The organism is Pseudomonas sp. S3_B11 (assembly GCF_054667715.1).
This window is the reverse complement of sequence record NZ_CP162749.1, coordinates 2,805,257-2,860,929: the sequence shown is the minus strand read 5'-3', so window position 1 is coordinate 2,860,929 and position 55,673 is coordinate 2,805,257. Positions and strand designations below refer to the sequence as shown.

The 55,673-nt window shown below is 61.6% G+C and carries 53 protein-coding genes and 3 pseudogenes (1 of these 56 cut by a window edge); 30 read left to right on the top strand and 26 right to left on the bottom strand.

The window, feature by feature from the left end; all coding sequences use genetic code 11:
- Positions 1 to 73 precede the first annotated feature (73 nt).
- The 5 genes and pseudogenes from AB4O22_RS13100 (at position 74) to AB4O22_RS13080 (ending at position 6,603) form a co-directional block, all read left to right on the top strand.
- Positions 74 to 1,681, top strand: a complete 1,608-nt coding sequence (locus AB4O22_RS13100) for an ATP-binding response regulator (protein WP_460097818.1) — start codon at positions 74 to 76, stop codon at positions 1,679 to 1,681.
- 199 nt (positions 1,682 to 1,880) lie between these two features.
- Positions 1,881 to 3,934 (top strand): annotated as a pseudogene (locus AB4O22_RS13095) (2Fe-2S iron-sulfur cluster-binding protein).
- A 135-nt stretch (positions 3,935 to 4,069) separates the two neighbouring features.
- Entirely contained in the window at positions 4,070 to 4,699 is a 630-nt protein-coding gene (locus AB4O22_RS13090) for a glutathione S-transferase family protein (protein WP_027912298.1), read from the top strand.
- A 78-nt stretch (positions 4,700 to 4,777) separates the two neighbouring features.
- Positions 4,778 to 5,698 carry a LysR family transcriptional regulator gene (locus AB4O22_RS13085; RefSeq protein WP_460096447.1) on the top strand — a complete coding sequence of 307 codons (921 nt, stop codon included), beginning with the start codon at positions 4,778 to 4,780 and terminating at the stop codon, positions 5,696 to 5,698.
- Positions 5,698 to 6,603, top strand: coding sequence for a LysR family transcriptional regulator (locus tag AB4O22_RS13080; protein WP_003201098.1), 906 nt, complete (start codon positions 5,698 to 5,700; stop codon positions 6,601 to 6,603). Before AB4O22_RS13085 ends, AB4O22_RS13080 begins: the two co-directional genes overlap by 1 nt.
- Before the next feature lie 3 nt (positions 6,604 to 6,606).
- On the opposite strand, the gene AB4O22_RS13075 is transcribed toward AB4O22_RS13080, so the two are convergent.
- A complete protein-coding gene (locus AB4O22_RS13075) occupies positions 6,607 to 7,530 on the bottom strand; it encodes an AraC family transcriptional regulator (protein WP_013693143.1) in 924 nt (307 codons plus the stop codon).
- Positions 7,531 to 7,640: 110 nt separating this feature from the next.
- Between AB4O22_RS13075 and AB4O22_RS13070 the strand changes: the two genes are divergently transcribed.
- Together AB4O22_RS13070 and AB4O22_RS13065 are read left to right on the top strand one after the other, a co-directional pair.
- On the top strand, positions 7,641 to 7,988 hold the full coding sequence (locus AB4O22_RS13070; RefSeq protein WP_003201101.1) for a carboxymuconolactone decarboxylase family protein: 348 nt from the start codon (positions 7,641 to 7,643) through the stop codon (positions 7,986 to 7,988).
- A 280-nt stretch (positions 7,989 to 8,268) separates the two neighbouring features.
- Complete coding sequence (locus AB4O22_RS13065) at positions 8,269 to 8,493, top strand: hypothetical protein (protein WP_003201103.1); 225 nt, start codon at positions 8,269 to 8,271, stop codon at positions 8,491 to 8,493.
- A gap of 164 nt (positions 8,494 to 8,657) precedes the next feature.
- Here AB4O22_RS13065 and AB4O22_RS13060 read toward each other — a convergent pair whose 3' ends face one another.
- Both AB4O22_RS13060 and AB4O22_RS13055 read right to left on the bottom strand, forming a co-directional pair.
- Complete coding sequence (locus AB4O22_RS13060) at positions 8,658 to 9,056, bottom strand: VOC family protein (RefSeq protein ID WP_003201106.1); 399 nt, start codon at positions 9,054 to 9,056, stop codon at positions 8,658 to 8,660.
- 90 nt (positions 9,057 to 9,146) lie between these two features.
- A complete protein-coding gene (locus AB4O22_RS13055) occupies positions 9,147 to 10,103 on the bottom strand; it encodes a DMT family transporter (RefSeq protein ID WP_003201108.1) in 957 nt (318 codons plus the stop codon).
- A 74-nt stretch (positions 10,104 to 10,177) separates the two neighbouring features.
- Here AB4O22_RS13055 and AB4O22_RS13050 point away from each other — a divergent pair, with 74 nt between their 5' ends.
- Positions 10,178 to 11,032 carry a LysR family transcriptional regulator gene (locus tag AB4O22_RS13050; RefSeq protein WP_460096446.1) on the top strand — a complete coding sequence of 285 codons (855 nt, stop codon included), beginning with the start codon at positions 10,178 to 10,180 and terminating at the stop codon, positions 11,030 to 11,032.
- 50 nt (positions 11,033 to 11,082) lie between these two features.
- On the opposite strand, the gene AB4O22_RS13045 is transcribed toward AB4O22_RS13050, so the two are convergent.
- Entirely contained in the window at positions 11,083 to 12,789 is a 1,707-nt protein-coding gene (locus AB4O22_RS13045) for an amidase (RefSeq protein ID WP_027912294.1), read from the bottom strand.
- Between the two features lie 244 nt (positions 12,790 to 13,033).
- On the opposite strand from AB4O22_RS13045, the gene AB4O22_RS13040 reads away from it, so the two are divergent.
- The 7 genes and pseudogenes from AB4O22_RS13040 (at position 13,034) to AB4O22_RS13010 (ending at position 19,327) form a co-directional block, all read left to right on the top strand.
- Positions 13,034 to 13,711 (top strand): thermostable hemolysin, encoded by a 678-nt coding sequence (locus AB4O22_RS13040; protein WP_223471769.1) that lies wholly within the window; start codon positions 13,034 to 13,036, stop codon positions 13,709 to 13,711.
- Positions 13,701 to 15,182, top strand: coding sequence for an AMP-binding protein (locus AB4O22_RS13035; RefSeq protein WP_460096445.1), 1,482 nt, complete (start codon positions 13,701 to 13,703; stop codon positions 15,180 to 15,182). Before AB4O22_RS13040 ends, AB4O22_RS13035 begins: the two co-directional genes overlap by 11 nt.
- Positions 15,179 to 15,853, top strand: coding sequence for a TenA family transcriptional regulator (locus AB4O22_RS13030; RefSeq protein ID WP_003201118.1), 675 nt, complete (start codon positions 15,179 to 15,181; stop codon positions 15,851 to 15,853). The genes AB4O22_RS13035 and AB4O22_RS13030 overlap by 4 nt, the downstream gene beginning before the upstream one ends.
- Positions 15,840 to 16,649 carry an SDR family oxidoreductase gene (locus AB4O22_RS13025; RefSeq protein WP_053162455.1) on the top strand — a complete coding sequence of 270 codons (810 nt, stop codon included), beginning with the start codon at positions 15,840 to 15,842 and terminating at the stop codon, positions 16,647 to 16,649. Before AB4O22_RS13030 ends, AB4O22_RS13025 begins: the two co-directional genes overlap by 14 nt.
- A pseudogene (locus tag AB4O22_RS13020) lies at positions 16,646 to 17,289 on the top strand (tetratricopeptide repeat protein). Before AB4O22_RS13025 ends, AB4O22_RS13020 begins: the two are co-directional and overlap by 4 nt.
- Before the next feature lie 11 nt (positions 17,290 to 17,300).
- Entirely contained in the window at positions 17,301 to 17,963 is a 663-nt protein-coding gene (locus AB4O22_RS13015) for a response regulator (protein WP_003201124.1), read from the top strand.
- Positions 17,960 to 19,327, top strand: coding sequence for a sensor histidine kinase (locus tag AB4O22_RS13010; RefSeq protein WP_223471771.1), 1,368 nt, complete (start codon positions 17,960 to 17,962; stop codon positions 19,325 to 19,327). Before AB4O22_RS13015 ends, AB4O22_RS13010 begins: the two co-directional genes overlap by 4 nt.
- A gap of 43 nt (positions 19,328 to 19,370) precedes the next feature.
- Here AB4O22_RS13010 and AB4O22_RS13005 read toward each other — a convergent pair whose 3' ends face one another.
- From AB4O22_RS13005 to AB4O22_RS12975, 7 genes are all read right to left on the bottom strand, one after another.
- Positions 19,371 to 20,462 (bottom strand): ArsO family NAD(P)H-dependent flavin-containing monooxygenase, encoded by a 1,092-nt coding sequence (locus AB4O22_RS13005; RefSeq protein ID WP_223471772.1) that lies wholly within the window; start codon positions 20,460 to 20,462, stop codon positions 19,371 to 19,373.
- Between the two features lie 98 nt (positions 20,463 to 20,560).
- The gene (locus AB4O22_RS13000) at positions 20,561 to 20,749 is read right to left on the bottom strand and encodes a YgaP family membrane protein (protein ID WP_460096444.1); all 189 of its coding nucleotides are present in this window, start codon (positions 20,747 to 20,749) and stop codon (positions 20,561 to 20,563) included.
- 13 nt (positions 20,750 to 20,762) lie between these two features.
- Positions 20,763 to 21,182, bottom strand: a complete 420-nt coding sequence (locus AB4O22_RS12995; protein ID WP_223471774.1) for a DUF6691 family protein — start codon at positions 21,180 to 21,182, stop codon at positions 20,763 to 20,765.
- A gap of 2 nt (positions 21,183 to 21,184) precedes the next feature.
- The gene (locus tag AB4O22_RS12990; protein ID WP_223471775.1) at positions 21,185 to 21,619 is read right to left on the bottom strand and encodes a YeeE/YedE family protein; all 435 of its coding nucleotides are present in this window, start codon (positions 21,617 to 21,619) and stop codon (positions 21,185 to 21,187) included.
- A gap of 40 nt (positions 21,620 to 21,659) precedes the next feature.
- Complete coding sequence (locus AB4O22_RS12985) at positions 21,660 to 22,463, bottom strand: sulfite exporter TauE/SafE family protein (protein WP_223471776.1); 804 nt, start codon at positions 22,461 to 22,463, stop codon at positions 21,660 to 21,662.
- 28 nt (positions 22,464 to 22,491) lie between these two features.
- Complete coding sequence (locus AB4O22_RS12980; RefSeq protein WP_223471777.1) at positions 22,492 to 24,162, bottom strand: bifunctional protein tyrosine phosphatase family protein/NAD(P)/FAD-dependent oxidoreductase; 1,671 nt, start codon at positions 24,160 to 24,162, stop codon at positions 22,492 to 22,494.
- Positions 24,163 to 24,208: 46 nt separating this feature from the next.
- The gene (locus tag AB4O22_RS12975) at positions 24,209 to 25,087 is read right to left on the bottom strand and encodes an MBL fold metallo-hydrolase (protein WP_223471778.1); all 879 of its coding nucleotides are present in this window, start codon (positions 25,085 to 25,087) and stop codon (positions 24,209 to 24,211) included.
- A 226-nt stretch (positions 25,088 to 25,313) separates the two neighbouring features.
- On the opposite strand from AB4O22_RS12975, the gene AB4O22_RS12970 reads away from it, so the two are divergent.
- A complete protein-coding gene (locus tag AB4O22_RS12970) occupies positions 25,314 to 26,636 on the top strand; it encodes a sigma-54 interaction domain-containing protein (RefSeq protein ID WP_223471779.1) in 1,323 nt (440 codons plus the stop codon).
- A gap of 16 nt (positions 26,637 to 26,652) precedes the next feature.
- Here the strand turns inward: AB4O22_RS12970 and AB4O22_RS12965 are convergent, their stop codons facing one another.
- Positions 26,653 to 27,141 carry a hypothetical protein gene (locus AB4O22_RS12965; protein WP_223471780.1) on the bottom strand — a complete coding sequence of 163 codons (489 nt, stop codon included), beginning with the start codon at positions 27,139 to 27,141 and terminating at the stop codon, positions 26,653 to 26,655.
- 91 nt (positions 27,142 to 27,232) lie between these two features.
- Positions 27,233 to 28,156, bottom strand: coding sequence for a universal stress protein (locus AB4O22_RS12960; RefSeq protein WP_460096442.1), 924 nt, complete (start codon positions 28,154 to 28,156; stop codon positions 27,233 to 27,235).
- Between the two features lie 257 nt (positions 28,157 to 28,413).
- Here AB4O22_RS12960 and AB4O22_RS12955 point away from each other — a divergent pair, with 257 nt between their 5' ends.
- Both AB4O22_RS12955 and AB4O22_RS12950 read left to right on the top strand, forming a co-directional pair.
- A complete protein-coding gene (locus AB4O22_RS12955) occupies positions 28,414 to 29,664 on the top strand; it encodes an MgtC/SapB family protein (RefSeq protein ID WP_223471782.1) in 1,251 nt (416 codons plus the stop codon).
- Positions 29,665 to 29,764: 100 nt separating this feature from the next.
- Entirely contained in the window at positions 29,765 to 30,676 is a 912-nt protein-coding gene (locus AB4O22_RS12950; protein WP_223471783.1) for a universal stress protein, read from the top strand.
- 51 nt (positions 30,677 to 30,727) lie between these two features.
- Here the strand turns inward: AB4O22_RS12950 and AB4O22_RS12945 are convergent, their stop codons facing one another.
- Positions 30,728 to 31,291: a GNAT family N-acetyltransferase gene (locus tag AB4O22_RS12945; RefSeq protein WP_223471784.1), complete on the bottom strand. Its 564-nt coding sequence runs from the start codon at positions 31,289 to 31,291 to the stop codon at positions 30,728 to 30,730.
- A 246-nt stretch (positions 31,292 to 31,537) separates the two neighbouring features.
- Between AB4O22_RS12945 and AB4O22_RS12940 the strand changes: the two genes are divergently transcribed.
- Positions 31,538 to 32,431 carry a universal stress protein gene (locus AB4O22_RS12940; protein WP_460096441.1) on the top strand — a complete coding sequence of 298 codons (894 nt, stop codon included), beginning with the start codon at positions 31,538 to 31,540 and terminating at the stop codon, positions 32,429 to 32,431.
- Between the two features lie 172 nt (positions 32,432 to 32,603).
- Here the strand turns inward: AB4O22_RS12940 and fnr are convergent, their stop codons facing one another.
- From fnr to AB4O22_RS12915, 5 genes and pseudogenes are all read right to left on the bottom strand, one after another.
- On the bottom strand, positions 32,604 to 33,356 hold the full coding sequence (gene fnr / locus AB4O22_RS12935; RefSeq protein WP_223471785.1) for a fumarate/nitrate reduction transcriptional regulator Fnr: 753 nt from the start codon (positions 33,354 to 33,356) through the stop codon (positions 32,604 to 32,606).
- Between the two features lie 225 nt (positions 33,357 to 33,581).
- Positions 33,582 to 33,956 (bottom strand): annotated as a pseudogene (locus AB4O22_RS12930) (ATP-dependent zinc metalloprotease FtsH); the annotation flags it as partial.
- Between the two features lie 117 nt (positions 33,957 to 34,073).
- The gene (locus AB4O22_RS12925; protein ID WP_317846361.1) at positions 34,074 to 34,616 is read right to left on the bottom strand and encodes a DUF6630 family protein; all 543 of its coding nucleotides are present in this window, start codon (positions 34,614 to 34,616) and stop codon (positions 34,074 to 34,076) included.
- A 40-nt stretch (positions 34,617 to 34,656) separates the two neighbouring features.
- The gene (locus AB4O22_RS12920; protein ID WP_460096440.1) at positions 34,657 to 36,096 is read right to left on the bottom strand and encodes a hypothetical protein; all 1,440 of its coding nucleotides are present in this window, start codon (positions 36,094 to 36,096) and stop codon (positions 34,657 to 34,659) included.
- Between the two features lie 124 nt (positions 36,097 to 36,220).
- Positions 36,221 to 37,192 carry a DMT family transporter gene (locus AB4O22_RS12915; RefSeq protein WP_460096439.1) on the bottom strand — a complete coding sequence of 324 codons (972 nt, stop codon included), beginning with the start codon at positions 37,190 to 37,192 and terminating at the stop codon, positions 36,221 to 36,223.
- Between the two features lie 93 nt (positions 37,193 to 37,285).
- Here AB4O22_RS12915 and AB4O22_RS12910 point away from each other — a divergent pair, with 93 nt between their 5' ends.
- Positions 37,286 to 38,227 carry a LysR substrate-binding domain-containing protein gene (locus AB4O22_RS12910; protein ID WP_223471789.1) on the top strand — a complete coding sequence of 314 codons (942 nt, stop codon included), beginning with the start codon at positions 37,286 to 37,288 and terminating at the stop codon, positions 38,225 to 38,227.
- Between the two features lie 43 nt (positions 38,228 to 38,270).
- On the opposite strand, the gene AB4O22_RS12905 is transcribed toward AB4O22_RS12910, so the two are convergent.
- Both AB4O22_RS12905 and AB4O22_RS12900 read right to left on the bottom strand, forming a co-directional pair.
- Complete coding sequence (locus tag AB4O22_RS12905) at positions 38,271 to 39,614, bottom strand: OprD family porin (RefSeq protein ID WP_460096438.1); 1,344 nt, start codon at positions 39,612 to 39,614, stop codon at positions 38,271 to 38,273.
- A gap of 42 nt (positions 39,615 to 39,656) precedes the next feature.
- A complete protein-coding gene (locus tag AB4O22_RS12900) occupies positions 39,657 to 40,079 on the bottom strand; it encodes a helix-turn-helix domain-containing protein (RefSeq protein WP_460096437.1) in 423 nt (140 codons plus the stop codon).
- Between the two features lie 275 nt (positions 40,080 to 40,354).
- Here AB4O22_RS12900 and AB4O22_RS12895 point away from each other — a divergent pair, with 275 nt between their 5' ends.
- The gene (locus AB4O22_RS12895) at positions 40,355 to 41,344 is read left to right on the top strand and encodes an MBL fold metallo-hydrolase (protein ID WP_460096436.1); all 990 of its coding nucleotides are present in this window, start codon (positions 40,355 to 40,357) and stop codon (positions 41,342 to 41,344) included.
- Positions 41,345 to 41,415: 71 nt separating this feature from the next.
- Here the strand turns inward: AB4O22_RS12895 and AB4O22_RS12890 are convergent, their stop codons facing one another.
- The 4 genes from AB4O22_RS12890 to AB4O22_RS12875 all read right to left on the bottom strand — a co-directional run bounded on the left by AB4O22_RS12890 (position 41,416) and on the right by AB4O22_RS12875 (position 45,443).
- Positions 41,416 to 42,375 (bottom strand): FAD:protein FMN transferase, encoded by a 960-nt coding sequence (locus tag AB4O22_RS12890; RefSeq protein WP_460096435.1) that lies wholly within the window; start codon positions 42,373 to 42,375, stop codon positions 41,416 to 41,418.
- A complete protein-coding gene (locus tag AB4O22_RS12885) occupies positions 42,359 to 44,539 on the bottom strand; it encodes a PepSY domain-containing protein (protein WP_460096434.1) in 2,181 nt (726 codons plus the stop codon). The genes AB4O22_RS12890 and AB4O22_RS12885 overlap by 17 nt, the downstream gene beginning before the upstream one ends.
- A gap of 24 nt (positions 44,540 to 44,563) precedes the next feature.
- Entirely contained in the window at positions 44,564 to 45,034 is a 471-nt protein-coding gene (locus tag AB4O22_RS12880; RefSeq protein WP_460096433.1) for a DUF2271 domain-containing protein, read from the bottom strand.
- 85 nt (positions 45,035 to 45,119) lie between these two features.
- Positions 45,120 to 45,443, bottom strand: a complete 324-nt coding sequence (locus tag AB4O22_RS12875) for a PepSY domain-containing protein (protein WP_013693168.1) — start codon at positions 45,441 to 45,443, stop codon at positions 45,120 to 45,122.
- Between the two features lie 131 nt (positions 45,444 to 45,574).
- Here AB4O22_RS12875 and AB4O22_RS12870 point away from each other — a divergent pair, with 131 nt between their 5' ends.
- From AB4O22_RS12870 to AB4O22_RS12835, 8 genes are all read left to right on the top strand, one after another.
- Entirely contained in the window at positions 45,575 to 46,234 is a 660-nt protein-coding gene (locus AB4O22_RS12870) for a response regulator transcription factor (RefSeq protein WP_003201201.1), read from the top strand.
- Entirely contained in the window at positions 46,231 to 47,589 is a 1,359-nt protein-coding gene (locus tag AB4O22_RS12865; protein WP_460096432.1) for a sensor histidine kinase, read from the top strand. The genes AB4O22_RS12870 and AB4O22_RS12865 overlap by 4 nt, the downstream gene beginning before the upstream one ends.
- 89 nt (positions 47,590 to 47,678) lie before the next feature.
- A complete protein-coding gene (locus AB4O22_RS12860) occupies positions 47,679 to 48,410 on the top strand; it encodes a GntR family transcriptional regulator (RefSeq protein ID WP_460096431.1) in 732 nt (243 codons plus the stop codon).
- Positions 48,411 to 48,532: 122 nt separating this feature from the next.
- Positions 48,533 to 49,822 carry an MFS transporter gene (locus AB4O22_RS12855; RefSeq protein ID WP_003201208.1) on the top strand — a complete coding sequence of 430 codons (1,290 nt, stop codon included), beginning with the start codon at positions 48,533 to 48,535 and terminating at the stop codon, positions 49,820 to 49,822.
- Positions 49,823 to 49,850: 28 nt separating this feature from the next.
- Complete coding sequence (locus AB4O22_RS12850; protein WP_460096430.1) at positions 49,851 to 50,681, top strand: amidohydrolase family protein; 831 nt, start codon at positions 49,851 to 49,853, stop codon at positions 50,679 to 50,681.
- 109 nt (positions 50,682 to 50,790) lie between these two features.
- Positions 50,791 to 52,974, top strand: coding sequence for a PAS domain-containing sensor histidine kinase (locus tag AB4O22_RS12845; protein ID WP_223471797.1), 2,184 nt, complete (start codon positions 50,791 to 50,793; stop codon positions 52,972 to 52,974).
- The gene (locus tag AB4O22_RS12840; protein ID WP_003201215.1) at positions 52,971 to 53,372 is read left to right on the top strand and encodes a response regulator; all 402 of its coding nucleotides are present in this window, start codon (positions 52,971 to 52,973) and stop codon (positions 53,370 to 53,372) included. The genes AB4O22_RS12845 and AB4O22_RS12840 overlap by 4 nt, the downstream gene beginning before the upstream one ends.
- 239 nt (positions 53,373 to 53,611) lie before the next feature.
- The gene (locus AB4O22_RS12835) at positions 53,612 to 54,055 is read left to right on the top strand and encodes an HIT family protein (protein ID WP_367860263.1); all 444 of its coding nucleotides are present in this window, start codon (positions 53,612 to 53,614) and stop codon (positions 54,053 to 54,055) included.
- A 34-nt stretch (positions 54,056 to 54,089) separates the two neighbouring features.
- Here AB4O22_RS12835 and AB4O22_RS12830 read toward each other — a convergent pair whose 3' ends face one another.
- Complete coding sequence (locus AB4O22_RS12830) at positions 54,090 to 54,947, bottom strand: LysR substrate-binding domain-containing protein (RefSeq protein WP_223471800.1); 858 nt, start codon at positions 54,945 to 54,947, stop codon at positions 54,090 to 54,092.
- 243 nt (positions 54,948 to 55,190) lie between these two features.
- On the opposite strand from AB4O22_RS12830, the gene AB4O22_RS12825 reads away from it, so the two are divergent.
- Positions 55,191 to 55,673: the 5' portion of a transporter substrate-binding domain-containing protein gene (locus AB4O22_RS12825; protein ID WP_223471801.1), read on the top strand. It continues 360 nt past the right edge of the window; 483 of the gene's 843 nt are visible here — the first part of the coding sequence; its start codon is at positions 55,191 to 55,193; its stop codon lies beyond the right edge, outside the window.

Sequence of the window (55,673 nt, the reverse complement as noted above, 5' to 3'; positions counted from 1 at the left end):
GAATCGTAACCTAAACTGCCCCCTTGGGTTTCAAGTTTGAAACAACCTTTCATGTTGGAATAATCCAGTGACTATGACGGAAAAGAATAGCGAGCTTGATCAGGCTACCTTGAGATTGACGGTCGGGGCCTGTGCTTCACTCTACGTCATTGTGGTGGCCTGTCTGGCCAGTGACTTCGATACCTATGTACCGATCCTGTGGTACATGGCCTTTTTTTTCGGCGTCGCGGTCCCGCTGCGCATGGCGATCAAGCGCTGGCCCGGGCACTTTTTCCTGCGTCGTCTTTTTGCCATGAGCCTCGACTATGCAAGCCTCGCCTTCGCCTTGATCGTGGGGGGAGAAGGCACGCTACCAGTCTACGCTGCATTGCTCTGGGTCACGTTGGGCAATGGCATGCGCTTCGGCTCGCGCTACCTGGCTGCCGCGACGTTGATCGCTCTCGCTACCTTGGTGGTGATCTTCCTGCTCACGCCGTTCTGGCGTGGTCAGCCCTACGTGTTCCTGATGCTGATCGTCACCACCATAGTGGTGCCCGCCTACGCGCATATCCTGCTGACCCGAACCCGCATCGCTTCGGAGGAGGCGATTGCCGCGAACCAGGAGAAATCCCGCTTCCTGGCCCAGGCCAGCCACGACTTGCGCCAACCGATTCACTCGATCGGCTTGTTCACCGCCTGCCTGCGCGATGCCCGGTTGGGCCAGGAAGAGTTGCGACTGGTGGACAACATCGACCGCTCGTTGCACATCGTCTCGCAGCTGTTTCGTTCGATCCTCGATATCTACACCCTCGATAACGGGCAGCTTGAACCGCAGGCCGAACCTGTACACCTGGGCGCGTTGCTTCAAGATGTGGTCAAGCAGAACACCGAAGCCGCACGCTGGGCCGGTGTCGAGTTGCGCCTGCGGCCTTGCCGGCATTGGGTCAATGTCAACGCCGGCCTGTTGGCGACCATGGTGCAGAACCTGGTCTCCAACACGCTCAAATATGCCTCCGGCCAACCAGTGTTGATCGGCGTGCGGCCGAAAGGCAGCGGCCTGGCCATCGTCATCTACGACAAGGGCCGGGGCATTGCCGCCGAACACCTGCCCGAGGTGTTCAAGGAGTTCTATCGGGTGCGCCACGTTCGTGACAAGGACGTCGAGGGGCTGGGCCTGGGGTTGTCCATCGTCAAGCGAATCAGCCTCCTGATCAATCTGGACATCCAGCTGGACTCCCGGCTCGGCAAGGGCACGCGCGCCATGATCCAGGGGCTGGAAACGGTTGCGCCAAGGGCGATGGTGGACAGGCCGGTGTCCACCCATAGCCGTTTGCAAGGCTTGCGGGTGTGCCTGGTGGAGGATGACGCCAACGTGCTGATGGCGACATCCGCGCTATTGGAGAAGTGGGGGTGCGAAGTGGAAACCCACAGCGACGGGGTGGGCGTGACCAGTGACTGCGACATCATCATTGCCGACTTCGACCTGGGCACGAAGGTCTCCGGTTCCGAATGCATCGCCGCGATTCGCGAGCAACGGGGTTGGGAAGTCCCCGCCATGATCATGACCGGCCATGAAATCGAAAGAATTCGCCACGCGCTGCACCACATGAACATCTCGATCCTGGCCAAGCCTGTGCGGCCTCCGGAGTTGCGGGCGACCTTGCTCGAGCTGACCAAGAACTTTGCCAGCGTCAGGACCTGACCTCCGTTCGGGCCATGCCTCGTGCTTCCACCATTCCATTTTATGAAACGGTGGATTGCAGTTTGTGCGTATTCCTGCGCCGTCGCTTTGGGCAGAAGATGAGTCCAGCCATTTGCACAGCCGTGCAAACGATGGCGGAGAATCCCTAACCGTAGCGCACTGGCGCAGGCGTTCATGCTGCGAGCGCGAGGAGTAGCTGATGGACGAAGCCTTGCAAGCAAAAACCTCGCCCTGGCACGAAGGAGAGCTGGCCTTGCAGCGCTCCGTCGGGGCAGTCGACATGATGGCCGGTGTCGGGCAACGGCAACTGGCGCGCACGTGGATGCCAGACCAGCATCGGGAGTTCTACGCCCAACTGCCTTTCGTGGTGCTGGGGGCGGTGGATCGGCAAGGCGATGTCTGGGCGACCTTGCGCGCCGGGCAACCAGGCTTCATGAACTCGCCCGATCCGCAGACCCTGCACATCGACCTCGAGCCTGAGCCGAACGACCCGGCCCAGGAGGGCATGGGCGAGGGCGATGCCATCGGGATGCTGGGGATCGAGTTGCACACCCGCCGGCGCAACCGCATGAACGGTGTCGTGCGTCGTCAGCTCGACCCTGGGCTCGAGATTTCAGTGAGCCAGGCGTATGGCAACTGCCCTCGCTACATCAACCTGCGCCAGTACCACTTTGTCGACGCGCAGGCCGTTGCGCCGCGTCAACTGACCGTGTCCGACCCACTGGTGCGGCGCCTGGTGACGGCGGCCGATTCGTTCTATATCGCCACCTACGTGGTGCGCGACGGCGAGCGGCAGGTCGATGCTTCCCACCGTGGCGGCAAGCCGGGGTTTGTGCGCATGGACGAAGACGGATCGCTGACCATTCCGGACTTTTCCGGCAACCTTTTTTCAACACGCTGGGCAACATCCTGCTCAATCCGCGGGCCGGGCTGGTGTTCGTCGATTTCCAGACGGGCGATCTGCTGCAAATGAGCGGCTCGGCGCAAGTCCTGCTGGACGACCCCGAGATCAGCGCGTTCCAGGGCGCCGAGAGGCTGTTGCGCTTTACCCCGCAACGCATCGTGTATCGCCCGGCGGCCATTGCCCTGCGCTGGAAGGACCAGGACGAAGGCGACTCGCCCAATTCAATGATGACCGGCAGCTGGGAGCAGGCCGCCGAGCGCTTGCAGGCCGAGGCGCTGCGTAGCCGCTGGCGTGCATTGCAGGTCGCGCGGGTGGTGGATGAAAGCCACAACATTCGCTCGTTCTACTTGCAGGCAAGCGATGGCTTGGGTTTGCCCCGGTTTGAAGCCGGGCAACATTTGCCGGTGCGGATCTTGCTGGAAGGACAGAACGCGCCATCGATCCGGACCTATAGCGTATCCAGTGCGCCGTCGGATGATTTTTTGCGCATCAGCGTCAAGCGCGATGGTTCGGTGTCGTCTCACCTGCATGATCAGGTGCAGGCGCTGCACGAGCTTGAGGCGCGGGCGCCCCAGGGCCATTTCACCGTCCAGGCCACCGAGCGACGTCCGTTGGTCTTGCTGGCAGCGGGCGTGGGCATCACACCGTTGTTGTCGATGTTGCGCGAGGTGGTTTACCAGGGCCAACGCATCAGCCGCATGCGCCCGGTCTGGCTGGTGCAAAGCGCCCGCTCGGTGGCCGACCTGGCTTTCCGTGACGAGATCGACGAACTGGCCGCCCGTGCCGGCGACAAGCTGCAGGTGCTGCGCATGGTCAGCCAACCACCCACTGATGGAGGAGGCGCTGAAGGTTATGACCTGACCGGCAGGATCGATGTGGAACTGCTCAAGAAGCTGCTGCCGCTCAACGACTACGACTTCTATTTGTGCGGGCCGGGCAGCTTTACCCAGGCGCTGTACGACGGGCTGCGCAAACTGCGCATCCCTGACGATCGCATCCACGCGGAGACCTTTGGGCCCTCAACGCTCGTGCGGGATCTCGAAGTGAGCATGCCGGCGCCAGAGCAAGTGCCGGCTGCGAGTGAAGCGGTGAAGGTCTTGTTCGCCAGTTCCGGCAAGGAGGCACGTTGGGAGCCGGGCAGCGGGACGTTGCTGGAGCTGGCCGAAGCGCGCGGCCTTAATCCGGAATTCAGTTGCCGCGGCGGTTCCTGCGGCACCTGCAAAACTCGCTTGAGCCGCGGCCAGGTGCATTACCTGAGCCAGCCGGCCGAACCGGTTGGTGAAGGTGAGGTGCTGATCTGTTGCGCGGTGCCGGCCCAGGGGAGCGAGCCGTTGGTGCTCGAGGTCTAGGCTGACCGCCTGACTGTTTCACCGGATGAAATGCTGGATTGTAGAAGCTGGTTATTCCGCTGTCCGGGGCAGGAGCAGAGGATAGCGCCATCGACGCGATCACCGCTTCGAGCCCAAAACAACATGGAGTACGTCATGTCTGAGAAAGCGATCAAACTTTATCGCCACCCGCTGTCGGGGCACGCCCATCGTGTCGAGCTGATGCTCTCGCTGCTTGGCTTGCCAACCGAGTTGATATTCGTGGACTTGATGAAAGGTGAGCACAAGACTCCGGAGTTTCTCGCCATCAACAGTTTTGGCCAGGTGCCGGTGATCGACGACAACGGCACCGTCCTGGCCGACTCGAACGCGATCCTGGTCTACCTCGCGGCCAAGTATGGCAAGGGGCAATGGCTGCCCAGCGATCCGCTTGCCCAGGCGCGGGTGCAGCGCTGGCTGTCGGTGGCGGCGGGCCAGATCAACCAGGGGCCGGCCAACGCCCGGTTGATCACCGTGTTCGGCGCCGGCTATGACGCCGAAGACGCCATCAAGCGTTCCCATGCCCTGTTGAAGGTGATGGAGACGGAGTTGGGGCAGAGCCGGTTCCTGGCCGGTGAGCAACCGACCATCGCGGACGTGGCCGCGTACACTTACGTGTCCCATGCGCCGGAAGGCAACGTCGCGCTGACCGACTACCCGAACGTCCGGGCCTGGCTGGGCAGCATCGAAGCCTTGCCGAATTTCGTCGGCATGCAACGCACCGCCAAGGGCTTGCAGCAAGCCTGATTCACACCGCAGGTGCTTGCCGGGGGGCATCTTCCGGCAAGTACATTCAAGCCACGTGCCCTCAAGGCTGGATCGCCCATGGATCGCTTTCAGGAAATGCAGGTTTTCATGGCGGTTGCCGAGGAGGAAGGGTTCGCCGCTGCCGCCCGTCGACTGCGTATATCACCGCCAAGCGTGACGCGCGCAATTGCGGCGATGGAGGAGCGGATTGGCACCCAGCTGTTGTCGCGCACCACCCGCAATGTGTACCTGACTGAAGCGGGGCAGCGCTACCTGGAAGATTGTCGACGGATCCTGAGTGAGCTCGATGAAGCCGAGGAGGCCGCTGCCGGCAGCTATTCGATCCCCTGCGGGTATCTGACGGTCACCGCCCCGGTGCTGTTTGGCGAGCTGTACATCGCGCCTTTGCTGACGGATTACCTGGATCAATTTCCCTCGGTACACCTCAACGCCTTGTTGGTCGACCGCGTGGTGAACATCGCTGACGAAGGCATCGACGTGGCGATCCGCATCGGCCATTTGCAGGAAAACAATCAGCACGCCATCAAGGTAGGTGAAGTGCGCCAGGTGATTTGTGGCGCCCCGGCCTATTTCCAGCGACACGGACGGCCAACCCATCCTGGCGAGTTGAGCAAGGCCAATATCGTGATGTCTTCGGCCAGTCATTTGCTGAGCCACTGGCAGTTCATGGACGAAGCCAATTCGCTGAGCCTGCGCTTTGATCCACGCCTGGTGGTGACCGCGAATCAGGCGGCAATCAACATCGCCTGCCAGGGTTGGGGCGTGACCCGGGTCTTGTCCTATCAAGTGGCCCGGCAGGTCGCCGACGGCGAGCTTGAGGTAGTGCTCAAGGCGTTCGAGCCACCAGCGTTGCCGATTCACGTGGTGTATCAGAAGAGCAATCGAGTGCCGGCCAAGGTGCGCACGTTCGTGGACTTCCTCGCTGATCGGTTGGGGGACGACGTCACGCTCAAGCCTGTCGTAAAAGGCGTCGCCTGATGGCTCGCCACCATGAAATGCTGATGTTCCATGCGCTGTCGCAGTGCCCCAGTCTCGCCTCGGCAGCCCAGCGCCTCAACGTTTCCGGACCGACCGTGATGCGTGCCATCGCTCGGCTGGAGGCGCGACTGGGTGTGCAGTTACTGTCACGCAGCACGCGCGGGGTCGTGCTGACTGAAGCCGGGGTCGGCTTCATGGCTGACTGTTCACGGATCCTCAATGCGATTGACGAGGCCGAGGCGTCGGCCAAGGGCTGGCATGTCCAGGCCCAAGGCAACCTGACGATCCTGTTGCCCTTGCTGTTCAGCCGCTATGTCATGGCCCCGGTGCTGGCCGGCTACATGGATCAGTACCCCGAGATCAGGGTATTTGCCCACTACCACGATCGTTTTCCGAACATGCATGAGGAAGGGCTGGATGTGGCGGTGTTGGTGGGGAATCTGCCCAACTGCTCATTGATCGCACGACCGGTCGGCAGCGTTCGTTCGCTCGTCTGCGCCAGTCCTGGCTACCTGGCGATTCATGGTGAGCCGGTTGTGCCGCAGGATCTGCACAATCATCGATTGATCGCCACGCAGGCCAACCAGGATTGGGTCCAGTGGCCTTTCCAGCAGCAGGCCAGCGGCCTCAAGGCACGCACGCGGCTCAGTTGCGCCACGCTGCAGGCGGCCATCGACGCGGCGGCTCATGGGGCTGGGTTGATGCGCTGCTTGAACTATCCGCTGTACGACTATCTGAACAGCGGACGCTTGCGCCGGGTCCTGCAACCCTATGAACCGCCCTCGATACCGGTTCATGTGGTCTACCGCGAAAGACGCAAGGCGCCGATGCGCGTGCGCAGTTTCGTGGACTACATCGTCGAGCACCTGCGCGAGCACCCGGCGCTGCGAGCGGATGTTTCTTGAATATCAGCTCGCGCGTGGACCCAGGATCCCGCGGCGCACACGGCCTGGCGCCTCACCGAAGACTTCCTTGAATTTCTTGCTGAACGCGGCCTGGGATTGGTAGCCGACCTGTACGGCAATATCGCTCAGCCCCAAGTGTGAGTGACTGAGCAGGCTGAAGGCCAACTCCATGCGGACTTGCGTCAACAGCACCCACGGCGAGACACCGGCCACCTTGACAAATGCACGCATGAAGTTGGCCCGGGACATGCTCGCGATGTCCGCCAGGCCTTGGATGGTCCACTCGTGCGCAGGGTCCGCCAGCATTGCCTGCCAGGCCCGGCCCAGACGCTTGTCGCCGAGCAGGGCCAGCGAGCCGCTGTCCTGTCCCTGGCTGGCCAGATGCGCACGCAGAATCAGGGTGAACAGCGCCTGTGACAGGGCATCGAGCAAGAAGCGCGCGCCGACCTTATTCCCATCTGCTTCTGCGCGCATGACCTCCACCAGCGCCGGCAACGGCCCATTGGCCGGTAATGCGCCGCTGGGAATCACCAGGTATTCGGGCAAGGCGCCGAACAGCAACGAAGCCCGGTTGAAGTGAAAGCCTCCGCAAAGCATGTCCAGCTCCGCGCTGGCGCCGCCAATGCGATGAATCGGCAAGGTGCCCCCGGTCAGGATTCGGGGGGAGGTCGGCGTTACCGTTTTGCCAGGGCTGTGCATGACGTGAGGGGCACCGCGCGGCAACAGCAGGATGTCACCGGCACGCATGGGCAAGCGCTGCCCATCGGCAAACTCGACGCGGCATTCGCCGGCCAGCACGATGTGATAGGGCGCTGTGCCCAGGGCTTGCTGCCCGTGATCCATGGCCCAGTCGCCCTGGAACTGACAGCGCAGGTCCAGGCTGCCGCGCACGTTGGCCAGGCTGATGAGTTTATCGATCGCATTCATTTGAGCATTTCGCCAAAAAAACTGAGCGCATTGAGCAAAACCGAGTGGCGCCAGGGTGAAAAACTGAGGGCGTCAAAACAGTACACCCAACCCACTCAGGAGTTAATGCCATGTTCAATAACTGGTCCGAATTGTTGCCCACCATTCAGAAGGCCTTTGGCGCACTGGGCCGCAGCAACCCGAAAATGGTCAAGGCCTATATGGCGCTAGGGGAAGCCGCCAGCGAAAACAACGTGCTCGATGCCAAGACCCGCGAGCTGATCTCGATCGCCATCGCCGTCACTACCCGCTGCGACGGTTGCATCGCCGCCCACACGGACGCGGCGATCAAGGCCGGCGCGAGTCGCGAGGAGGTCGCCGCGGCCCTGGCAACTGCGATTTCGTTGAATGCGGGGGCGGCCTATATCTACTCGCTGCGGTCGCTTGAGGCGTATGACATGCTGAAAGCGCCGGTGTGATTTGTATGGGGGCATATCCGTTGCTGCGGTAAGGGCGGAACCATAAGCCGCCGTTACCGCAACAACGGATATACACACCAAAAAAACACCCCTCTCGGAACGAAATATCAAAACCTCGGTAAGCCTTTTTTGTTCAGTCAGCTGCGATTGTTTCAGATTACGCAATCAAGTCATGTAATTCCTGGACATTCTCTAAAAACCGTCCGCCAGTGAAACTGATCCCAGAAGCGATTGACGGTTTCGGGTCGTCGCAGCGTTCTCCATCCATCGGGAGATTCCCATGATCGACACGACTTGCACCGGCAACCTTCGGCCCGATACCTCCGTTGCGACTTACCAGGAGCACGAAAGCGGATTCCTGTTGCCCCAATTGATGGGCGCCTTGGCAAGCGAGTCCGCAGGTTTCGTCTCGAACGACCTGTGTCAGCAACGCGCGCACGGCACTTTGCTGGCGAAGGCTGGCGCCTTGGTGATGCGGGTGCTGAAGCTAACGCCGATCGGCTAACGCAGAACCCGTGGCGAGGGAGCAAACAATGAAGCGTCGCTTCGTGCGCACTTGAACATGGGGATGAAAGAGGTCGCTACTTTTCCGTTCAACGGGTTTGAGTTCGCTGTTTATTCGTACATTGGCTAGGCAGAAAACGAAAGCGGGCCATGCATTACGATCGACTAAGTCGACACCGAATCATGGCAGCAGACGCAAAGCTTGTTGCCATCGAGATCTCGAAAGTAGGCGCCGTAATAATCAGGGTGGTAGTGGGGTCTCAAGCCGGGTTCTCCCTCACACGTCCCGCCCAGTGCCAGCGCTGTCGCGTAGCTGTTCCTCACCGCTTCCCGGCTGGGGGCAAGCAGAGCCACCATTTGTCCGTTGCCGGGTTGGTGCACCTTGCCGTCAAAGGGTTTTCCAATCACGAAGATCGGGCGCGGTGAATGCTCGGCAATCCAGCCCGCCCAGCCTTTGTGGGCGTCGCTAAATTTCAATGTCAGGCCCAGCCCGGCCATGACCTTTGAATAGAACCCGAAGGCGCGATCAAAATCGGCGATACCTAGAAAAACATGCGAGATCATGATGACTACCGTTTTGCCGTGGGCGCGAGGGTTGTTTGAAATTCCAGCCTACGCTGCCACAGGAATCATCGCGCTGCCAAGTCCGGGCGGTTAGCGCTCCGGCTCAGACGCTCGGCGCCTGGCCTGCCGGGCTTCGGTGCCGACGACCAGCCAGATGCCAATCCCGGAGACCGCCATGCCCGAGACCATCTGCCATGAAAGCGGCTCGTTGAACATGGCCCACGCCCAGAGCATCGTAATGGGCGGGCTGAGGTACAGGACGCTGGCGACCCGGGTGGCGGTTGCGCGGCGCAGGCACAGCCAGTAGAGCCCATAGCCGCCCATCGTCGACAGGCCCGCGGTCCACAATACGCTCAGTGCAAAGCCTGTGCTGGGTATCGGGGCGAGGCTGCCATGGGCGGCTTCGACCAAGGCGAAGGCCAGTCCCGAAACGCAGCATTGCAGCCACAGGTTAGGCAACAGACCCAGCGATTGCGCGGGGGGGAGATATTTCTGCCACAAGGTCGCGACAGCGAGCGAGAGCATGCCAAGCAGCGGCAGGCCATAGGCCCACCAAGGCGCGTTGCCCCACGCCAGCGCGCCTTGGGTCACCAGCATGACGCCGAGCAGGCCGATGAGCAGCCCGGCCCAGATCTGCCAGGCCAGTCGTTGCCGCAGTACACCCGCAGCCAACAGCGCCAGGCCCATCGGCAGCAGGTCGGCGACAAGCGCGGCCAGGCCCGCCGGCACACCCAGGGCAATGCCTTGGGTGATACCGGCCAGGTAGCCCGCCATCGCCAGAAGGCCGATACCGGCATTTTTCAACAACACGACGGGCGAGGTTCGGCGCAGCGCTCTGGCGACGAAGGGCAACAGGACGAGCGTGACCACGACGCAACGCCAGAACACCACCAGCAATGCTGGCGCGTAATCAATGGAAAAACGCGCGCCGACGAAGCCGGAGCTCCACGTCAGCAGCAACGCCGCCTCGAGCAACGGCAACGGAATCAGCCAGTGCCAGTCGGGCTTGGGCAGGGAAGGGCAGTCCATCGATTTGGTCGGGTTCATGACCACAGGCTACGAAACCCGCGTAATCTAATAAATCAAAATGTAGTGCATCAGTTCTTCACGAAGATTGAATCATGACGGCCATACTCGATATCGACTTGATACGTACCTTTCATGCGGTGGCACGGATCGGCAAATTCAGTGCGGCGGCAGAGCAACTGCACAAAAGCCCGGCGGCGGTCAGCGTGCATGTTCAGCGCCTGGAAGCGGTCGCTGGCGGGCGTTTGCTCAACAGGGACAATCAATCGGTATCCCTCACTGCGTTGGGCAAGCGTCTGCTCGTGGCGACGACGGAACTGCTGAGCACCCACGACCGGGTGCTGGCCGATCTCCACGGAACCCGGCTGGCGGGACGCATTACGCTGGGGGTGCCGGATGAATACGCCGAACATGTCATTCGCGACATCCTCCCGACCTTCAACGCCGCGTGGCCCAACGTGGTGCTGGAACTCAAGACCGCGCCCAGCTACGCGCTACGTGACCTGGTCCAGCGCGGCAAGCTCCAGGCAGCGGTCGTTGCGCAGCCGAAGGGGCAGGTCAGTGCTGGCGGGCAAGTGCTGATTTCCACCACGCCGGTCTGGGTCGGTCCGGCCCACGTGACGGTGGCCTCTATGGAGCCATTGCCGCTGGCGGTGCATGCGGCGCAATGCCCTTATCGGCAAGCGATGATGGAGGCCCTCAGGCAAAGCGGCCGCAGGACCCGAGTCGTCCTGGAAAGCCCCTCCAACCAGGCCGTCAAGGCGTGTGTGGAGGCAGGGTTGGCGGTCAGCCTGATAGACCGCGCGCGGGTGACGGACGCCATGCAGATCCTCGAAGGCCTGCCGGTTATTCAGGAGCATGAGGTGGTGTTCATGCGAGCGCAGGCGTCACACGGCGATGAGGCCGTGGACCTGCTTTCCCGTGCCATGCAACAGTCTTTCCGGCTGTAGAGCCGGTCCAGGGACTGCTGCGCAGCCCCAAGACCAAACCCGCCAAACGATCAAGCCGACAGCGGCGGCGTCCGCGGTGGGATCAGGCGTTTGGAGCCAATCGATTCAAACGCCGAAGCCAGTCGCAACAGCGTCGAATCGTCATAGGCGCGGCCAGCGAACGTCAGCCCGACGGGCATGCCGATGTCCGCCATGACGCCCATCGGCACCGTGACAGTCGGCACGCCCAGGTGGCGGATGGCGAGGTTGCCATTGGCGACCCAGACGCCGTTGCTCCAGGCGATATCGGCAGACGCCGGGTTGATGTCCGCATCCGCCGGCCCGACGTCGGCGACGGTCGGGAAGATCACCGCGTCCAGGCCCAGCTGCGCCATCCAGTCCTCCAGATCGATTCGACGTGTCTCTTCAAGTCCACGCAGGCCGTCGGGCAGGGTCGGGATCTGGTCCCACGGCGTGATGCCGCGCTGGGCCATCTTCACGTACTCATCCATGCCGGCGGCCAGATCGTCCTCCCGGTTGGGCAGGGTGCCCGGGTCGTGGGGGAAGATCTTCGGTCCGTCGACGTCGGCCAGGCGATTCAACTTCGGATCGCCGTTGGCCCGCAGGAAATCATCGAATGCCCAGGCCGACAGGTCCCACAACTCATGGTGCAGGAACTCCTTGGAAACCAGGCCGCGGGTGAAGACCGTCGGTGCGCCAGGACGATCGCCCTCGCAGTTGGACACCAGGGGGAAATCCACCTCGACCACTTCGGCACCACAGGCCTCAAGCGCCTTGCGCGCTTGCTCCCAGAGCTCGATCACCGAGGCGCGGGTGATGATTCGCTGCCCCGTCGGGCCGCCGATGCCGGGGGCCGGGGCCGTGCCTGCTTCAGGGTCGGCGTTGATGTACATCCGAGGAACGCCGAACCGAACGCCTGCCAGCGCACTTGGGTGGCTGGCAAGGCTCGGATACGAGGCCGGGCGAACCGAGTCGACGCTCGGAATCGGCACCCAGGGTTGCAGGCGCCACAGGTCGCCACGGGTGTCGAGGTCCTCGGCGACCACCACGTCCAGCACTTCGAGCAGGTCGGCCATGGTCCTGGCGTAGGGCACGACGACGTCCATGGTCGGCGTCAACGGCCAGTTGCCACGCACCGAGATCACGCCGCGCGACGGCGTATACGCGCACAAGCCGTTGTTCGACGCCGGACCGCGTCCGCTCGACCAGGTTTCTTCGGCAAGGCCGAACGCCGCGAAACTGGCGGCAGTTGCCGTGCCCGCACCGTTCGAGGAGCCCGAGGCAAAGGGCGCGGTGAGGTAGTCGCCGTTGTACGGGCTTTCGGCACGGCCATACACCCCGCGCTGCATGCCGCCGTTGGCCATGGGCGGCATGTTGGTCTTGCCCAGGCAGATGGCGCCGGCGGCGCGAAGCCGCTCGATGGTGAACGCATCGCGATAAGCAACCAGGTCCTTGAACGCCGGGCTGCCGGAAGCGGCAGTGAGCCCCTTGACCAGGTAACTGTCCTTGGCCGTATAGGGAATGCCGTCGAGCGGCCCCAGGGTCTGGCCGCTGGCCCGACGGGCATCGGAGGCCTGGGCCTCTTTCAATGCATCGGGGTTGCGCACCACCACCGCGTTGAGGGCTGTGGGCGTATCGGGGCCGTCGTAGGCATCGATCCTGGCAAGGTAGGCCTGGACAAGCGCCACCGCCGTTGTCTGGCCCGACTCCAGCGCAGCGCGCAATTGGGCAATGGAGGCTTCGGTGATTTCGATCATGCTGTTAGCGCCGCGGCAGAGGGATGGCGGGGTGTTCGGGTCCATTGAAGTTGCTCCTGAGACTTCAGGTCATCTCAAAGTGGATATTTATCGGACTTGCGCACTGTACTACGGAATAGCGATCAGGGGCAGTTCAGGTTTGACCGAACTGCCTCTCTAACGAGCCAAAATTTTCCACCTTCAGACTTCGTTAAGAAACGACCTCGATACTTTCTCCCAATAGCCCGAGGGAGAACGTTGACTCATGCCCGATTTCGACTGGAACATCCACCTGCCGCTGGCCTTCGGTGATGCCGGCCCGCCGGTTCGCCACTTGCACCGGGCTTTGCCGGGACAAGCGCGGCGAGATGAGTTCGAAGCGTTCATCCAGCAGCGTTTTCGCCAGGTCCACGGTGCCGACATTCGTCATTTCATGCCGGAGCTGTTCGGGCTCGACGATGTCCACGGCACGCTCTGCGCTGCCGCTGGCGTGCGCCGCGCCGCACAGGGGCCGCTGTTCCTCGAACGTTATCTGGACAGCCCCATCGAGCCCTTGATCAGTGCCGCCGCTGACCGTCCGGTGGACCGCGCCGGCATCGTCGAGGTTGGCAATCTGGCCGCCAGCGACACGGGCAGCGCCCGGCTGAGCATCATCGCGATCACTTATCTGTTGGCCATGGGCGGTCTGGAGTGGGTTGCGTTCACTGGCAACATCGGCCTGGTCAACAGCTTCCATCGCCTGGGTCTCAAGCCTGTGACGCTGTGCCCGGCCGACCCTCAGCGCCTCGGCGAGGACCGCCATCTCTGGGGCCGCTACTACGAAAGCCAGCCGTGGGTTCATGTCGGAAACATCCGCGCCGGTTTCATTCATCTGCGCAATACCGGCCTGTTCAATCGTCTGGGATTGTCGACGGACCTCGGAGAAACCAGCCATGTCGCCTGAAATGGAACGCTTCAAGCGCACCCTGCGTGGTCATGCCGAGCGCAGGGGCCACGCCGTGGCGCTGTGGGGCGACGGCTCGCAGCTCGACTACGCGACGCTTTATTCCGAAGTGGTATACCGCCAGCAACGCCTGCGCGATGAACACATCAGCGTGGTCGCCCTGGCCCTGGACAATGGCATCGAAGCGATGCTCTGGGACCTTGCCGCACTGTTCGAAGGGCTCACCTGCGTCTTCCTGCCCGGTTTTTTCAGCCAGGCTCAACGTCGGCACTGCCTGGAACAGAGCCAGGCCGAGCGTGTGATTGCCGAGCCTGCGTTCGAGGCGGAGCTGCAAGCCGCTGGCTACCAGCACAGTGGCGAGTTCTGGCGGCGGCACTTCGACGGACCGAGCCGTCTGCCGGCGGGCACCGCCAAGCTGACCTTCACCTCCGGTACCACCGGCACGCCCAAAGGCGTCTGCCTGAGCGCCGACAGCCTGTTGCGGGTGGCCCGTGAACTGGAGCAGGCCAGCCAACCGGTCGAGGCCAGGCATCACCTGGCGTTACTGCCCCTGGCGATTCTGCTGGAAAACCTTGGTTGCTACGCGGCGTTGTATGCCGGTGCCATGCTGAGCCTGCCCAGCCAGAAGACCCTCGGCATCCAGGGTGCCAGTGGGGTCGACCCGACGCGTCTGCTGGGATGCCTGGCCGAGCGTCGGGCGCAGAGCCTGATCCTGGTTCCGCAGTTGCTGTTGATGTTGGTCACGGCTGCCGAACAGAAGATGTTCAACCCGCACATCGTGCGATTCGCTGCCGTCGGCGGGGCACGGGTGTCCCACGATTTGTTGCAGCGGGCCCAGCGTGTTGGCCTGCCGGTGTTTGAAGGCTATGGGCTGTCGGAATGCGCCTCGGTGGTCTGCCTCAATCGGCCACAGGCCCACCGTGCCGGCAGTGTCGGCCAGCCGCTGCCCCATGTGGAGATCCGCTTGGCCGATGACGGCGAAGTCCTGATCAAGGGCTCGACGCTGCTCGGTTACCTGGGTGAGCCACCGCACACCAGCGAATGGTGGCCCAGCGGCGACCTGGGCGAGTTCGACGAAGAGGGTTTTCTTTACCTGCGCGGGCGCAAGAAGCACCAGTTCGTGACCAGTTTCGGGCGCAACGTGAACCCCGAATGGGTTGAAGCCGAACTCACCCAGGGCGGTGACATTGCCCAGGCCTTTGTCTATGGCGAAGCCATGCCGCACAACCATGCACTGCTCTGGCCCGCCCGGGCCGACTGCACGGATCAAGCGCTGGAGCTGGCCGTGGCCAAGGCCAACGACACGCTGCCCGATTACGCGCGGGTCCATCACTGGACGCGCCTGGACCAACCCTTCAGCGCTGCCAACGGCATGCTCACCGCTAATGGCCGGCCACGCCGGGAGGCCATCGTCGAGCATTACCGCGCGCAGCTCACTTCATCTGTCTTGTCCGAGGAATCCCCATCATGAGTTTTTTTGACACGTTGCAAGAAGCCACCCAGCAAGAACGCCAGACCCTGTTCAATCTGCCGATCATTCGTGACGCCCTCAACGGCCAGGTCAGCCTGGCCAGTTACCGGGGCTTCCTGATCCAGGCGTATTACCACGTGCGCCATACCGTACCGTTGATGATGGCGTGCGGGGCGCGCCTGCCGACGCACCTGGAATGGCTGCGCAAGGCCGTGTGCGAATACATCGACGAAGAGTACGGCCACGAGCAATGGGTGCTGGATGACATTGCCGTGTGCGGTGGCGATAAGGAAGCGGTGCGCAACGGCCAGCCCTCGTTGCCCATCGAGCTGATGGTCAGTTACCTCTACGACTTGATCGCCCGAGGCAACCCGGTAGGCCTGTTCGGCATGGTCAATGTGCTGGAGGGCACCAGTATCGCCCTGGCGACCCATGCCGCCGACAGCATCCGCGAGCGCCTGGAATTGCCGCCCACGGCGTTCAGCTACCTCAGTTCCCATGGATCGCTCGACATCGAGCATATGCAGACCTATCGCGGCCTGATGAACCGCCTGGACGATCCGGCGGACCAGGCTGCGGTGATCCATGCCTCCAAGGTGGTGTACCGGTTGTACACCGACATGTTCCGCGGCCTGCCGCGCGACGGGGAGCATGAACATGCGCTTGTGTGATGCGCGTGTCGTGCTGACCGGTGCCAGCGGCGGAATTGGCCAGGCCATCGCCGCCGCCCTGTGTGCCAGTGGCGCGCGGGTCCTGGCCGTGGCCAGGCATCGCGAAGCCTTGCAGCCGTTGCTGGAGCAGTATCCGCAGCACTTGAGCTGGGTCGAAGCCGACCTGACCTTCCTCGCCGACCGGCGCAAAGTGCTGGTCGCCGCCGAAGCCCAGGGCGGCATCAACCTGCTGATCAATGCGGCCGGCGTGAACCACTTCGCCATGCTCGAGCAACTCGACGACAGCGAGATCAACGCCATGCTGGCGCTGAACATCAGCGCGCCGATCTGCCTGACCAAACTGCTCTTGCCGCTGCTCAAGCAAGCTGACAGTGCGATGGTGGTCAACGTCGGCTCGACCTATGGATCAATCGGTTACCCGGGATACGCCAGCTACTGCGCCAGCAAGTTTGCCTTGCGCGGTTTTTCCGAAGCCTTGCGCCGGGAGTTGGCCGATACCCGTGTCGGGGTGCTCTACGTAGCGCCCCGGGCCACCCGTACCTCGATGAACAGTCCGGCGGCCGATGCGCTCAACCAAGCCCTCAAGGCCAACGTCGACGACCCGCAAACCGTGGCGGCGGCGGTGATCCACGCGATTATCGGCGACCGACGCGAGCTGTATCTGGGCTGGCCCGAACGCTTTTTCGTCGGCCTCAACAGCCTGCTGCCCAACCTGGTGGACCGTGGCCTGCGCAAGCAGTTGCCACTGGTGCGCCGTCTCAGTCATAAACCCGAAAACGAGCACCTCAAGCCATGAAAAAAATCTTCGCTTGCCTGTTGATCGGCACCCTGAGCCAAAGCGTCTGGGCGTTGGAGGCGGCCGACCAGCAACGTCTCGGCGACATCCAGCAGAGTTGGGCCCATATTCAATATGAAGTGCCTGAAGGCCAACGCGCCGATGCGTTCGAAAAACTCGCCGTCCAGGCATCGGCGTTCAAGCAGGAGCGCCAATCGGTGGCCGAAGCGTGGATCTGGTCTGGCATCGTCAACAGCAGTTGGGCCGGTGCCAAGGGTGGGATCGGCGCGCTGGGCAAGGTCAAGGATGCCAAGGGCGACCTGGAAAAAGCCCTGACCCTGGACCCCAAGGCCCTGCAAGGCTCGGCCTACACCAGCCTCGGCGCACTCTACGACCGGGTGCCGGGCTGGCCCTTGGTTTCGGCGACTCGGACAAGGCCGAGCAATTGCTCCAGCAGGCTTTGCAACTCAACCCGAACGGCATCGACAGCCTGTACTTTTGGGGCGATCACCTCTACCGTCAGAAGCGCTATAGCGAAGCCAAGGCAGCGCTGCAAAAAGCCTTGCAGGCAGCACCGCGGCCAGGTCGAGAAACGGCCGATGCCGGGCGCCGCAAGGAGATCGACGCTTTACTGGTGGATGTGAACAAGAAACTGAACTGACAGGAGCGGATGTGCGTTTATTACTGATCGAGGATGACGTGGCCTTGGGGGAGGGCATCCATCAGGCCCTGAGTCGCGAAGGTTATACCGTCGACTGGGTGCAGGACGGCAGCAGCGCCTTGCATTCGTTGCTCAGTGAAACCTTCGACCTGGCGGTGCTCGACCTGGGCCTGCCACGCATGGACGGCCTGCAAGTGTTGCGGCGCTTGCGTGACAGTGGTTCCAACCTGCCGGTGCTGATCCTCACAGCCCGCGATGCCACCGAGGATCGCATCGCCGGGTTGGACGCCGGGGCCGATGATTATCTGGTCAAGCCCTTCGATCTGGCGGAACTCAAGGCCCGGCTACGGGCCTTGTTGCGCCGCAGCGCCGGCCGCGCCCAGGCGTTGATCGAACATGCCGGTATCAGCCTGAACCCCGGTACCCAGCAAGTCAGTTACCAGGGCAAGCCGGTGGCGCTGACACCCAAGGAATATCAGCTGCTCCATGAGCTGCTCTCGCCGCCGGGCCGAGTCATGACCCGCGATCATCTGATGCAGCTGCTCTACGGCTGGAGCGAGGAGGCCGAGAGCAACACGCTGGAAGTGCACATCCATCACCTGCGCAAGAAATTCTCCACCGACCTGATCCGCACCATCCGCGGTGTCGGTTACCTGGTGGAGGAGCGTCGATGAGTTCGATCCGGCGTCGTACCCTCACGTTGATCCTCGGCCTGCTGTTCCTTGGCCTGTTGATCATCACCGTATTCAACCTGCATGACAGCAACCACGAAATCGCCGAGGTCTACGATGCCCAGTTGGCGCAGAATGCCCGGCTGTTGCAGGGCGTGATGCGCATGCCGATGGCGAGCAAGGAACACGCCGAGCTGTATCAGGCGTTCAATTCGGCGCTGGGGCAGGCGGTTCCCAGGGTCGATGGCCATCCCTATGAAAGCAAAATTGCTTTTCAAGTCTGGAACTCACAAGGTTCGGTGCTGGTTCATACCTCCAGCGCACCCTCGTTCACCTCACCGCCGGGCGCGCCCGGTTTCAGTGAGGTCGTGGACCAGAAGAACCGTAAGTGGCGGGCGTTCGTCCTGGACGATGCGCAATACGGCTTGAAGATCTGGGTGGGCGAGCGCGACGACGTGCGTGCCGACCTGGTCGATCGCATTGTTCGTCACACTGTCGTGCCCAACCTGATCGGCAGCGTGGTGCTTGCCGCAGTGATCTGGCTGGCCATCGGCTGGGGGCTCAAACCCCTGGTCGATATGGCGGCGAAGTTGCGCGCCAGGCATCCCGGCTCACTGGAACCCCTGCAAATGATGCCGCTCCCTACGGAGCTTGAGCCCATGCAGGCGGCGCTCAACCGCGTCTTGGCGCAGATCCAGGAGGTGATGGGCCGTGAGCGGCGTTTCATTGCCGACGCCGCCCATGAAATGCGTACGCCCCTGGCCGTGCTGCGGGTGCATGCACAGAACCTGATGGAGGCGGGAAGCGAGCAAAGCCGGCGCGAGTCCCTGGAGCACCTGATCGCTGGCGTCGATCGCACTACGCGCCTGGTCAATCAACTGCTGACCATGGCGCGGCTCGAACCGCAGGCAGGTGTTCCGACGCCTGCGGTCATCGACCTGCCCGCCACGGTTCGTGCGAGCCTGGTTCAACTGACGCCCTGGTTGTTGAGCAAGGGGCTCGAGCCGGTGCTGGACGTCAGCGATGACATCGGCCCGGTTCGAATCGACCCGGTGGTCATCGACATCGCCCTGAACAACCTGGTGACCAACGCGGCCAATTTTTCTCCGGCCAACGGCACGATCACAGTGAGCCTGGCCAGGAAGGGCGATCACTATGAGTTGTCAGTCGAAGACCAGGGGCCGGGTATCGACGAGGCCGAGCGTGAGCGGCTCTTCGAGCGGTTCTACAGCCGCGGCAATGACCAGGGGGCTGGGCTGGGCCTGACGATCGTGCGCACCATCGCGGATCGTCTGGGAGGGCGCATTCGCTTGGAAAATCGCACCGAGGGTGGGCTGTGCGCGACCTTGGAAATAGGGCGCTTCTAAGCGGTTTCCCGACGCCATGACAGGCCAGCCCCTGGTGGTGGGCTCAAGCCGGCGTATCGGCCGTGGATTGTTCGGCGAGAAAGGCGACTATCTCGTCGACCGTGCTGCGTGCCGTGCGTGTAACGCCGATCAGGGTGGCGGAAGCCGACCCCGTCCACTCGCCGTAGCCGACCAGCCACAGCCTGGGCTCTTGTATCGAGCGGGTGCCCTCGACCTCCACACGGCCCTCGTTGTTGAGCACCTCCAGCGTATCAAGGTGCTGCAGGGCGGGCCTGAATCCGGTGCACCAGATCACCACGTCCACGTCTGATTCGCGGCCGTCGGCCCAGATCACGCCGTTGCGGGTAAAGCGCTCCAAAGGCCTGACGGCCTGAAGGACGTTGCGTTCACGAGCCTCGACCACCGGCGGCACCATGACGATGTCACCCAACCCTCCCACGGGTTGGTCGATGATGCGACCTTCCTGTTGGGCCTTCCAGCGTTCGGTGGCGCGCTCGAACAACACGCGCCCATCCACTTCGTCGGGAAGGAACAGTGGCTCGACGGGAGTGACCCAAGTGGTCTCGGCGATTTTCGACACCTCGGCCAGAATCTGCGCCCCTGAATTGCCGCCGCCCACCACCAGGACTCTCTTGCCAGCGAAAGGGGACGCCTCGACATAGTCCGCCGAATGCAGTTGCTGGCCGGCGAACAAGGCCGCATCAGGGTAGCGAGGGATGTAGGGGTTGCTCCAGGTGCCCGTTGCGCTGACCACGACCCGTGCGTCCCATTGCCTGTCCCGGGAATGGACGCGCAAACCCGTTTCCGTGGGTTCCACACGGGTGACCTGTACCGGCCGCACCACGGGAAATCGATAGCGCTGTTCATACTGCTTGAGGTAGTCGATCACGTGGTCTCGTGACGGATAGCCATTTTGTGTGGGGGGCATCATCCAGCCGGGGATCGAACTCCAGGTCGCCGGGGAAAAGAGTCGTAGCGAGTTCCAGCCATGCCGCCAGGCACCACCGGGTTCTTCCTGGGCGTCGAGGATGACGAACGACAGAGGCGTACGCCGCAGGAAATAGGCCACCGCCAAGGCCGCTTGGCCGCCACCGATGATGACTACGTCAAATGTATCGGGCTGTGAGCGGGGCATGACGGCGAATCCTTTGGTCGAGTGAGAGCCTGTTGCGGAGCTCCAAGGGTGACTGGCAAGGTTCAATGGCCGTTCTAAAAGAACGGCCATTGCGCCTCTCAGCTACGTTTGCAGGTCTTGACGCCCAACAACGAATAGATCGGGCAGAAGCGCATGAAACCGGTGGCCAATGGCACCAGGCCGATCCAGCCCCACGCGCCGATCAAGCCGGTCAGGCTGAGGATGATGAGGGCAAGCCCCACAGCGATACGTGCGCCCCGGTCAATGGTTCCAATGTTGGCTTTCATGACAATCTCCCGATCAATGGCTGCGCCGGGTTTCCAGCGCGGTGAACAACAACATGCCCGCCAACATGGCCAGCATGAACACAAATGCTTGCCAGTGTCCGGTCAGCAGGATGGCCACGGCAGGGCCAGGGCAGATGCCGGCGATACCCCAGCCGATACCAAACACCAGGCTGCCACCGATCAGGCGTGGGTCCAGTTCTCGCTTGACCGGCAACTGCATGGGGCTGCCCAGCAGCGACTGAGTCTGTTGGCGCGCCCAGGCCAGGGGGGCGATGGCGGTGCCAATCGCCCCGATCATCACCAGCGCCAGGGACGGATCCCAGGCACCGGCCAGATCCAGGAAACCCAACACTTTTTTCGGGTTGGCCATGCCTGCCAGGAGCAGCCCGAAGCCAAAGAGCAGGCCAGCGATGAATGCCGTCAGTTTGCGCATGTTCAAATCCCCATCACGTGACGCAGGACAAATACCGTGGTGAAACCGCTGAGCATGAAACACGCGGTGGCGACCATCGAGCGCGGTGAAAGGCGCGATAGGCCACACACGCCATGGCCACTGGTGCAGCCCGAACCGTAACGAGTGCCGACACCCACCAACAGGCCGGCGACAATGAGGCCGAGCCAGCCGCTCTGGAACTCGATCGGCGGCAAGGTGGCAAACACGCCCCATAACAGCGGCGCGACAAGCAGGCCCAGGAGAAACAGGGCCTTCTCGCCCAGCCCTTCGCTGCCACGTTGCAAGAGGCTGCCGATCAGCCCGCTGATGCCGGCGATCCGGCCGTTGGCGACCACGAACAGGCTGGCCGCCAAGCCAATCAACATGCCGCCGGCCAGGGATGCCCACGGCGTAAAGTTGAGCCAGTCAATATTCATCAGCGTTCTCCGCTACACATCGTTGATATTCCATCTGGTTTCAACCCAGGACCTTTACCAGCAGGGCGACCGCTACCAGCGTCGACACGAGGGCGAAGCCTCTTTGCAGATAGGGTTCCGGCAACCTCGCGGCGACCAGGCGCCCGCCGAGCATGCCGACGATGGCCCCCATGGAAAAGGGTAGCGCTATTGGCCATTGCAGGTGGCCCATCGCCGAACTCGCCAGCACCCCTGACATGGAAACCAAAGCGATGACGGTCAGCGACGTGGCGAGCACCGACTGCGTGGTCAAATTGGTGTACCGCTGGAGCGCCGGAACCATGACGAAACCACCGCCCACGCCGAGCAGTCCGGAAAGCACCCCAGCGACCATGCCAGAAGCCGTGAGCGCCCACGCGCAAGGGCCGGTCCAGTTCAGCTTGCCGCGATTTTCGTCCAGGACACAGGGCGGTGGTTTGCGCGTGGCGGACGTCTTTGCCCAGACACGAGAGGGCAGTGATTTTTGCAATGCCCGGAACGCCACGTACATCAGCAACAAGGCAAACAGGATCGTCAGCGGACGGTTGGGCGTGCGCTGCGCCAACCAAAGGCCCAGCGGTGAACAGATGACCCCCGCACTGGCCGTCACCAGTGCAGCCTTGTAGCGCACGATGCCATTGCGCAGGCCCATCACGGCGCCCAGGGTGGCGGCCAGGCCCACCGCCAGCAATCCAATGGGCCCGGCTTCGGCCATGCTCAAGCCCACGCCAAAAACCAGGAACGGGACGGCGAGTATGCCGCCGCCGGCACCGGTCAGCGCCAGGATCACGCCCACCGTAAAACCCAGTACCAGGACGGTAATCATCTCGGTCTCCTGGAGGTGAAGGTTGATTTCATAGGTCCGCCAGTTCAGGTTTTGCCAGCCATTCACGGCCCTTGAGCATGGCTTTCCAGTACAGCGGTGGAAGAATTCGCTCTTTAAGTAGCCAGGCGAGCCACGAAGGCCGAGTACCGTCGATCAGCCAGGACGGGAAACTGGGGGCGAGCTTGCCGCCATAGGTGAATTCAGCGAGAACGACCTTGCCCCGTTCCACGGTCAGCGGGCAGGAACCGTAGCCGTCGTAATGGGCGCTGCCCTTGGCCTTGCCCATGGCCGCCAGCACGTTATGGGCGACCACGGGCGCCTGCTTGCGCGCCGCCGCTGCGGTCTTTGCGTTGCTGGTATTGGTCGCATCGCCCAACGCGTGAATATTCGCCCAGGCCTTATGCCGCAAGCTGTCGGGATCGACATCGATCCAGCCCGCCCCATCGGCCAGGGGGCTTACGCGGATAAAATCCGGCGCTACCTGAGGGGGCACCACATGCAGCAGGTCGAAGTCGTGCGTCACCAGGTGCGTACTGCCATCGGCCTTGACGCACCTGAAGGTCGCCGTTTGTGCCGGTCCATCGACAGACGTCAGCGTACTGCCGAAATTCAGGTCGATCCCATAGGCGTGGACGTACTCCATCAAGGCTGGCACGTAGTCGGGAACGCCAAACAGGACTGTCCCGGCGCTGCAGAAGTCGATCTCGATATCGCCGAGTACCCCTTGGCGTCTCCAGTGGTCGGCGCACAGGTACATCGCTTTTTGAGGGGCCCCGGCGCATTTGATCGGCATGGGGGGCTGCGTGAAAATCGCCCGGCCACTGCGCAGTTGCTGCACCTGTTCCCAGGTGTAGGGGGCCAGGTGGTACAGATAGTTCGAGGTGACGCCGTTGCGCCCCAGTGTCTGCGGCAAACCTTCAATGGCATGCCAATCCAGTTTAAGGCCCGGGCACACGATCAACTGCTCGTAGCGGACCACGCGGCATCCATCGAGAATAATGGCGTCGTTTTCAGGTTCGAAGGCCGCGACAGCCGCTTTGATCCAATGCACGCCCCGGGGAATGGTCGCGCCCATCGTGTGGGCCGTTCTGTGCGCGTCGAAGACGCCACCGCCGACGAGGGTCCAGCCGGGCTGGTAATAATGCACATCCGCCGGATCGATAATGGCAATGTCCAGGCCCGGCTCGCGGGCCAATAGGCTTGAAGCTGCCGCGATGCCCGCCGCACCGGCGCCGACAATGACCACGGCATGCCGGGCTTCGGCCACGCCAACGGGCGTGCGTCCCTCGTTGGCAATTCTACGGATGACGCCTTTCATGTCGAAGCCGGCTTTGCTGGCTGTTTCGACAATCCGTGGCAAGGGCTGCTGGCCGGCCTGGGACAGGGCCCACATCGTCGTCGAGCGCATGCCGGAGCGGCAATACGCCAACACTGGCTTGGGTAAGGACTCGAACAATTTACCGAAGGCAACGCCCTGTTCGTCGGTCACCTTGCCGGACTCTGCGGCAAGGTAATGCGCCTCGATGCCCATCGCTTGTGCCGCACGCTGGATGTCGGCAAACAAAGGTTGATCGCTGCCTTCACCATCAGGGCGGTTACAGATGATGGCGCGAAAGCCGCTGGTTTTGATCTCACTCATCTGGTCGGGATGAATCTGCCCTGAGATCGAGAGGCCGGACGCAAGGTGGCGGATGTCCATGACTGTCTCCGTGATGACGGTTTTTCTTATGAGAGGGGGCGGGTCTTCAGAGCCGATTGAGTGGGATTTTCAGGTAGCACGTGCCGTTCGACTCCGGCTCCGGGAAATGCCCGGCCCGCATGTTGACCTGGACCGATGGCAGGATGAGCGTCGGCATTTCCAGCGAGGCATCGCGCTGGGTGCGCATCGCCACGAATGCTTCTTCACTGATGCCGTTACGGACATGGACATTGTCGGCACGTTGCTCGGCGACGGTGCTGGAAAATTGCACCTCGCGGCCACCCGGTTGGTAATCGTGACAGGTGTAGAGGAGGGTGTTGGCCGGCAGGCTCAAGACCTTGTTGATGGATCGGAACAACGTATGCGCGTTGCCCCCGGGGAAATCACACCGTGCGGTACCGTAGTCGGGCATGAACAAGGTGTCGCCAACGAATGCCGCCGTTTCCTGGCCATCGCTGATGACATAGGTCATGCAGGCGGGCGTGTGGCCCGGTGTATGGAGCGCACGGCATTGCAGCGTTCCGACTGTAAACGACTCGTCATTGACGAACAGATGGTCGAACTGACTGCCATCGCGGGGCATCTGCCCACCTGTGTTGAACAGCGTGCCAAAGACTTCCTGCACGGCGGTAATCTGGCTGCCGATCCCTATCGTGCCACCGAGTTTTTCCTTCAGGTACGGGGCGGCGGTGAGGTGGTCGGCATGGACGTGGGTTTCAAGAATCCATTCGACCTTCGCCCCCAGCTCGATCACCCTGGCCATCAGCTTGTCGGCCGAGGTGGTCGTGGTACGGCCTGATTTGGGATCGTAATCCAGGACGCTGTCGATCAACGCGCACTGGCGGGTCACTTCGTCCAGCACCAGATAGCTGACAGTGTGGGTCTCAGGATCGAAAAATCCTTCGACGTACGGTTTTACGGTCATGAACGGTCTCCTTCGGGGCTCTCAGCCGCTTGAAGAACAGACACAGCAATAATGCTGCCATGTCGATCATGGGTTGCTTGTAAACGCTAACCGTATGATTTTATTGGTTTAAATTCATGGGTGCCGACAAGGTCTCTTCCGATGTCCAGACAATTGAACTGCCATTGGCAGCGTTTGTTGGCATAGTGGCAGTGTCAACCTTACTGGATGAATCACTGGAGCCGCGATGACACACAGCCTGCCGCCCACCCAAGACCTGCTTCCGCATCCAGACCAGGTGCAGTCCCTGGTCTCGTTTCTGGAGCACGAGCCCCAGCCGATGATCGTCCTCGATCCCGATTACAACATCCTGGCGGCAAACACGGCTTACCTGCGTCAGTTCGGCAGCGCCGACAAGCCGTTCATTGGCCATAAGTGTTATCGGGTTTCCCACCACTACGATGTGCCTTGTGACCAGGCCGGTGAGAACTGCCCGATGAAAAAGGCCAGGGAGATGCGCAGTCCGGATCGGGTCTTGCACATTCATCACACACCGCGCGGGCCCGAACACGTCGATGTGGAATTGCGCCCGATCCTGAATGAGCAGGGTGTCATCACCGCTTATGTGGAACGTCTTACCCAAGTGCGTAGCGCATCGGCACGGCCCAGCAACGAGGGGCTGGTGGGCAGTTCGCCGGCCTTTAATCAGGCGCTGCTGGAGCTGCAGCGGGTCGCGCCCTCGATGTTACCGGTCCTGCTGCTGGGAGAGTCCGGCACAGGCAAGGAGCTGTTTGCCCGCGCCGTTCATGAAACCAGCGAGCGGGCCGCGGGGCCTTTTGTCGTGGTCGATTGCTCCGGGTTGACCGAAACCTTGTTCGAGAGCGAGCTGTTCGGCCACGAGAAGGGCGCGTTTACCGGCGCCACTGTGCGCAAGGTGGGCCTGGTGGAGACGGCCCAGGGCGGCACGCTGTTTCTCGATGAGATAGGCGACGTTCCTCTGGCCATGCAGGTGAAACTGTTGCGACTGATCGAGTCTGGAACCTATCGCCGTGTCGGCAGTGTGGAAACCCTGCACGCGGATTTCAGGCTGGTGGCCGCGACCCATAAGCCGTTGGAGAAAATGCTCGAGAAAGGCGAGTTCAGGCAGGACCTGTACTACCGCATCAGCGTGTTTCCCATCCATTTACCGCCCTTGCGGCATCGCCTTGAAGACATCGGCTTGTTGGTGGATTCGTTCCTGCAACGTTCCGGGATCAGTAAGCGTCGACTGACCATCGATCCCGAGGCGCTGATGCAATTGCAGCGGTTTTCCTGGCCGGGCAATATCCGCGAGCTGCGCAATGTCCTGGAAAGAGCTGCGCTGTTTGCCGACGACGGCGTCATTCACGCCTTGCATCTGCCCGCGCCCCCCGTGGCGTTGTTCGCCCCAGCCTTGACGCCTGCGCCCGACAGCAGGGACCTGGACCAGCTCCTGGCCACTTTCAAAGGCACCCGCAGCGAACTGGCCAGACACCTGGGCGTGAGTGAACGCACGTTATACAGGCGGTTGAAGGAGCAGGGCCTGGCCTGATCGCCGGGAGACAGGCCTAGCGAGCTGGCGTGCCCATGTGGTCCTGGTGCTGCATCATCTGCTCCATCATCATCTGTTGCATGCCCATGTACCTGTCCATCATGTACTGGTGCTGCTTCATCTGCTCGGGCGTCATCCGGGAATAGTGGTTGCCCATTTGTTTCCAACCCATCATCGGGCCGTTTCCCTTCATGTGGCCGCCCATCATGCCACCTCCGCAACACCCCATCATCCCATTCATCATCTGCATGCTTTGCCGCATCGAGGCCTGGTGTTCTTGCATGAGTTTCTGGCGTTGCGCCGGATCGCTGGTGTTCTGGATCTGGGTCATTTGTTCCTGCATTTTTTCCAGGTTTTCCTGGGCCGTCGCCATTTGCTGATCGAATTGCTCGACGCTCATCGACGACTGGGGCGCCTTGGCGGCGTCGGTGGCTTGCTGGGCAAAGGTCAGCGTGGGGAAAAGCACCGCGGTCAGGGCGAGGGCGGCGAGTCTGGATGCATTCATGGTTCAGGTCCTTGCGGGGTGGGTGGCAGGGAATGCCGGGCCGGACTTCGGCGATGTCCAGCCCGACTTGCTCATTGACACAGGCCTGCCTTCAACCCATCTGCTGCGGCGCAATCACCCACACGCTGCAGGGCATCTTGTACAGCAGGCCTTCGACGGTGCTGCCGATCAGCTTGTCCAGGCTGCCATAGCGCACGCGCCCCATGACGATGACATCAATGCCATGGGACGCGGCGTATCTCGCCAGCACCTTGGCCGGGTCACCCATGATCATGCGTCGCTGGTCCGGGGCGATGCCATTGCGTTCGGCCAGTGCATCGAAGGCCGCACCCTGGGACTCGTAGAGCTGGCGGGCCAGGGTCGAGGAGAAGAACATCGAACCGTTGCCAAAACCGTATTCTGCGGCGGTGATGGACGAAAGGTCATAGGCGTAGATGACTTCCAGCGTCGCGTCGCAGCTGGTGGCCAGCTTGTTGGCTTCGCTCAGGATCCGGTCATTGAGGCCTTCGTAGCGTCCGTCCTGATGGAACGGGTCGATGGCGGCCAGGATCTTGCGCGGACGGGCGTGGGCGACCTTGTTGACGAAGTGCAGTGGAACCTCGCATTCGCGCAGCAGATGCACGTCCAGCGGCGTGAACATCAGTCGGGAAAACCACGACTCGGGGTCCACCGACTTGATCAGCGCATCCATAGGCGCTTCCTTGAGGTGGACCAGGATCTCCTGCAAGGGGCGCTCGACCCACGTCACTTCTGTCGTGACCTCGATGCCGAGGTTGCGCAGGGGCCTGGCCTGTTCCTCCAGCCACTGCCGATGGCGCTCGATGTAGCCCAGGCGCATCTGCTCCAGTGCTTGCTCATTGACCAGGCCGGCCGTGGCCAGGCCTTCGAGGTAGTCAAAAGCGACGATGTGCAGCGCCGCGCCTTCGGCCTTGGCCAGTGCGGCAGCCCGGTCGAACGCCGGGCTGTGTTCCATCAGTGGCGAGACGACCAGCATCAAGCGTGATTGCGTAAACATGACAAACCTCCCGGGCAAGGACCTGTTGGCGCCGGGCGAGGTTTCGCGCGGCGTGGTGTCTGTCATTGATCATGAGCGCCATGGAGCTCGCTAACTTGATTTGCATCAAACACGCTGCAAAGCGTTGAATTGAAGGCGGCAACGGCGAGGCAATCGCGCTATGTTTGAGCATGATCAGTCGCCCCAGGGCACGAGCGCCGCCGGCTCGGACCGCTGGATCGAGTGACAACCGCAGACAGTGCCAGGGAGCCGTAACCATGACTGAAACCCTGGCCTTCGCCAATGCCGCCGCCGCACTGGGAATCGGCCTGCTGGTGGGGCTTGAGCGCGAACGACGCAAAGGCGAGGGCGACCGGCGCGACTTCGCCGGTTTGCGCACCTTCGCCATCACGTCCGTGCTCGGCTACCTGGCGGTCCAGGCGGGCGGCCCCCTGTTGCTGGGGGGCATGACCCTTGCCCTGGGCGCTTTGGTGACCGTGGCCTATTGGCGAAACCTCGACAAGGATCCCGGGATTACCAGCGAGGTGGCCTTGTTCGCGGTATTGGCACTGGGCGCGCTCTGTGCGAGCGCCCCGGGCCTGGCGACCGCGATTGGGGTGGTGATGGCCGGGCTGCTTGCCAGCCGCCAGGCGTTGCACCACTTTGCCCGCAAGCAGTTGACCGCTACCGAGATGCGCGATGGCCTGGTGCTGTTGATCGCCGCGCTGGTCGTGCTCCCGCTGGCGCCGGATCGCTTCCTCGGACCTTATGACGCAATCAACCTGCGCAACCTGTGCACGCTCACCGTTATGCTGATGGCGGTGGGTGCACTGGGGCATGTCGCGGTTCGAACCCTGGGGACCCGCTATGGCTACGCTCTCAGTGCGATTGCCTCTGGATTCGCCTCCGCCACGGTGACGGTCGCGACCATGGGTGGCATTGCGGCCAAAGACCCGATCAATCTCAAGGTGGTGAGCGCCGCGGCAGTGTTATCCAACCTGGCGACGGTGGTTCAAATGGGCCTGATCCTCACGGCCGTGGACCCCGCGCTGTTGCGTTGGATGTGGGGCTCGCTGCTGTGCGGGATGCTGATGGTATTGCTCTACGCCGGCGTGCTGATGTTTCCCCGCCCAAGGGCGCGGGCCGATGAGCCCATCAAGCATGGCGGTGCCTTCAGCCTCAAGCTGGCGGTGACGATGGTCCTGGCGATGACCGCTATCACCGTCCTCTCGTCGGCAATGCTCGATGCGTTTGGCCAGGCCGGGGTGACCGTCACCGCGATTTTCAGCGGGTTGCTCGACGCCCACGCCTCGACAGCCTCCATCGCTTCCCTGGCCAAGGGCGGGTTGTTGCCCTTCGACGGCGTCGCCGTGCCGATCTTGATCGCGTTCAGCAGCAACTCCCTGAGCAAATGCGTGGTGGCCTGGCTCAGTGGCGGGCGAAGGTTTGCCGCGTATGTAATTCCCGGCCAGGTGCTGTTAACGCTGGCGATGTGGGTGGGGCTGTTGCTCCCGAGTTTGTCAGCCTGAATGATGGCCGTTTGATAAAGATCAAGTCCCGTCCGTGGCATATGTTCATTCTGGAACCCTCAATCCTTTAAGTGGCTGTCGCCACGTGCCGAGGTGTTCCATGTCCCAGACTCAACGTTTATTGCTAGTGGCGCCTGACGCCATGATCCGTACGCCGGCGTTCGACCGCGCCACCGAGTTGGCCCTGGCGCTGGACCTGCCCCTGCACATCGTGGCGTTCGACTACCTGGAGTTGCTCTCGGTGGCCGGTCTGTTCGCCCCGGAGCAGGTCAAGCAAGCGCGTGAGGGCTATCTGGAAACCCATCGGCATTGGTTGTGGCAACAGGTCGAACTGGCGCGCCGGCACGGCGTCGAGGTGACCTGTGAGGTGGTTTGGAGCAAGGATGCCTTCCAAGCCTTGCAGCAATACGTCACGGAGATGCCGATGGCGTTGATCATCAAGGACGCGCAGCCGGAACCGGCGATGAAGCGGGTGTTTTTCACGCCTCTGGACTGGCGCTTGTTGCGTGACTGCCCGGTGCCAGTGCATCTGGTCACGGATTCGCGTAACCCGCGGCCTCGGCGGGTCCTGGCGATCGTCGATGTGCTGCGCAGCGAGGAGCAGGACCTGGTGTTCAACGACCGGATCGTCGACGCCGCGGTCAAACTGGCCGAGCAATGCAACGCCCAGGTCGAGTTGCTGCACGCCTTCGATTGGACGGCGGTCTACGCCTCGGACATGGGCATTGGTGCGCTGCCCCTGGCCACCGGGCTCTATGAAGCGTTGGGCCAGGCGCAGCATGAGGTGTTCGAGTCCCTGGCCGAGCGGCATGGGGTCGTACCGCAGCAGCGCCACTTCATCGAAGGGGCGCCGCTGAACAGCATTTGCACGTTCGCCAGCGATCACCAGATCGATGTCATCGTCATGGGTACCACGGCACATCATGGCCTGGACAAGCGCCTGGGCACCACCGCCGAGCTGCTGCTGCAACGGGCGCCTTGTAGCGTGTTGGCGATCAAGCCGCAAGTGTGATTGGAGCAACGCTGCGCGAGGCCATACCAAGGCCTCGCGCGGCGTCCGGAGCTAAAGGTAGAGCCGGTGGATAACCTGCCGGGTGTCATCGGGATCGCTGTGGGTTTCAAAACCCAGGCTGTGGGCAAGCTCTCGCATTGGGGCATTGCTGGCCGCGTCCACGGAGTACATCTGGCGGTAGCCATTTTTACGCGCGGTGTCGATCAGGTGTTCCATCAATAACGTCCCCAGCCCCAGGTGTTGCCAAGGGTCGGCGACCGTCACTGCGCACTCGCATTCGTGTTCCTGGGTCGCGCAATAGCGGCTGACCCCGATCTCGATCAACTCGCCGTTGTCATGAACCAGGGCGATGTAGGCCATGTGCGTCTTGCAGTCGACATCCATCAATTGATCGAGCAGCGCCGCGCCTGGCTCATTGATCTGCGCCAGGAAGCGCATGTGCCGGGACTCCGGTGACAGGCGCATGATGAAGTCGTATTCGCGCTGGCGGTCCTGCTCCCTGAGCGGGCGGATCAAGACATGCCGGCCGTCCTTGAGTGCCTGGATCCAGTGTTTGCCACTGATGCTGGCATACAGGGCAGCGGCGCGTTCGTTGTGGTCTTTGACAGTAAGCATGGTGCGATCCTCCCTCGGATGTGCACGTGCGGTGCGATAAATAGCTACGCATTCGGTACTGTTCTACGCCCGCCACGGCGATCGATTCTGATCTGGATCAGTGCCCGCGTATCCGTCCATCGATTGCCCTGCCTTTGATTCAGATCAAACCGTCCGGGGCCTTGATGGGCGCACGCTGAAGATCGCGCCGGAAAAGGCCGGTGCAAGGTTTCGGGCCTGAGTCGATCTGCCCGATGGAGGTGTGCGATGGGGCAATACCAGCGTCTGCTATTGATCGTCGAACCGGATCTGCACCCCTCCGCAGCGATGCGCAGGGCCTGTGCCCTGGCCCGGGCCAGCGGCGCGGCGCTGCATTTGTGCGCTTTCGTCCAGCCGCCGGCGCGTACCCACTTGTGGGGTGAAAAAACCGACGAAGCGAGTGTGCAGCGTTATTTGCATCACTACCGTCGCTGGATGGTAGAAGAGGCGGAGCTGCTCAAGGAGGAAGGCCTGGATGTGACGACTCACGTGGTGTGGACGCTCCATCCGTTGCTGGACATCCTGCGCTATGTCGAGCAGTTCCAACCTGACCTGTTGATCAAGGACGTCACCCTCGAACCTTTGCTCAAGCGCGTGTTCGCCACGCCCCTTGACTGTCATTTGTTGCGCGACTGTCCGGTGCCGGTGCATCTGGTCAACCAGGCGGTACACGGCTTGCCGCGCCGGGTCGTGGCGGCGGTGGACCCCTCGGACCCCGAGGCCAATGCCTTGAACGAGTGCATCGTCCAGACGGCCACCGCGCTGGCCCGGCAATGCGACGCCTCGTTGCATCTGTTGTATGCCTGCGACTTGTCGCCGGCCTTCAATGGCGAAGCCTCGTTGCTGGCCGGTGCCTGGGATGACGACTTTGCCGACGCCCTGCGCGAATCGCTGCATGCGGCGTTTATCAGCCTGGCCGAGCGCTGTGGCGTACCAGCGGAACGTCGGCACTTTGTCGTTGGCCTGCCGGTGCCGGTCATCCGTGAGTTCATCGACGAATTCGAGGCCGACGTGGTGGTGATGGGCACTGTGCACCGCGCCGGTCTTGAGCGTTTGATTGGCAGCACGACAGAACGCGCCTTGTATTCGGTGCCGGGCAGTGTGCTGGCGGTCAAGGGATGAGTACGGCCACGTTGTGAGGCCGGCGCTCCGGGGGCTTGGTTTGCCTGGGCTGAGGGAGGGCAGGTTGCAGACTCGTTACAGGGGATTTTCTGTGGTCGCCGGACTTGTGCTCACCACGACCCCATGTGGGAGCGAGCTTGCTCGCGAAGGGGCCGGCAGCTTCAACGATGCATCACAGTTCCGCATGACGATGGCAACCGGCGACTTTTTGCTTGAGGCCGGGCAAGTCCAGAATGGTGACATTGCGCCCATGTATGTCCACCAGTTCCTCCTGGCGCAGGTGGGCGATGCCCCGGCAGATGGTTTCCAGGCGCAGGCCCAGGTAGGAGCCGATGGCTTCGCGGCTCATGCGCAGCACGAATTCCCTGGAGGAATAACCGCGCATGTTAAGCCGCTGGGACAGGTTCAATAGGAACGCCGCCAGGCGTTCGTCGGCGTTCATGTTGCCGAGCATCAACAGCATGCTGTGGTCGCGCACGATTTCCTGGCTCAGGAGTTTGTTCAGGTTGTGCTGCAACGACGGTAAATCGTGGGCCAGTTTTTCCAGGAGGTTGAAAGTCAGCGGGCAGACTTCGCTGTCTTCCAGGGCAATGGCATTGCAGGCGTAGTGATCGGTACTGATAGCGTCCAGGCCAAGCATTTCGCCTTGCATCTGGAACCCAGTGACCTGTTCGCGACCGTCTACCGAAAGGACGCTGGTCTTGAAGAAGCCCAACCTCACGGCATACAACGAGCGCAGTGGGTCGCCGGTGCGATACAGCGCCGTGCCTTTCTTGACCTTCACCCGCTGGGCGATCAGGGTGTCGAGGCGCTCGACTTCACCGCCCGTCAGGCCAATGGGCAGGCACAGTTCGAGCACGCTGCAGTTCGAACAAGCGGTCTTGAGCGCATGCACCTGCAGAAGTCGCGGTTCAAGCTCGCTCATGGGGAAATTTCCTTTATTTGGTGCAAGCATAGAAGAACAATTCAGCTGTGCTTGTTTTTTGTCGGCCTAAAGTGCTTCCGGCTGTCGATAGGTGCAGAACGGGTACAAAGGATGGAGGTGCTAACCTTCACTATGGGGTTTGCAGATGACGCTATTGCGTCGTGTGTGTACAGGAGGCGTTGGACTCGTTCGCGTCGTGACAGATCGATCAACGGCCAGGCGCCCTCAAACCAGTCGCAAAGCCAGCGCAGTGTGTTTATGCGGCAGTAGCGGGGCAAACTCTTCAGGCGTCAGGGTTTCCTTTTCCACCAGCAGATGGGCCCCGGTGTCCAGCTCTTCCCGATGGCTTTCCAGCAGTGTCCTGGCGCGTTGATAGGCTTCAGCGAGCAAGGCGCGAATAGCCAGGTCGACTTCCCTGGCGGTTTGTTCCGAATAGTCCTTGTCACCGATTTCCATGCGCTCGCCCAGGTAGCTCGCACTTTTGCGTTCCAGCACCGCCAGGCCAAGCGCTGTGCTCATGCCAAAGAGGGTGATCAACTGCCGGGCGATATCCGTGGCGTGAGCCAGCTCGACCTTGACACTCGAGCCAGTTGTTAGACGTTTTTTCCTGCTGTGCTTACGGCAAGGCTCAGGGCGGATGAGGCCCACAGGAAGGTTGAGCAGGCCGAGATAATGTCCGAGCAGGCGCCAGTTGCACACGACTTCGTTTTGCCCGATTCAGAAATGACCAAGGCTGACTTCAATGTCTGCACGTTGAGCCAGGTTGATCATTTCCTCTACCCGTTCGGCGTCAACGATAAACCCGCAGTAATCGTCATCCCCTGTATCCAGGTGTAGGTATCGCCTACCGAACCGGAGCAGCCATCTATCAAAGTCGTCAAGCACCTGCGTCATCGATGCGCCGCCGCCATGCTCGTAGGTGTAGGGCTCATTTATGCCGTTGGCCTTGGTTAGATAGGGCGCTAGGTACTCAAATCCGTCGTAGCCTTTCCAATCGACACTCAACAGCACGAGATACTCGAGTTTTTGTCCCCTTGCATCCTCAAGCAATCCCTCCGACAGGGCGCTGGAGGCTTCGAATCCCACGGCGAATTTACGCATGATGCGCTTGACTAGCCTGGCGTTCTCTTTTTCCGGAACCCGTGCCAACAGCGTCTGGGCGAAAGTTTTAAGGGCCTGTTCCTGCTCCTGATTCTGGCAAGGCCGAAGCTCTTTCATGATCGCAGCAGTGCTGAGGTCGGTTTCATCGGGCGCTGGCATGCTAAAACGTCCACCGAATAAACGATCAAAGATCCCCATGCTATTCGACTGCCTCTATCGTCCATCTAACATGCGATCTCGGCCCTCTGAATTCCGTCGCTACAAACATCCCGTATGTCTCCAGGTAAGCATGGACAGTGATTTCTTCGCTGGCGTAATCAATGCGCTTGCAACTGAGCTCCTTGGCATTTCCGATTAAAGCTGGATGATAGGCACTGGCTGGTTTCTGCGATTGCACTTCACAACTGAATTGTTTTACGACGGGGCGGCGGTTTCTCGCGCCGGAATAGTAAGGCGGTCGTTCCGTCGAGTACCGCAGACTGGTGCCTACTGGCATGTTTGCCCAGTCGCCCTCGAATTTAAGGGTGTTGAGAGTGTTTTCCCGAAAGCTGAATCCATCGTTGCCGCGTCGAAACTCACTATGTGCAAGGTCGATCAAGTCACGGAAACTGACGATCACCCGCTGTCCTCGCTCGTCTTTGGATCGTCGAGTCAAGTGTTTTCCCGTTTCGCCCGGGAGATAGGTGTAGTCATAAACTTCCTGTTTTGTCGTCGAATCCTGGCGTACCACACGCAGATGCTGAATGCTTTTCTGCGGTTCAGGCATATTCAACGCTTCGATGGATTTCAAGACAGGAGCGGCAGGTGTTGGCGCAGGTAACTCGAATGAGGATTGGATACGCCTTTCATAGGGTTTATATCGGTCCTGGGATTTCGGGCTGCCACAGGCCGCCTCAAACAGTGGCCGCTCTTCCATCGGCAGGCTTTTTAAAGCGATGGCTTCTGGTTCCGTGTTCAGGCGTCCACCGAGCACGCGGTGCTCTTTATCAATGTAAAAGGAACTCAATTCGGTGAGTTGCTGCAATGAGCAGTTAGCGAGCCACCGTTGCTGTATTTGTCCATAGAGGAGGTCGGCTCTGGGCACCCTTGCCTCAGAGGGTAATACGCGAGCGCTCCAAAAAGTCACCTCATCGCGTTGTGCCTTCAGGCTGGCACGGTCCAACAACTGCCAATCCCCCCGTTCCGGCGTTGTCAACATTCGCCAGTCCGGCGGTGCCGTCTGGGCACACACTTGTTTGAGCTGCGCACTTTGCAGGTACTGGGGCATTTGTTGGGCAGGCAGCTGCCAAGACTCTTCGGTCTTTCCTCGTGGGTCGATGGAGAATCTCTTCATCCCTCCATTGACCTTGTAAGCCATCTGCGCTTGAGGGCGAACGCAATTGGCATCGAATCGCGCCATGAAGCCCAAGGCCTGAGCCGCGGGTGACACCACCATATAGGTCACCCGATCTCCATCGCGAATGATGGAGTTTGGCAAAGGGGGCTCGGCCAAGGCTTGGTTGAAGACAGTGAGTCCTTCCAAGTCCACGCCAGGGGTGGCTTGGCTGACGGGTGCAGGTGCGGTCGCCTGGCATCCGGAAAGAAGCAGCGCAGTGATGAGCGCTGACGAACAGCTGGAACGGTGAAGCGTGGCATCCATGCGAGTGCACTTTAATCGACTGCGAAGCGTGGCATGGTAGCAGGGGGCGTAGGCCGAAACACTACCGAGGAGAAGTTTCAGAACCCCAGCCGGCCCAGCCTTTACCGGCGTCGAAAAAAGCATTTCAGTCAAGGCATGGGACTTTTCTATCAGGGACAGTGGACGTCAGAATGATACGAACTGCCATCCCCACCCCCACCAGCACGCCAGCAAGGCCGGACGCTTCTAGAAGCGTTGGCAGCCGCTGATGAAACAACAGGCCCAGTAGTGTGGCAAATAGTGATTCCAGGGATATCAACTGTCCGGAAAGCACCATGGGAAGGCGACGGGACGCCGCGTTCCACGCCCAGGCCCCGATGACTGACGACATCAGCGCAATCACCAGACCCCAGGCATACAGGTGTCCCGCCAGGGAAACACTGAAACCCAGGCTTGGCAGCTTGAGAAGATCAAACGCTTGCGCTGCTGGTAACAAGCACAAGGTGCCGATCCCTGCGCCGACCATCATGAGGCCGGTCCAGGCCCCCGAAGCGCTGGCCGACAGGTTGACCAAGGCGCCCTGGTTCAACCAACTGAATACGAGCCACAAGAGCACCGCACCGATCGAGAAAAACACGCCCGTCAACCATGAACCGCCGTCGCTCAGGGGCTGCTGGATACTGCCGATGTTCGACAGCAATAGCCCTCCCGTTAAAAAAACCAGCGGTATCGCCAGCTTTCGCCATGGGAGGGTTTTGTGGGTGGCGTTGCCGAGCAGTGCCTGCAGGACCGGCACCATGCCAATAAACGCCGGGGTCAGTACCGGCCCGGTAAACATGACGCCTGCGGCAATGCAACTGCTGTAGCCGAGATACCCGATGACCCCCAGGCTGGCGCCAAGTAGCAGTTGGCTGCGACGCATACGCCGGAGCTGGGTTCGATAGCCCACCACGACAGCCACACCCAGCGCCCCGGCGATCAGGAACCGTATGATCATCAGATCGTGGATCGTGTAGGCACCGACGACGTAAGGCGCAACGAAATTCAACGCCCAGCCCAGCGTCGCGATGATGGCAAGGCTTACGCCGGCGAGGGTGTTCGAGTAGGCATTGGGCATTCATGCATATCCTTAAGGTATTGAACTCATGTTGCACAGCGTCGCAGCTATGCTACAAACGAGTTCTCGGCCCTGGATGCATTACCTCTGATTATGAATACCCTTGGAAAATCATTGCCGCCGCTTGCCAGCTTGTTGCCCTTCGAAGCGGCTGCGCGCCTGGAGAGTTTTTCCAAGGCCGCCGAGGAACTGCACATCACCCAAGCGGCGATCAGTCGGCAGATCCGTGGGCTCGAAGAGGACTTGGGGCTGAAGCTTTTCTGCCGTCGTAACCGCGCCGTCTTCCTGACCCCCCAAGGACGTGAGTTGGGCCGTGTGGTGAGTAACGCGTTGCAAAGTATCAGTGCCAGTGCTGTCAGCCTTCGTCAATCGCCAGGTAAAAACCGAGTCGTTTTGCTGTGCCAATTATGCGAAGCGTTCTATTGGTTGATGCCGCGGCTCTCGACGTTCCACCAGCGATACCCGGAAATCGAGATCCAGGTGGCCACATCCACCGGGCCGCTGACTGAGTTCAATGAGCATTTTGACGTGGCCCTGCAAAGCACGGGACGGCCCAGCGGCGTCCATGGCTTGATGTTTACTGCCGCTGATGAAGTGTTTCCCGTATGCAGTCCTCATTACCTGCGTACCCACAAAGCGTTGCAAGTCCGTGACCTGAAGTCCCACACCCTTTTGCACTATCACGCTACGCCGCCTCATTGGATGCAGTGGGGTGCCTGGTTCCAGGCGTTTGGACAGCCGTTCGACAACGCTTCCGAGGGTTCGGTGTTCGATAGCTACCCCTTGATGCTCCAGGCGGCGGTCGAGGGGCATGGCATCGCATTGGGGTGGCGGCGCACCGCCCAAGGGCTGCTTGAGAGCGGTGCGTTGGTGAGGCCTTGCGCAGAAAGTGTCCCTTTGCCTGATGCGATATCGGTATTCAGCCGGCCGGGCGGGGAAGGTCGGGTTGAGGTAAGCGCGCTGCTCGACTGGCTTGAAGGTGAATTGGGAAGTGATCGTCAGGCCGGCTTCGGTCCGTCGCGGTTAAACCGTTGAAGCTGCCATGACGGATAAAGTATTGGTATCCATTGTTGCAGGGTCAGAACGGCCCCAGCTTGAGGGGGTACTGGATGACGATATACAGCCGGTCGATGTCATCGCCGCCCTGGCTGCTATTGGCGCGATGGGTGACATGGGACAGTTGCAGCGACAGGTCCTTGGCCGGGCCTGACTGCACGATGTAATGCAGGTCCAGGTCGCGCTCCCAATGGCGTCCGCCAGCGCCTTGTTGCGGACTGTAAATGCCAGTGTCGCTATCGAACAGGTTGTAGGCGCCGCCTTGGGGGGCATGGCTACCGTCTATCCCGCGTCCAGTCACATAGCGGGCCATGAAGCTCAGGCCGGGGACGCCCAAGGTGCCCAGGTCAAGGTCGTAGCGCGCTTGCCATGAGCGCTCACCCGGGCCGTTGAAGTCGGCATATTTGATCGAGTTGGCCAGGTAGATGGAGTCGCCGCCGACGAAATCGAAGGGCGTGTCGCCGTTGATTTTCTGATAGGCCAGGGTGAACGCCTGGGCATTGAGCCGGTATTTGCCACTCAGGCTATAAGCCGTGGTGTCGATGGCCCCGGCGTTGGCCTTGCCATAGTCGCGGGTGTGATACAGGTTGCCGTCAAGGAACAGTTCGCCAAGGGTGGCATGCAGGTCGGCATAGTACTGGCGCCAGGTGTCGCTCAGTTCGGAGGCGTAGAGCGCGCCGCCCAGGGCTTGGCCGGTGAACAGGTCGGCGCCGATCAAGTCGATGGCGCCGTTGCGCGTCGTCGCCCCATACCCGGAAAAGTCACCCTTGCTGGTCGAGGCGTCCTGATTCTTGAACGCACTGAAGTGGCCCGCCTGCAGATCGACCCCTTCGACCTCGCGGCTGGAGAGCAGCAGGCCGCTGGCGTATTCGGGTTGCAGGCGCTTGTCTGCGGTGTCGAATACCGGGCTCTGCACAGTCATTTCGCCGACCGCCAGGGTGGTGCGTGAGGTGTTGAATTTCAGCGCGCCACCCGCACTGGAGTAGTGGTCCTCGCTTCGTCCGTTCTCATCCAGCGGCAACAATCCCGTTCCGGAATGCCCCTTGCCGCCGTCCAGTTTCAACCCCAGGAACGCGTGGGCATCGATGCCTACGCCGATCGTGCCGGGGGTGAAGCCGGACTCGAACGAGGCGATGAAGCCCTGGGCCCATTCCTGTTTGTAGCTTTTGCCGGCCGGGGTCGGGGTGCGATAGTCATTGTTGAGGTAGAAGTTGCGGCTGAGGACTTCCAGCGTCGCGCCGTCGAGAAAGCCAGGCGTGCTTTGTGCGAGCTGCGCTGCCATCGCCGGTGCGGCGCTGCCGGTGAGCAGGGCAAGCAGCCAGAGCGGTTTCAGGGCGACGGTTGAGTGGTGTTGTGCAGGCAACATGCTTCATTTCCATGTGAAATTGGGCGGGCGAAGAGGGCGGTACTACGCGCAGCCAGGTGTGTACGGCTGAGCGCGCAGTTCCCGACACCGCCAGGCAAACGGATTGATGCCTTCGCTGTGGGTGAAGATGTGACAAAAGTGCGCCTGGTCGCAGAACCCGCATTCCAGGCTGATTTGCGTCAGGGTCAAGTCGGTCTCCCGGATCAGTTGCTTGGCCCGGGCGATGCGCTGGCTACGGATCCAGGCTTGAGGGGACTGGCCGGTGCTGCATTTGAATGCTCGGGAAAAATGACTGCGGGACAGGGCGCAGGCCTTGGCCAGTTCGGTGATTTCCAGCGTGTCGCTGAGGCCGTCGAGAATCACTTTCTTGACCAGGCTTTCGCGCCAGGGAGACAGGCCCCCGGTGCCGGCTTTGCGCGTTGGCTTGATGGCCGCCCTGACGGTGGTGTGTGATGCACGAGCCATGACAAAAACTCCGTGTCAGTGGGAAATGCCGGGCGCACCGTACGGTGGACGGCCAGCTTCCCGCTTGAGAAAACAGGTCTGGGCAGAGGGCTTCATTCTTGGGCGTGAGGCGCGAGCGTGCGAGTTAAACGTTGTTAATTGCGTTCAGGTGCAGCACCGGACGCAGTACTCACTCAGCACATGCCTGCAAGTTCTGCGGGGTGAGACGAGTGCATGATGACCTTCTCCGGCTGGTGTATGAGTGGCCGTTCTTCTGACTCGATCAAGGTGAAGGTATGAAGCATTCTCTGGCGTGCACACTGCGCGGGGCGGGCCTGGCATTGGCGCTGACATCGCTGGGCGCCCTGGCCCAGGCGCCGCTGCAGGGCACTCAAGTACCCGGTTACTACCGCTTGGCGGTGGGCGACTACGAAGTGACGGCGCTGTTCGATGGCTACAACGATCTGTCGCCCAAGCTGCTCGAAGGCCTGAGCCAAAGCCAGATCCGCGCCTTGCTCGCCCGTCGCTCGATTGAAACGCCGGGGGTGCAGACCGCGTTCAACGCTTTTCTGGTCAATACCGGTAAGCAACTGATCCTGGTGGACACCGGTGCCGGCCAATGTATCGGCGCCACGGCTGGAATGCTCTCGGCGAACATGCAGGCCGCCGGTTATCGCCCGGAGCAGGTCGATGCCATCTTGCTCACTCATTTGCACCTGGATCACGTGTGCGGGCTGGTCGACGACAAGCAGCAACCGCTGTTTGCCAACGCTACAGTCTATGCCGCGAAGGCAGAAGCCGATTACTGGCTCGATCCCCAGGCACTGGCGAAGGCGCCGGCCGGTGCCCGGGAATTCTTCAAGATCGCTCAGGATTCCACCGCCCCTTATGTGGCAGCCGGCCGCTTCAAGACCTTCGCCAGCGGTCAGTCGCCGCTGCCCGATGTCGACGCCGAGCTGGAGCCAGGGCATACGCCCGGCAGTACCACGTACCGGTTTACCTCCCAAGGCCAGAGCATCCTGTTCATGGGGGACCTGGTGCATAACCTGGCGGTGCAGTTCGAGCATCCTGAAGTGTCGATTCGTTTTGATGTCGACAATCAACAGGCAATCAAGAGCCGGGCCAAGGTGTTCAATTCCTCGGCCACTACCAGGACCTGGGTGACAGCGGCGCATTTGCCGTTTCCGGGGATAGGGCATATCAGTGCAGTGGGCGGGCACTTCCAGTGGGTACCGGTCGAGTACGGGCCTTATCAACGGGCAGCCAAGGTGCCGATGATCGAGTGAAATCCAATCGCTCGCGCCGTTAGAACAGGTGTTGCCTCACGGCCGGAGACCTCGACACCCGGGCGTCGGCGTCAGCGCGTTTGAACCTGAGGCTGCAACTGTCCGCCGACTATGGATATTTCCTTGAGCTGCAAACCGTCGCGCACGACGAACAATGCGTCCATCCCGCGTTCTTGTGCCAGGCGGGGGCCTTGGGTTTCACCCAGCACCATCAGCGCTGTGGCCCAGGCGTCGGCGAGCATGCATGAAGTCGACACCACCGTGACGGCTGCGAGTGCGTTGCACAGTGGGGCGCCGGTGGCCGGGTTCATTGTGTGGGCGAAGGATTGCCCACAGACGTCGACCCAGTGTCGATAATCCCCGGAGGTGGCGATGGCGGCGTCGCTGAGTTCCATCACGCCCATGACCTCACGCACGCCCCGGCGGGGTTTTTCCAGGGCCACGACCCAGGGCTGCCCATCAGGTTTGCTGCCGCGGGCGCGCATCTCGCCGTCGATGCCTACCAGGTAGCGCGCGATGCCAAACCTGTCCAGGCAGCGGGCCAGCTCATCGACACCAAAACCTTTGGCAATGCCGTTCAAATTGAGGTTAAGCGGTGCCTGTTTGCGCACCAGGTTGCGTTGTGAATCAACGACCAGCGCTGCACTGGCCGAGCGTCGAGTTGGCGCAGGCACCGGTTCGGTGATGGACAGCTCGCCGGGACCGAAGCCCCAGGCGTCCACCAGATCACCAACGGCGATATCGAAGGCGCCGCCCGATTGGCGGCTGACGCGCAGCGCCGCAGACAATACCGTGGTCAGTTCCTCGGGCAGCGCTATCCATTCCTGCAACGGTGCGTTGTTGAGGCGATTGAGGTCCGAATCGGCTTTCCAGGTCGACATTTGCTGGTCCACCCGGCCCTCGGCGTGCGCCAGGCTGCGACTGATCGGGCGGGTGTCGAGTTCGGTTTCGGCATAGAACAGGGCGGTATAGCGCGTGCCCATGGTTTCGCCGCTCAGGCTGTAGCGCTGCAATTCAGTAGACGTCTTCACGATAGCGTCCTTGTGCCTTGAGGGTCCGCACATTCAGGTTCAGCGGTGCCAGTACTTCGTCCAGGGCCAGCATCACCCCCTTGGCCATCTCGCGACCGCCGCAAACCAGTACCTGGGCGCCTTTTTCGATCAGCCGACGCAACATCAGGGCGTCGCTGATCAGCCGGTCCTGCACGTAGGAACGGTCCATGACCTGGGAAAAGGCTGCGTGCAATGCGGTGAGACGCTGGTCCGCCAAGTAATGGTTAAGCTCGGCTTCGTAGAGGAAATCCGAGGTCGGGTTGCGCCCGCCCCAATACAAGTGCATGGGGTGGTGGGCCTTGTTGTTGCGGATAAAACCGGTCAGCGGGCCGATGCCGGTACCGGCACCGATCAGGATCACCGGATGAGCGCCCGACGCGGGACGAAATTGTGGATTCGGTTGGATAAAGGCGTCGATGGTCGCCCCGATCTCCAAGCTGTGAAGGAATGACGAGCACAGACCTCCTTTGTGTTTGCGTACGCAGATCTCCAGCACTCCGTCTTGTGAACTGCTGGCCAGCGAGTAGAACCGCGGGAGGGGGTTGCCAGGGGACAGGATGCCGACCAGATCACCGGCTTCAAAGGCCGGTAACGTTCCTGATGCTTTGAAACGCAGCACGTGGGTGGGCGCGCCTACCTGTTCACCATAGGCAATGCGCTCGACCAGGATCAGTTGATGGGTGCGGGGCGGCTGTGGGGTGTGGGTCAGCGTCAAGTCATGCCCCAGCACTTCACCCACGGCGTGGCCCCACCGAGCGAACTCCTGGGAGGACTGGCGGTTGATGGTTTCCAGGTCGATCAACGGCGTGCCACTGGCCTGCAACAAGGCTTCCTGTACTTGATGGGCAAACTGACAGAACTGCGCAAACTGCCGGTCGCCAAAACCCAGCACGGCAAACGCCTGGCCAGGTTTCAGGCCGGCTTCGGCCAGCCGCGCCAGGAACTGCGAAGCCGAGGCCGGAGCATTGCCGTCACCGTGGGTCGCGGTGAGGATCAACACGCGTTGAGCGTTGCCGTAGTCGTTGGCGTATTGATTCATTGCCGCGCTGTGAACGCGGTGGCCGGCTTGATGCAAGGCTTCATGCAAGGTGTTGGCAAAGCCCCAGGTGCTGTTGGTTTCGCTGCCGACCAGGATCACGGTGTCGGCGGTTTGCGCAGCGCTGTTATGGCGGATATTCGGCCCGGCCTGGCGGCGACGCCACCAGATCAGGATGCCGGTGATGCTCATCAGGGGCACGCCGAGGGCACAGAGGCCCAGCAACAGGCCCAGCCACCAGAGCCCTTCACCGGTGTGCAACTGATAGATCAACTCGTAGACGTTGCGCATCGAGTCGTGAGCTTGATAGGACAACAGGACACCGCTGACCGGGTCCACGTAGCCGTCACCCTGGGCCGTGCGCAGGGAAAACACGTCTTGCGGATTATTCGGGCTGGGATAGACGAGCTCGCGCAGGTCGGTCAGATCGGTGGCCTGCAAAGCTTGCAGGCTCGCCACGGGCGAGGCCGAGCCTGCGCTGATGTGGTCGGGGAATGCAGGCTCGCTCTGACTGCCATCGGCGATGAAGTCGAAGGTCGTGGCGCACATGTAGAGCCCGCTCAGTGCCGATAACAGCAGCCCAAGCAACGCTAGGCGACCGACCTCAGCGTGCCAGCGCTGGCTGAAGTCGCCCCGCAATGGCCGCAGCAGGTTGCGCCAGCCGCCGACCCGCCGGACCAGCAATAGCGCCCCGGACACCGACAGCATCAGCATGAACAGCGCGCCGACGCCTGACACCCCGTGGCCCGGTGTGCCAAGAAACAGCGAGCGGTGCAGGTCTTTCATCCAGCGTGAGAAAGCGGAGGGTTCGTAGGGGGCCAGGCCTCGCCCGGTCAGTGGGTCGACCTTTTCGGCCCCGACCCGGCCGTCCTGATTGAAGTAGACAATGACGGTCCCGGACGCTGTGCGCTGGATCTGCTCCACGCCCGGAAAGTGACTGGCAACGCGTCCGGCCAACTGGCCGACATTGACTTGCCCGGCCGCAGTGGACGTGTTGTTCAGGCGTTCAAGGGCCGGATCGACAGACAACATCGCGCCGCTGATGGCCAAGAGCATGACCAACAGGGCGGCGATCAGACCGGGCAGGGAGTGGAGCTGGCGAAGCATGTTCGGCCTCCGAACAGGTAGGTGCTACAAATCGTAAGTAAAGGAATCGACGTAGGTATTACCGGCCGCCGGCTTGCCTGCGCCTTCGCGGGTCAATGGCACGCTGACGTCGGCGCGGGCATCACGCTTATCCTCGACGGCGCTATCGATACGGATCTGGTACCCGGCGTCGATCAGGGTGTCTGCCAGCTCGACGCTGACTTTGAGGGTGTCGCCGCTGCCAACGCTGGCGCCGCTGACGCCGTCGTACTCGCTGGGGTTCAGCTTGCTTCCACGGGCCCAGTCGGCCAGGTGCTTGTAGTACTTGGTCTTTTTGCCAGCCACCCAGAGGGTTTTCTGGTACTGGCCGCTGGCGTCGGTGACGTAGATCGCCAGGTACGCATCGTTGCCGCTGTAGCGCTTGAGCTGGGTGGTGAGGGTTACTTCACGGGCCTGAGCCAGCCCCGGCAGAATGATGGCGCCGGCGAGGCAGGTTGCAGCGATGATTTTTTTCATGGGGTTGTCCTTTTGATCGTTGGGGCGAGAGCCTGGACCTGCTTGCTGACAGCAACCTGAACGGCAGGATCAACGCGTCGAAATGTCACGGTGCGGGGGCAGGGGCGAGGTAAGCGCTGGCATCGTCATCGTCCCGGAAGTAGATCTCGAGCTTGCGCAGGTGCAGCGACGCCGGTGCGTAGCGGGCCTCGATGACATTGCCCTGGCGGTCCAGGCCCTTGAGCTTGTAGCAGCCGTCGTCGACCTTGATGCGCTGCACCTTCCAGCCGTACCGCTGTTCCACCTGCAGGCGCAGGGTTTCCCGTGGCTGCCAGTCGTTGACCGGTTCGCCGCAGTCGTCATCGGCCAAGGCGTAACCGTTGGCCAGCACACTTATCAGCGCAGTGCTGGCGATAAAACCTGATTTCATGATCTGTCTCCTGCCGGGGGCTTCGTTGTGGGCATACCCTACGGTGCATTCCTGACAGCCAGCTGAATCTTCAGATTCACGTCAGGTAAGGCCGCTAAGGTGCGGCAAACCACGATTACAGGAGCTGCCCGATGCGGGTTTTATTGGTTGAGGACTCGCCACGGTTGGGGGATGCGGTGCGCGAGCAGATCGCCGATGACGGCCATGCCGTTGATTGGGTGCAAAACCTTGCCCAAGCACGCAGCAGCGTGAGCACCACCGCTTATGACCTGATCCTGCTTGACTTGATGTTGCCGGACGGTCGAGGGCTGGACTTCCTGCGTCAGCGGCGCAGCGCAGGTGACGCGACTGCGGTGATCATCCTGACGGCCCAGGACCAGATCTCTGATCGAATCGCCGGTCTCAATGCCGGTGCCGACGATTACCTGGTCAAACCCTTCGATCTGTTTGAACTGTCGGCCCGTGTGGCTGCGGTGGCCCGTCGTTACAGCGGCAACCCCAATCCCCAGATCAGGCTTGGTGAGCTGCACGTCGATATGACGGCCCGTACGTTGCAGCGGGCCGGCGTGGCCGTGGAACTCACGGCCCGGGAATGGGCGCTGTTGGAGGCATTCATCCAGCGTCCCGGCGCGCTGCTGTCCAAGGGGCAACTCGAAGATCGGCTGTACGCCTTCGGTGCCGAAATCGAAAGCAACACGATCGAGGTCTATATCAGTCGATTGCGCAAGAAACTCGGGCGCGACCTGATCGAGACCGTGCGGGGCATGGGTTACCGGATGGTGTCGGCATGAAGACGACCTTCAGCCTGCAAAAACGTCTGGGCCTGGGCCTGACACTGGGCATGACGTTGCTCTGGCTGGTGGCGACAGTCGGCACCTGGCGCGGCGTACGACATGAGTTGAACGAGGCCTTTGACAGCGCACTGGAAGAGACCGCCCAACGCATCCTGCCCCTGGCCGTGCTGGAAATCAGCAACCGGGAAACCCCGGGCGAGGCGCAGCAGGTTGCCACTTTGAAGATGCACAAGGAGTACTTGAGTTATCTGGTGCGCGATGCCGAGGGCAAGGTCCTGATGCAGTCCCACGATGCCAACCCGAAGGTATTCAGCAAACATCCGATTGAAGGTTTCTCCACGACTGGAAAGTACCGTCTGTATGGCGCCAGTGCGCTGCGCGAGACGGTATTCATCGAAGTCGCCGAGCCGCTGCGCCATCGTCGTGGGGCCGCACGAGAAGCCTTGTTTGCCTTGTTGTGGCCATTATTGGCGCTGATCCCCATCAGCCTGTTGGGGACCTGGCTATTGGTGCGCATGAGCCTGGGCAGCGTGCTGGCCTATCGTCACGCCGTAGAGGCCCGCGGCGTGGGTGATCTGTCGCCGATCAAGGTGTCGCGCCTGCCGGCAGAAATCAACCCCTTGGCGGATGCGGTCAACCGCCTGCTGGAGCGCTTGCGCAAGGCCCTGGAGGCCGAACGCAGCTTCACCGCCAACAGCGCACATGAGCTGCGTACACCCTTGGCCGCGACATTGGCGCAAGTCCAGCGGCTGTACCAGGAGGCCCCTGAAGGTCCGTTGCGTTTACGTGCGAAAAAAATCGAAAGCGCTTTGCGCGAATTGGCCCGGTTATCGGAAAAACTCATGCAACTGGCCAAGGCTGAAGGGGGCGGACTGCTCTCGCAAACGCCCCAGGACCTGGTCCCATTGTTGGCTCACGTGGTGGATGAGTGGCGGCACAACAGCAGCCGCCAGATCGCGCTGCAACTTCCTGCCCAGGCCCATGTGTATTCGACCGTCGACCCGGACGCCTTCGGCATCCTGTTGCGCAATCTGATCGAAAACGCATTGAAGTACGGTGCGATGGATCAACCCATCGAAGTCACCCTCACGGACCAGGCACTGCTGCGGGTGATCAATGCCGGACCGGTGGTGCCGGTGGCCGTCCTGCAGAACCTGACCGAACGTTTCGTGCGCGGCCAGAGCGAAACCAGTGGGTCGGGATTGGGCTTGGCGATCGTCAAGACGATTGTGCAGGGGATCAATGGACGAATCGAATTGTTGTCCCCGGCAAAAGACCGACAGGAGGGGTTCGAGGTGCAGGTCCGGCTACCGCTTGCCACTGTTGCCGCCGGCCATTCGTCAGCCAGCTAACCTGCGCATTCTTGACAAGCAATCGACCTTGAGCAAATACTCTCGTGCATATTCATATATATGACTAGATAACAAGGTGAATAAGGTCAATGAAATCTCTCTCCAGTGATGTCCGCCTGCCGCTGTATCAACGTTTACGCGACCAATTGGCTGAACAGATCGCCAATAACCGTTGGCGTCCGGGGGAGGCGATTCCTACTGAAGCGGTACTCTCGGCCGAATACCAGTTGTCTACCGGCACGGTGCGCAAGGCCATCGATGCGCTGGTCAGCGAGGGCGTCCTGGAGCGCCAGCAGGGGCGCGGCACCTTCATTCGCCGGCCGCAATTCCAGTCGTCGCTGTTCCGGTTTTTCCGCTTTCAAAGCGCTTCAGGCGAACGCCGGGTTCCCGAGAGCCGGATCCTGTCCGTGGAGCCGGTGGCCGCGCCTTCGGCGGTGGCCCAGGCGCTGGGGTTGCCGGCGGATGCGCCGGTGATTCGCATCGTGCGGGTGCGTCTGCTGGATGTGGCGCCGGTGCTCGCCGAAGAAATCTGGCTGCCCCGCGACCGTTTCCAACCCTTGCTCGAGATCGACCTGAGTCAAAAGGGACCGCTGCTTTATCCCATCTATGAAGAAACCTGCGGCCAGGTGGTCGCCTCTGCCGAAGAAACCCTCACCGCTGAATCGGTGAATGAGGTGTACGCGCGGCTGCTGCAGGTGCCGGTCAACAGTCCGGTGGTGGTGATCGAGCGTCTGGCGCGGGACTACGCCGGCAATCCCCTGGAGTGGCGACGCTCGCGCGGGCATGCCGAGCACTTCCGCTACAGCGTGGAAATCCGCTGACCCTACCGGGTTAGCGGCGAGTCGGTCGCCGCAGCCCTTATCGTTTTGTTTGCCATGACTGGCCCTGTAGCGGCGCGGTTCGCTCTCGGCTGCCTTTCGTTCCACTTACAAGGATAAGAATCATGTTCAGCTGGTATCGCCAAGTCACTGCGCGGGAGCGCAAAACGTTTTGGGCCTGTTTCGGCGGATGGTCGCTCGACGCGCTGGAAGTACAGATGTTCGGCCTGGCGATACCGGCGTTGATCGCCGCGTTCGCCCTGACCAAGGGCGATGCCGGGCTGGTCAGCGGCGTGACCTTGGTCACTTCGGCCATTGGCGGTTGGGTTGGCGGGACGCTGTCGGACCGTTACGGACGGGTGCGCACGCTGCAATGGATGATCCTGTGGTTTTCGTTCTTTACCTTCCTGTCGGCGTTCGTCACCGGCTTCCACTCGTTGTTGATCGTCAAGGCGCTGCAGGGCTTCGGCATCGGCGGTGAATGGGCCGCCGGTGCGGTATTGATGGCCGAGACCATCAACCCCAAGTACCGCGGCAAGGTCATGGGCACGGTACAAAGCGCCTGGGCGGTGGGTTGGGGGCTGGCGGTCGGTGTCTTCACGCTGATCTACTCCCTTGTGCCGCAAGACATGGCCTGGCGGGTGATGTTCATCGTGGGCCTCCTGCCGTCGTTCCTGATCATCTGGGTACGGCGCAACGTTGAAGAACCCGACAGTTTCCAGCGCCTGCAAAAAGCCAACGTCATCCCGCAAAGTTTCTTCAAATCCCTGAGCGGTATCTTTCGTCCTGAGCTGATCCGCGTGACCTTGTTTGGCGGGCTGTTGGGGCTGGGGGCGCACGGCGGTTACCACGCGGTGATGACGTGGCTGCCAACCTTCCTCAAGACCGAGCGCAACCTGTCGGTGCTCAACTCCGGCGGCTACCTGGCGGTGATCATCTTCGCCTTCTGGTGCGGCTGCGTGGTCAGTGGCCTGTTGATCGATCGCATCGGGCGTCGCAAGAACATCGTGCTGTTCGCGCTGTGCTGCGTGGTGACCGTGCAGTGTTATGTGTTCCTGCCGTTGAGCAACACCCAGATGCTGTTCCTGGGCTTCCCGCTCGGCTTCTTCGCGGCAGGTATTCCGGCGAGCCTCGGGGCGTTTTTCAACGAGTTGTACCCGGCGGATGTCCGCGGCGCCGGCGTGGGGTTCTGCTACAACTTCGGCCGGGTGCTCTCGGCGGTGTTCCCGTTCCTGGTCGGTCACATGAGCGACTCCATGTCCTTGGGCTCGGCCATTGGCATCGACGCCGGGATTGCCTACGGCGTGGCGGTGATCGCGGCGCTTTGCCTGCCGGAAACCCGCGGTCGCAGCCTGGAAGCCACTGCTGCATCGGTGCCTGCGGTGGAGAGTGACGGCCAGGGCGCCCGAGCCTGATTTCCCTTATTTTCGATAGATGAAACCCATGGTTGATACCCGCACTACGCCGATCACCGGCATTGACTGTCACGCCCACGTATTCAGCAGCGAGCTGGAACTGGCGGCTATCCGGCGCTACACACCTGACTATGACGCCACGCTCGCCCAGTACCTGGGCCATCTGCACGCTCACGGCTTGAGCCATGGCGTGTTGGTGCAGCCAAGTTTTCTCGGCACGGATAACCGCTACTTGCTGGCCGCGCTACGGCAAGCGCCAGAGCAATTGCGTGGGGTCGTGGTAGTGGCGCGAGACGTCAGTCGATCCGAGCTGGACGACATGGCCCGGTTGGGCGTGGTCGGTGTTCGCTTGAACCTGATGGGCCAAGCTCTACCTGATTTTCGCGACCCCACCTGGAAAGGCTTTCTGGACCACATCGCAGAGCTGGATTGGCATGTCGAGTTGCATGCCGACCTGGTGGACTTGCCGGGATTGATGGGACAGCTGTTGCCATTGGGCATCAAACTGGTGGTCGATCACTTCGGCCGTCCGGATGCGCGTTTGGGGCTGGACCAACCTGGCTTTGCCCAATTGATGGAACTGGGGCAGGGCGGGCAGGTGTGGATCAAGGTGTCTGGCATCTATCGATTGGGCGCAACGGCGCCGCGGAATCTTGAATTCGCCCGAGCCTCGTTGACATTGCTGGAACACAGCTTTGGCCCCGAGCGCCTGGTATGGGGCAGCGACTGGCCGCACACGCAGCATGAAGAACATGTCGGTTTCGAAACGGTGATGGAGCAGTTGTGCGCATTGGAATGTTCGGGGCCACTTATGCGGGCGTTAATGGTCCAGGCACCCCAGGTACTGTTCAAGTTTTGAGGCACGAGGCTTGTGACGTTGAGTTTTCCTGAACTCGCCCGATGAATAGGGATCTAGACTCCATTGATGCCCTGTGAAAGGTTTCAGCCAGGCGGTTTGAGGATGACGGATGTCGAACATTGAAGAGCTATCCAGGGAAACCCGTGCGCCAAGCGAGTACGAGAGCTTGATCTCGATGGGGACGAGCGCACTCGATGCCATTCCTGGTGCGGTGTACCTGTGCGATCGCCAGGGGTGGCTTGTCAGGTACAACAGTGAGGCGGCCGAGCTGTGGGGAAGGGCGCCGGCACTTGGAGAGAACGGTGACCGTTTCTGCGGCGCCCATCGACTGTTCCAGACTGACGGTACACCGCTGGCGTTCGAACACTGCCCGACAGCCTCGGCACTCAATACCGGCATTGCCTCGCGTAATCAGGAAGTGCTCATCGAGCGCCCGGATGGCTCGCGGTTCGTGGCGCTGATGAACATCCGCGCCCTCAGGGATCGGCAGGGGGGCGTCCAAGGAGTGATCAACTGCTTCCAGGACGTCTCGGCGCACCACGCCATGGCCGAGGAGCTTCGGCGCAAGAGCGCCGACCTCGAAGACTTTTTCGAAAACAGCGCGGTGGGCCTGCATATCGTCAGCGGCGAAGGCATTATCCTGCGAGCCAACAAGGCGGAGCTGACGCTACTGGGCTATTCGGCCGACGAATACATCGGCCGCCACATCACCGAATTTCACCTCGACGAGCCGGTCATTGGCGACATCCTAACCAAGCTGGGCAGCGGCGACTGCCTGGAAAGCTATCCGGCGCGACTGAGGGCAAAGGACGGCTCGATCAAGCATGTCATGATCACTTCCAATGGCCGGTTCGAAGACGGAAAACTCTTCAATACGCGCTGCTTCACCATCGACAGGAGTTGTGTCCATGCGGCCGAGGCGGCGCGCCAGGACAGCGATGACCGGCTTTCGGCGACCTACGAGGCGGCGACCATCGGTATTGCCGAGGCCGGCGTCGACGGTCGCTTGCTGCGCGTCAACGATGCCCTGTGCAACATGCTGGGTCGCTCGCGCGAAGAGCTCCTGTCGATGACATTCCTGGACTATACCCACCCCGATTGCATCCCGCAGGACGCGGGGTTGTACGCCCGCCAGGTGGCCGGTGAACTTGATAACTACGTGCTTCGCAAACGCGCCGTGAAGCCCGATGGCGAGGTCGTTTACCTCGACATCCACAGTTCTTCGGTGAGGGACGCCAGCGGTACGTTTCGTTATGGCGTGCGAGTGCTGCAGGACGTCACGCTGGCGCGGCGGATGGAAAACCAGGTCCGCGAGAGCGAACGGCACATGCGCAATCTTCTCGAGGCGTTGCCTGCCGCGGTGTACACCACCGACGCCGATGGCCGCATCACCTTCTACAATCGCGCCGCTGTCGAACTGTCCGGGCGCACACCTCGGCTGGGCGACCAGTGGTGCGTGACCTGGAAACTGTTCAACACGGACGGCAGTTTCCTGCCCCACGACCAATGCCCGATGGCGGTGGCCCTGAAGGAAAACCGGCCGATTCGCGGCGTCGAGGCAATTGCAGAGCGGCCGGATGGTAGCCGCGTTCCGTTCACGCCTTTTCCCACGCCTTTGCATGATGCCGATGGAAACCTGGTGGGCGCCATCAACATGCTGGTGGATATCTCCGAGCGAAAGCAGGCGGAAAACCGGCAGAAGACGCTGATTGATGAGCTCAATCACCGGGTCAAGAACACCCTGGCCACGGTGCAATCGCTGGCAGCCCAGACGGCACGCAACGCAGAGGATGCGAAAGACGGCTACAGGCGTTTCGAGGCAAGGCTCCTGGCGTTGTCACGGGCACACGATCTCTTGACGAAACGGCATTGGGGGCAGACGCCGCTCGACACCCTGGCCCCCGAGGTGCTGATGCCGGTGTTTGGGCATGAACCTGGTCGCTTCGTGATTGAAGGCCCTTCTGTGGACGTCGGCACTCGCGTGGCGCTCAACCTTACGATGACCCTCAATGAATTGGCGATCAACGCGCTGAAATATGGCTCGATGTCGGTCGAGAGCGGGACGCTTGCAGTCACTTGGCACCTGCAAACCCGGGCGGACGGAACGTTGCTGACCCTCGACTGGCGCGAACAAGGAGGGCCACCCGTGTCACCGCCGGAACGGGAAGGGCTGGGTTCGCGCTTGATGAGGCGCTGCATCGAGCGCGACCTGGCCGGCAAGTTCGACCTCACCTACGCTCCAGAAGGCGTTTGCTGCCGCTTTTCGTTCCTGATTGGGATGACCGGGGCATGACCCCATTTGTTGGCGTCAGGGTGCTGGTCGTCGAGGACGAAGGCGCGGTCGCCCTGTTGATCGAGGACATGCTGGAGGAGTTCGGATGCGAAGTGGTGGCCTCAGTCGCCCGGCTCGCTGCAGCACGTGACATGGCCGGCTCGGTGCAGGTTGATCTGGCGATCCTAGACGTCAACCTGGCTGGCGAGCGGGTTTTTCCGGTGGCCGAAATCCTTCGAGGTCGCCATATTCCCTTCCTGTTCAGCACCGGATACGGCGCCAGTGGACTTCCAGCCGAATACGCCGAGTGCCCGGTCCTGCACAAGCCGTTTTCGCAAAGTGAGTTGCAGCAGAAAATTGCCGTTACGCTGAGCGGGGCTCGCGAAAGCGGCTTGGCTGCCAGCACCGATGTCGACTGACCCGCCGCCTTCGCGAGCAAGCTCGCTCCCACCTGGGATTTGCGGTGGTCACTCAATCAAGCTCCACCGCTGATCCAATGTGGGAGCGAGCTTGCTCGCGATAACGGTGGCACAGGCAATCTCATCGCCAACGAATACAACACCGTCGCGAGCAAGCCCAGCCCTTGGCTTCAAGTAGGCCTCTGACTGTGCTAAATCTCTTACCGGTAACCAACCTCCCCAAACTCCAAGGAGTGATCATGAGTCTCCACGGTCATTACGATCCGCAGAACATCTTTGCGCTGATCATTCGCGGCGATGCGCCGTGCTACAAGATTTACGAAGACGCCGATGTGTTGGCCTTCCTGGATCTCTTCCCTCAATCGCGCGGGCATGTCCTGGTCATTCCCAAAGCCTCCCAGGCGCGAAATATCCTTGAGGTCGAGCCCGTCGTCCTGGGGGCGATGATGTCTGCCGTGCAGCGCCTGACGCGGATCATCGTGGACGAATTGCAGCCGGACGGGGTTCAGGTCGCGCAGTTCAATGGTGCCGTGGCCGGGCAAACGGTCTACCACATTCACATGCACATCATTCCTCGTTGGGACGGTGAAGCACCCGGTATACATGGCAGGGGCAAGGCCGATCCCGAGGAGCTGGAAGCACTCCAGGCGCGTCTGGTCGAGCGCATTCGCTCAGAAGCCTGATGCTGGGCAAGCACTCATAAGGGGCAACGGCGCATCAGTTCCCGTGGCCCTGGCTGTTGCGAATCAACTCATATGCCCGGCGTACCAATGGGTTGACGGTATTCGGCCGAATCCACAGGTGATAAGTCACGTCCGGCAACCGCGGTAAACCATCGTTTTCGCCCAATACCCGCATGTCCGGACCGAGCATTTCCATGCTGCGGGGTGTGACACCCAAGCCCGCCCGGGTCGCGGCCTTGATGCCGATCAAGTTCGAGGCCAGGTAGGCCTGGCGCCAGGGAATATTGGCGCGTTCGAGCGCCTCGAGGGCATAGCGGCGATAGATGCTGGGCTCGTCCACCAGGATCAGCGGAAGCGGCTCGCCGGGGTTGTGAAGATACTGGGCCGAACAGATCCACCACACCGGCGAGGTGCGCAAGGCGAAGCCTTCAAGGCTCGGGTCCTGGCGGGTGGAAATGATCATGTCGACCTTGCCGCGATGCAGGTCGTCCATCAGGAACGGGCTGCGCCCGACATCTATTTCCAGGCGCAGGCGCGGGGCCGAGCGGGCGATGTGGCTGAGGATCGGCGGCAGGATGGTGTCGGCGATGTCGTGGGGCGAACCGATGCGCAGCACGCCGCTGAGGCTGCTTTCACGCAGGGAATTGAGAACGTCATCGTTGAGCGACAGCATCTGCCGCGCATGCCGCAGTAATTGCTGGCCCGCTTCCGTCAGTTGTTTTTGTCGCCCGCGCTTTTCGAACAGGCTCACCCCTACCTGCTGCTCCAGGCGTTGCATGTGCTGGGTTACCGACGATTGCGTGCGGGACAGTTGGGCACCTGCTTCGGCAAAACTATGGTGATCGACCACGGTGATGAAGGTGCGCAGCAATTCGAGATCGAGGGTCGACATTTGGGGTGGCTTCATATCAAGGGTGCAAACCTAAACATTACAGATTTTTATGGATTGAGGGGAGGTCTACGACTCATGGTTTGCTATAGGCCCTTAAAACAGCGGTTATACGTTTTTTGCCTGGAAACAGAACCTTGAGAGTTATAACGATATTAGATATTTGAATTTCCTTTGCCTCTAAGCGCTACCTAGGATGCCCACTCATCAGGCCGGGGGACGCCGGCCATCCATGAGGGGAAATCCATGTTGCTCGAGCGCTCACCCGTAAAACGATTGCTGCCTGTCATGCTGGGCGCTTTGATCTCATTGTCGGCCGTCAATATCGCCCGGGCCGATGCCACCCTGGACAAGATCGAGCAACGCCACGAACTGGTGGTCGGAGTGCTGCTGTCCGGTGGCCCGTTTGGCGGCATCGACCCCGCCAGCCAAGAACCGCGCGGGTTTAACGTCGACCTCGCCCGGGAATTGGGCCGGCAACTGGGCGCCGAGGTGCAACTGGTACCGGTATTGCCCGCCAACCGCGTGCAGTTCCTGCAGCAGGGCAAAGTCGATGTGCTGATTGCCAATATGGAATGGACCGCCGAGCGCGGTGAAATCCTCGGGTTCGTGCCCACGCCGTTCTACCGCGTCGGTGGCACCGCAGCGGTACTCAAGGACAGCACGATCAGCCGCTGGGAAGACCTGAAGAATCAACCGGTGTGCACCTCCCAGGGCAGCAGCTACATC

Bases quoted from the DNA above. Each gene is read 5' to 3' on its own strand.
- AB4O22_RS13100 (WP_460097818.1), top strand. From the start codon at position 74: ATGACGGAAAAGAATAGCGAGCTTGATCAGGCTACCTTGAGATTGACG.
- AB4O22_RS13090 (WP_027912298.1), top strand. From the start codon at position 4,070: ATGTCTGAGAAAGCGATCAAACTTTATCGCCACCCGCTGTCGGGGCAC.
- AB4O22_RS13085 (WP_460096447.1), top strand. From the start codon at position 4,778: ATGGATCGCTTTCAGGAAATGCAGGTTTTCATGGCGGTTGCCGAGGAG.
- AB4O22_RS13080 (WP_003201098.1), top strand. From the start codon at position 5,698: ATGGCTCGCCACCATGAAATGCTGATGTTCCATGCGCTGTCGCAGTGC.
- AB4O22_RS13075 (WP_013693143.1), bottom strand. From the start codon at position 7,530: ATGAATGCGATCGATAAACTCATCAGCCTGGCCAACGTGCGCGGCAGC.
- AB4O22_RS13070 (WP_003201101.1), top strand. From the start codon at position 7,641: ATGTTCAATAACTGGTCCGAATTGTTGCCCACCATTCAGAAGGCCTTT.
- AB4O22_RS13065 (WP_003201103.1), top strand. From the start codon at position 8,269: ATGATCGACACGACTTGCACCGGCAACCTTCGGCCCGATACCTCCGTT.
- AB4O22_RS13060 (WP_003201106.1), bottom strand. From the start codon at position 9,056: ATGATCTCGCATGTTTTTCTAGGTATCGCCGATTTTGATCGCGCCTTC.
- AB4O22_RS13055 (WP_003201108.1), bottom strand. From the start codon at position 10,103: ATGAACCCGACCAAATCGATGGACTGCCCTTCCCTGCCCAAGCCCGAC.
- AB4O22_RS13050 (WP_460096446.1), top strand. From the start codon at position 10,178: ATGACGGCCATACTCGATATCGACTTGATACGTACCTTTCATGCGGTG.
- AB4O22_RS13045 (WP_027912294.1), bottom strand. From the start codon at position 12,789: ATGATCGAAATCACCGAAGCCTCCATTGCCCAATTGCGCGCTGCGCTG.
- AB4O22_RS13040 (WP_223471769.1), top strand. From the start codon at position 13,034: ATGCCCGATTTCGACTGGAACATCCACCTGCCGCTGGCCTTCGGTGAT.
- AB4O22_RS13035 (WP_460096445.1), top strand. From the start codon at position 13,701: ATGTCGCCTGAAATGGAACGCTTCAAGCGCACCCTGCGTGGTCATGCC.
- AB4O22_RS13030 (WP_003201118.1), top strand. From the start codon at position 15,179: ATGAGTTTTTTTGACACGTTGCAAGAAGCCACCCAGCAAGAACGCCAG.
- AB4O22_RS13025 (WP_053162455.1), top strand. From the start codon at position 15,840: ATGCGCTTGTGTGATGCGCGTGTCGTGCTGACCGGTGCCAGCGGCGGA.
- AB4O22_RS13010 (WP_223471771.1), top strand. From the start codon at position 17,960: ATGAGTTCGATCCGGCGTCGTACCCTCACGTTGATCCTCGGCCTGCTG.
- AB4O22_RS13005 (WP_223471772.1), bottom strand. From the start codon at position 20,462: ATGCCCCGCTCACAGCCCGATACATTTGACGTAGTCATCATCGGTGGC.
- AB4O22_RS13000 (WP_460096444.1), bottom strand. From the start codon at position 20,749: ATGAAAGCCAACATTGGAACCATTGACCGGGGCGCACGTATCGCTGTG.
- AB4O22_RS12995 (WP_223471774.1), bottom strand. From the start codon at position 21,182: ATGCGCAAACTGACGGCATTCATCGCTGGCCTGCTCTTTGGCTTCGGG.
- AB4O22_RS12990 (WP_223471775.1), bottom strand. From the start codon at position 21,619: ATGAATATTGACTGGCTCAACTTTACGCCGTGGGCATCCCTGGCCGGC.
- AB4O22_RS12985 (WP_223471776.1), bottom strand. From the start codon at position 22,463: ATGATTACCGTCCTGGTACTGGGTTTTACGGTGGGCGTGATCCTGGCG.
- AB4O22_RS12980 (WP_223471777.1), bottom strand. From the start codon at position 24,162: ATGGACATCCGCCACCTTGCGTCCGGCCTCTCGATCTCAGGGCAGATT.
- AB4O22_RS12975 (WP_223471778.1), bottom strand. From the start codon at position 25,087: ATGACCGTAAAACCGTACGTCGAAGGATTTTTCGATCCTGAGACCCAC.
- AB4O22_RS12970 (WP_223471779.1), top strand. From the start codon at position 25,314: ATGACACACAGCCTGCCGCCCACCCAAGACCTGCTTCCGCATCCAGAC.
- AB4O22_RS12965 (WP_223471780.1), bottom strand. From the start codon at position 27,141: ATGAATGCATCCAGACTCGCCGCCCTCGCCCTGACCGCGGTGCTTTTC.
- AB4O22_RS12960 (WP_460096442.1), bottom strand. From the start codon at position 28,156: ATGTTTACGCAATCACGCTTGATGCTGGTCGTCTCGCCACTGATGGAA.
- AB4O22_RS12955 (WP_223471782.1), top strand. From the start codon at position 28,414: ATGACTGAAACCCTGGCCTTCGCCAATGCCGCCGCCGCACTGGGAATC.
- AB4O22_RS12950 (WP_223471783.1), top strand. From the start codon at position 29,765: ATGTCCCAGACTCAACGTTTATTGCTAGTGGCGCCTGACGCCATGATC.
- AB4O22_RS12945 (WP_223471784.1), bottom strand. From the start codon at position 31,291: ATGCTTACTGTCAAAGACCACAACGAACGCGCCGCTGCCCTGTATGCC.
- AB4O22_RS12940 (WP_460096441.1), top strand. From the start codon at position 31,538: ATGGGGCAATACCAGCGTCTGCTATTGATCGTCGAACCGGATCTGCAC.
- fnr (WP_223471785.1), bottom strand. From the start codon at position 33,356: ATGAGCGAGCTTGAACCGCGACTTCTGCAGGTGCATGCGCTCAAGACC.
- AB4O22_RS12925 (WP_317846361.1), bottom strand. From the start codon at position 34,616: ATGCCAGCGCCCGATGAAACCGACCTCAGCACTGCTGCGATCATGAAA.
- AB4O22_RS12920 (WP_460096440.1), bottom strand. From the start codon at position 36,096: ATGGATGCCACGCTTCACCGTTCCAGCTGTTCGTCAGCGCTCATCACT.
- AB4O22_RS12915 (WP_460096439.1), bottom strand. From the start codon at position 37,192: ATGCCCAATGCCTACTCGAACACCCTCGCCGGCGTAAGCCTTGCCATC.
- AB4O22_RS12910 (WP_223471789.1), top strand. From the start codon at position 37,286: ATGAATACCCTTGGAAAATCATTGCCGCCGCTTGCCAGCTTGTTGCCC.
- AB4O22_RS12905 (WP_460096438.1), bottom strand. From the start codon at position 39,614: ATGTTGCCTGCACAACACCACTCAACCGTCGCCCTGAAACCGCTCTGG.
- AB4O22_RS12900 (WP_460096437.1), bottom strand. From the start codon at position 40,079: ATGGCTCGTGCATCACACACCACCGTCAGGGCGGCCATCAAGCCAACG.
- AB4O22_RS12895 (WP_460096436.1), top strand. From the start codon at position 40,355: ATGAAGCATTCTCTGGCGTGCACACTGCGCGGGGCGGGCCTGGCATTG.
- AB4O22_RS12885 (WP_460096434.1), bottom strand. From the start codon at position 44,539: ATGCTTCGCCAGCTCCACTCCCTGCCCGGTCTGATCGCCGCCCTGTTG.
- AB4O22_RS12880 (WP_460096433.1), bottom strand. From the start codon at position 45,034: ATGAAAAAAATCATCGCTGCAACCTGCCTCGCCGGCGCCATCATTCTG.
- AB4O22_RS12875 (WP_013693168.1), bottom strand. From the start codon at position 45,443: ATGAAATCAGGTTTTATCGCCAGCACTGCGCTGATAAGTGTGCTGGCC.
- AB4O22_RS12870 (WP_003201201.1), top strand. From the start codon at position 45,575: ATGCGGGTTTTATTGGTTGAGGACTCGCCACGGTTGGGGGATGCGGTG.
- AB4O22_RS12865 (WP_460096432.1), top strand. From the start codon at position 46,231: ATGAAGACGACCTTCAGCCTGCAAAAACGTCTGGGCCTGGGCCTGACA.
- AB4O22_RS12860 (WP_460096431.1), top strand. From the start codon at position 47,679: ATGAAATCTCTCTCCAGTGATGTCCGCCTGCCGCTGTATCAACGTTTA.
- AB4O22_RS12855 (WP_003201208.1), top strand. From the start codon at position 48,533: ATGTTCAGCTGGTATCGCCAAGTCACTGCGCGGGAGCGCAAAACGTTT.
- AB4O22_RS12850 (WP_460096430.1), top strand. From the start codon at position 49,851: ATGGTTGATACCCGCACTACGCCGATCACCGGCATTGACTGTCACGCC.
- AB4O22_RS12845 (WP_223471797.1), top strand. From the start codon at position 50,791: ATGTCGAACATTGAAGAGCTATCCAGGGAAACCCGTGCGCCAAGCGAG.
- AB4O22_RS12840 (WP_003201215.1), top strand. From the start codon at position 52,971: ATGACCCCATTTGTTGGCGTCAGGGTGCTGGTCGTCGAGGACGAAGGC.
- AB4O22_RS12835 (WP_367860263.1), top strand. From the start codon at position 53,612: ATGAGTCTCCACGGTCATTACGATCCGCAGAACATCTTTGCGCTGATC.
- AB4O22_RS12830 (WP_223471800.1), bottom strand. From the start codon at position 54,947: ATGTCGACCCTCGATCTCGAATTGCTGCGCACCTTCATCACCGTGGTC.